Origin of the sequence: Bacillus sp. A260 (genome assembly GCF_009861435.1) — a bacterium.
In the GTDB taxonomy this organism is placed as follows: domain Bacteria; phylum Bacillota; class Bacilli; order Bacillales; family Bacillaceae_G; genus Bacillus_A; species Bacillus_A cereus.
This window is the reverse complement of record NZ_CP046399.1, coordinates 115,343-173,013: the sequence shown is the minus strand read 5'-3', so window position 1 is coordinate 173,013 and position 57,671 is coordinate 115,343. Positions and strand designations below refer to the sequence as shown.

The window sequence follows — 57,671 nt, the reverse complement described above, 5'->3', positions numbered from 1 at the left end:
TTCTAGCAAGTTATATGCCGAAGGTAGTTCCAGTTGGTGGGTTTGGAAGGATTATGTTTTATGTGCTGTTTGGGGCGTTTGGATTGTTCCTATGTATTAAACCTCATAACAGCCCTACAAACAGAAATATATTTGTAATTTTGGATATGTTGAAGATGGACAATAAAAATTATCATCCAATAGAAGTAAATACCATCAGCAGCGAAACCAAAAAGAAATAGGAATGAAAGGAGAGTGCAGATATAGCGCTCTCTTTTTTATATCTCATGAAAGGAAAGATGAAGATGAAAATTGCGACAGCCGAACCTAAAAAGGTAAACCGAAAGAGACAAATTGAGTCAGAGAAAAGTAATGGGAAACAAAGTTTTATTTCAACAATCTTTGCTTCTTTTAAAAATACGGATGCATCAATTGTTGATATTGCTCCGTATAAACGTCTGGAACAAAAAACAGGAATCTTAGTAGATCATAGGGATAATTTGCAGGTTTATTTAAAGGTGAAGACAACAGATTTACTTTCTATGAACCAAGAGGACTTAAAGCGATTTATGAATCAGTTAACGAGTTTATGTCGTGTATATCATGAGCCATTCAAGATTTTGTCTCTTACGTACTCTACAGAAACAACAGAACAACAGGTGTACTGGAAGCGCATGGCGCTACGATTTCAAGGCAGAATGAGTCAAGAAGTGTCTGAAAAGAAGGAAGAACACTTATGGTATCAACGCTATAGTTTAGCGATTGAAAATTTAAATCGGGTGCTTTGGGTGGAAAAGAATTTAAAGGAATTGGCGTTCTTTATTGTCGTGTATGGAAAAAACGAAACAGAGCTAATAAAAAATGTTAAGGATATGAAGCGCTATGGTGGACGTCAATTTAACTTGCAGAATATGAAAGCAAAAGAAGTTGAGAAGTTAATCTTTAAGTTGCAAAACATGAATTCAGAAATGTAAAAGGAGGAAACGAACAATGGTGAAGTTAGGAAAAAAAGAACAACAAAAATATCGTACTGAAGGATATGATTTAGATTTTATTTCGAGGGTGCAGCCGCAAGGTGGCATTAAATTTAATGAACGCTATATTGCTAAGGGAGACTGCTATGTCGCATGTTTACATGTGTACTCTTTAGCTGAAGATATTCCTCCGCTATGGCTAACAGCACTCATGAACAATAAAGATACGATTTCAAGTGTAGATGTAGCGACTGCAAATAAAGAAGAAGTAGTAAAAGATATTAACCGCTCCATTACGGAATTAAAAGACCGTATGACATCAGAGCGCCGCTCTACGGATCGTGACGATGCCCATTGGGAATTGCAAAATTTAACTGACTTCGCTCGTTCGATTACGCAGCAAGGCGAAATTGTAAAACTCGTGAAGATAAGAATATATATCTATGATCCAGTATTAGAGCAATTAGAGAAACGAATCGGAGATATTAAGAAAGAAATTGCAGGGCAGAATTATAAGGCGCAAGTATATGTCTTTAAACAAAAAGAAGAGTGGCAAACATTGTTTGCAAGCTATGACGATCAAATAGAATACTTGGGAGTGAAAAGTGGTTATCCATTACCTTCAAAAAATATTGGTTTTGGTATTCCGTTTCATCATCAAGATTTAAAAGATCCAAGAGGGATTTACTTAGGACAAACCTCAACAGGTGGAGCGTTTATTTTAGACCCGTTCTTCTCTACAGGTACTCGAACATCATTTAGTGGTTTTATTTTTGGTAAGATGGGCGCTGGTAAATCAACGCTACTTAAACAGCTCGAAGAGGGATTAGTCGCAAAGGATTGTTTCATACGTGGCTTTGATAAAGCAAGAGATTATTACACAGTTGTACAGCAGCAAGGCGGTAAAATTATAGATTTAAGTGGGGTTCAAGATTCGGAAGAAGTAGAAACAGGAATGATTAATCCTTTAGAAGTATTCGCAACGAAAATCACCAATACAGGTGCAGTAGATGAAAAGGGTTCGTTTATTCAACACATTTCAAAAGTCACAAATATGATTCGATTCTTGAATACAGAGTTTGATGATACGGTGATACAAGAGTTTCGTAAACACCTATATGCTTTCTATATTGAGTGGGGGCTTGTACCTCAAAAGGGAAGTGATCGCCCGTATAAAGTAACGGGATTCCCTCCTAATCACTATCCAATTCTAGAAGATTTCTATAAATATCTTAGTAATTTAAAACTAGAAGCAGGGGCAACGCCACAACGTCACCGTGATTTAGAAGCAATAAAATTGCAGGTAGAGGACATGATTACGGTGTACGGTGACATGTTTAACGGTCATACAACACTTAAAAACTTTGAAAATGAACAGATTGTTTTCTTTGATATTGATGGCATTTCCAAATATGATAAATCAGTTTTTAACTGTCAGTTGTTTACCGCCTTAACTTTGATTTGGAGTCATGCTTTAAAAAATGGTCGTCAAATGAAGTACTTACGGGAAGAGAAAAACTTATCAATAGAAGACGTTAAGTATTTCATGGTTTTCCTTGATGAGTGTCATAACGTTATCAATTCACAAAATGAATTTGCCAACCGTTATGTCCTAGAGTTCGAACGTGAGATGCGAAAGTTCTTTGCGGGTATATTTTTTGCGACACAATCACCACAAGAAATGTTACCGCCGCCGGGAAGTACAGTCGATGTATCTACGATGAAAGCGATCTTTGAATTAACTCAATATAAAATATTCTTAAACATGGATAACTCCGTTTTAGAGACTTTGAAAAGCGTTTTAGGTGATAGCTTAACAGAATCTGAGTTTCGTATTTTACCTGAGTTAAAACGTGGGGAAGCAATTGTACAAGTAAGTTCTACTGAAACATATAACGTCATGTTTGATCCTGACGAGAAACAATTGGAACGCTTTAAAGGTGGTCAGTAAAATGGCAGCTACACAAGAAACAGCAGTAGATAAGTATAAGAAAGTAAAAAGAATAAAATGGATTGTTCGCTTGTTAGGTGGTTCTACAGGAGTGATAATTGCGGCAACCATTACCCTTCTCTTAATTGTTAGCATGGCTATTTTGGGCGGACAAAGTTCTACGGGTACACCGAATGGCGGTATAAGTGGGACTGCAACAGTGAAGAATTTACCGCCTGAAGTCATGAGGTGGCAAGCGATGGTGGAACAGGAATGTGCAGCGCAAGGTGTACCAGAACTTGTTCCCTATGTGCTAGCAATCATTATGGTAGAGAGTAATGGTATTTCTGAAAAGCTACCTGATATTATGCAATCTTCCGAATCACAAGGTTGGGCGATGAATACAATTTCTAACCCGAAAGATTCTATTTATTATGGTGTGATGCATTTAAAGGGAGCGTTTGATGATGCAAAAATGCTAGGAATTAATGACCTGTTAGCTATTGTACAAACATATAACTTTGGTCGTAATTATGTACATTGGTTGGCAGCAAATAATAAAACTCATTCTATACAAACTGCGGATTATTACTCTTTAACGGTTGTTGCACCTGCTGGTGGTAATAAAAACGGAACAACAATTGGATACAGTCAAGCTGTAGCAATTGCTTACAATGGTGGTTATCGCTATATCAATGGCGGTAACTTTTTTTATGCAGAAATGGTGAAGCAGTATTTAAGTTTTGAGGGGACAGGTGGAACTTCAGGGCAAATTCCGGGCGGTTCAGAAACATTTAAGGTCATGATGGATGAAGTTTTGAAGTACAACGGTAATCCTTATGTGTGGGGTGGAAAGAGTTCTTCGCAAGGATTTGATTGCAGCGGTTTAACTTATTGGGCGTATAAAACGGCAGGTATTACGATTCCAATATCGGCAGCAACGCAATACGACTTTACTGTAGAAGTCGATCCGAAGGATGCACAACCAGGCGATTTAGTTTTCTTTAGAGGGACATATGGCGGACCGAATCATGTCAGTCACGTAGGTATCTATATAGATGCAAATACAATGTATGATTCAAACGGAAGCGGAGTTGGCTACCATCAATTTACCTCATCATACTGGCAGCAACACTATGCAGGGATTCGAAGAGTGCCAAGATAATAAAGAAATGGAGTGTAAAATAAATGAATAATGTATCAAAGATTTTAAGTGGAGCATTGATTTTATCGCTGGCGTTTAATGGGATATGGGCATATAACACAACGAAAGAGTTCGATAAGAAAGATAAAAAATATCGTGTGACTGTAGCAGAAAAAGAAAAACAAATTGGAGATTTACAAGTGAAGTTAGAGCAGAAAGAAAAAAAGATAGCTGAGGGTGCAGCGGGCGAAAATAAAAAAGAAGGTAATTCAATATTAGATTTACAGAATAAATATAGAGAAGTGGCGAACCAATTTGTACATGCTTATTTAGATTATTCGGTACAAAACAAAGGTGAAAGACGAAATAACTTGTTAAAAATAACGGACAAAAAGGTAGTAGATGTAGTAGCGCCTAATACAGACGATTTAGGTGATCCAAACTTTAAGTCACACGTAAATAAGGCAGCAATCTATATTGATGCAACTGGCGATGTTTCTAAAAAATGTACAGCTTTACTTGATATAGAGTACACAATTGAAGGATTAGAAAATAAACAAACAACAATCAACAGTATTGTAAAAATAACATTAGAAAAGCAAGGAGAAGAAATGAAAGTTGTAGAGTATAATCCGTATCCAGTGAAACGATGAATAGAAAATAAAGTAATAGTAAAGTCCCTTGCTAAAAAGTGAGGGGCTTTTTGTTTAACAATTAAATCTAAAAGAAAGGAGTTACGTCATGCTTTTGAGTGAACTAAAACCCAATCATGATTATGCAAAAGAAGGGAAGTATTTGATTTTAAGTCTTAGGAAAAAGAAGGGGGTTCGAAAAGATAAGTTCATCGAAATTCCGATTACTTGGTTTGATTATAATTTTGGAGAAAAAGTGGAATGGCTCATTGTACGAGAATATCAGCCTAGTGTTAATGGAAAAGAAAAGTATACAAACTGTAAACTAGAAAACATTCACGCACAAGTGAGTGTAGTGAATATGAAAGGAGCAACAACAAAATGAATTTTAAATTTGGGATGAATAAGCAAGGAAGAAAGCCAGCAAATACAAAAAGAAAAGCGTATTTATTTACCTTAGGAAGTTTCGTCACAATATTTTTTGTACTTTGTATTTCCCCTGTTTTTAGTGGAGCGACATACAAATTTGAAGAAATGAAAATAGGTGAGTATCAAAGTTTGTCCTCCACGGTGAAGATTGCAGTTGCGAAAAAAGAATACAATCCCGACAATCAAACGCTCCGAATTGATTATGAGTTAAAGGCAGATAATGACTCGCAAATTCTAAGTAACATGACATACAAAGTAGAAAATAAGTACATTAAACAAAAAGATAACGACGTAAAAACGAAAGTTTATCGAGCAAGTGATAATTACATTGTGGTGATTAGTGAAAATGTTCCTGAAGAATTTGGTGTTATATCTTCAGTTGTAAAGCCCGAATATATTCACCCTGAGTTACAAAACGATGTTGATGATCTAAAGGAACGAAGCATGAAAATGAACGTTTTAGAAAATGAAAAAATGATTAACAAAGAGCTGAAAAAGGAATCGAAAGATTTCTATGAAAGAGAGTATCTTGCATTTTCGCAACAGGCATTGAAAAAAGAAATAAAAGAAATAGAGAAGAAAATGGAGGATAAAGCTTCAGCTATGAAGCAATTGAAAATAAAAAATGAACAATTAACAAAGGAAATGGAGTACCAAACAGAGGGCGAAAAAGTGAAAACAAAAAATACAATCAATTCAAATGAGTCTACTAGTAACAATCATCAAAAGGAAATTGATGTGTTAAAAGAAGACATCAAAATGAAAGAAAAGAAGATTCAATTGTTGAGTGAAAAGAAAAAAACGATATAAAAAGGTGCATTTTAGACGCATACAAAGCGCATACAGGCACATACAAAACGCATACGAAGTGCTAAAAAACGCATACAAAACACATACAAATAGCTTTAAGAAGATATCAATGAAAAATGTATAGAAACCTGATAGGCACAGCCTATCTAAGCACTTTGTTTACAAAGTGATATCAGGTTTCCTTATGCTCTTTTAATCACTGTCTTTAGTTCTTAACTAGAAAGGAGGAAATACGACTATTCTAGTTAAGCATTTATCAGAAAGGAAGTAATAACATGGACATCTTGTTAAGAGGTATTGATCCTAAATATATAAAAGATATTGATAAGAGATGTGAATTATTAAGTGTGAAATTAAAGCGGAAGTATACTCGTGCAGAATACTTGAGAAGTCTCATTCAAAACGATGTAGAACATTCTTTGCTTCAGTTTAAACAAGATAAATTTGATGAAGCAGTTGGCAATGTTACCGTTTCTTTAGAAAGACAAGAGAACAAGTTACAAGAGTATATAGATGCTACACATGAACTTGTGTCTGCACTGATAAATTTAAAAGAAGAGTAGAGGTGTTATAAATGACTTATGTAAAGTTATTTCAATTTAGAGGGAATCAAATACATGTTAATATCGTACAAGATTTTCAAAGGAAGTATCCTGAGTATCCGAGAGAAGCGGACGTGTTGCGACATGCCATTGTACTATTAGATGAAAAAATGAGAGAAGGAAAAGGGCAGGATGATGTATCGCTTTTGAAAAAAGAAGTGAAAGATTTAAAGCAATCCGTTAATACAATGAAACAACAAATGGACGTATTAATTAAGTTAAACATGGAACTTATCGCACAATCAGGAAGCAATTTAAGTTTAGAAAAATTGGAGCAGGAAGTTAAAAATAAAATTGCTTCTTCTGTTACAAAGAAATCGGAAGGGAAGTTTTCTCGAACTGTTAAACGTGAACCAATAGTAGAAAACGTGCAAGAGCATCAGCGCATACAGAGTCAGGTTGAAACACCATCATTTGTGAGAAAAACATTACCGATGATTACGGATGATGTGAAAATTGTTATGAAGGAAGGGAAACCATGTAAGGTCATTTCTAAAATAGGACGTGAAATCTATCAAGAAATAGAGTGGGAACAAATTCCCGAACATAGACGGAAAGAATTAGAATAACTGGAAGGAGAATAAGGTATGGGGAAATCACCAAGTATCATATTAACATCTCAATATACCATTCCAAACAAAAAGAGTTTTACAACGTATGTAGATTATTGCATGAGACAAAAAGCACTTTTAAAAGAGGGACATACCTTAACAAATACAGAATTAACCGAACTGAGTCGATTGCAAAACGCAATTGACTCTTTTGATATGGAGAGGGGAAGTCCTCATTCGAATCAAAAGAAAGTGAGTGTATCTGAAAAAGAAGCGGAAGCAAAAGTACTTTTAACTTCTCCAAACAGTTTTAATACCACGGCTGATTTTGAAAAGTATGTTAGCTATATGGGAAGGAAATATGCGTTAGAAAGCAAAAAGAAAATGACAAAGATGGAAGAAGAAGAGGTGTCATTGCTCAATAAACATATAGAAGAGTTGTCTCCTGAAGAAATCGAAGAGAGAAAGAAGGGAGGGATAGAAGCAGAAGAAATTTTGTCGGGTGTTTTCTCGAAAGAAAAAAATGTCATTACCTCCACTGATTTAGATGAAATAAAAGAGCTGGTAGGAAAAGCGCAAAATAAAGGTTCGGTTTATTATCAAGATGTTATTTCATTCGATACAGATTTTCTAATCGAACAAAAATTATATGATCCTGTAACGGACGTGTTAGATGAAAATCGGATACGAAATGCAAGTCATAAGATGATGGAACAACTATTCAAAGATGAACAAATTGAAGAGAATAATGGCTTTTGGTTTGCATCTATTCATCGGAATACAGAACATATTCACATTCATTTTGGAACAGTAGAAAAAGAAAATAGAAGAAAATTGGTTGAAGTGAAAGTGGATGGAGAAGTTTTTTATGAGCCAAAAGGGAAACGAAAACAAAGTACATTAGATCATATGAAAACAACTTTTGCGAACTCTCTCGTAGATCGTACAAGCGAGTTGAGTCGAATATCAAATCTAAGAAATGACTTAGTGCAAGAAGTTAAAAAGGAGTATTTACAATCAAATGATAAGCAACCAAGTAGAGAGGTTGTGTTATTACAAGAGATATACAAAGGACTACCTAGTAACAAAAAATATTGGACATATGGCAGCAAAAGAATGCCGAATGAAACAAGAAATAAGATTGATGAACTGACAGGATTGTTAATGAAAGATAATCCGATTTTTAAGGAATATAAGGAAGCTGTAGAAAAAGAATCTAGTTTTCAGAAGGGTTTATATGGAGAATCAGAACGGGAAGAAAAGGATTACGCAAAGAATCAAATGAAAGATATGCAGAAGCGTATGGGGAATTCCTTACTAAAAGAATTGAAGAAAAAGAAACCTTATGAGGATAATCCATTGTATCAATTTCAGCAAAAAAATGAACAAATTAGAAAGAAATATGAAAGGGGGCGGTCGGAAAAAAGAAGAGAATACTCTACATATTCTCCATACAAACCGCCATTAATTCGAAAGAAGGATGTGCGAAATATTGAAGCAGCGTTGAACGATGACTTAACGAAATGGCGAGCAGAACAAGAGTATGAACGAGTACAAGAACGAATTGCAAGACAACAAGAAATGGATTATTAATCTAAAGAAAACCAATAGAACTTATTTTATAGGAGGATTTAAAGTGGAGAAAAAAGTGTATTATTCCATCGTATCAAGTACAAGATTTAGCCGTAACGAACAAAATAGAACCATTATAGAAGAGAATATAAAGAAAGGAGAAAATCATTTTTTAATTAGAAATGATGATTATGGTGAGTGCTTTGAGGTGGATTTTGAGAAGAATATGACTGAAGAAGAAAATGAAAACTGGATACTGGAAACGGTTATTGATTTTGCTAAAAAATATAGAATTACAGAATTTGAACTGTGGAAAAAACAAGAGGGTGATCCTACATATGATAAAGGATTTGGAATTGTGATAGAAGGTTCGATGGAGAATCCAATTCTAAAATTTAAAGAAGTTTATTCGGGTTCATTAGATGATTGGAATATAACTTGGGGCAAAGGGAAACAAACTTACGAAAAAATATACTTCAAATTAGCCCTGTAATAACAGAATAAGATTAATTTTTTATCTAATAAAACGGAAAAAACTGAAGATGAAGCCGCTATAAAGCAGCAATAAGCAAGAAAAATGGCACGTATGGCATACATGAAACGAGTGGAGAGATAAGAGGACACCTTAATAGGTGTTCTTTTTTATTTTGAATTTTAATTAATAAGGAGAGATAAATAATGATGGATAACCACGAAGTAGTAACAGCTATTCAACAAAAAACAGTTCTAGAAATTGAAGAGAAATTAGGTGTTGATTTAGATAAACACTGGGAGAATTACGAAATTCAACTGTCTGAAGACAATCGAGTAATCGAAGGAATTCATCCCGATATGCGTTTGAGTTTAGGGGAATTATTATCTGTTGTAAATAGATGCGGAATGGAAAAAGAAATGGAGAATTTCAATCGAATTGTAGATTACCTTGAACCGTATTATGAAGCTGAACTTATTCAAGAAGAACTTTATGAGATGCCGATTGCAAAAGTAACAACAGATAGACAACAAAATGTGAAAGTGGAGTGCCTATCTGAATATGTATCAAACAGTGGTCTTGCGTTTGATTTTAATGATTCTATATTCAATGCTGTTAATCATATTAGTCATTCAATTACTAAATCACATCATGAAATCATGAATGGTGATGTGGAGTATCAAGGTCTTTATCCAGTAAAGGAGGATATGGTTATTTATTGCGAATCAACAGGGAAACCATTGGAACAGGATGAAGCGGCTTATCACTTTGAAGGATATGGCTATGTGGTGGCAGAAGAGGTGAGTCCTGAAGAGTTAGAGGGCAAGGATGCTTATTATACAACAATTGGTTACGAAGATGTTGAAGAAAAGCGAATTGCTCCTATTCGATATATTGAGGAAAAGAAGATTGAAGATGGAGAGATTCGTTTCAATCCAGTAGAAGAGATTGTAAATGACCATAAAACTGAAGCTGAAGAAGTCTTTCAAATGGAATCCGCTAAAACAGTTAGTTCGGTGATGAAAGGGCATGGCGCTATAGTGGTACAAGAATCAAAAACTACCCCTGAAGTTGCACAGCGATATGTTGGGAAGGATACAGTCCATGAGGAAGAACAACAGCAAATCTTGCAAACAAAAGAACAGGTAAGAAGACATTATATGATGAAACACATGCTTGGTCGTGATTATTAATATAAGAAAGTGGGATAACAAATGAAGTATAAAACGCATCTTACAACAAGCCTAGCGGTCGCCCTGCCTGTCTTGGCATCAACGGGTAACCTTACGGTTGGGAATGTGATAGCGGTTAGTTTTGGGGCTTTGTTGCCTGATATAGATGAACAACATTCATGGATTGGTAGGAGAACCCGTGGAGTATCAGACTTAATGAATACGGTCTTTGGTCATAGGGGAATCACTCATTCACTATTTGGTTTAGTGCTTGTGTTGATTCCTATTTTATTTGCGGTTGGAATGACGCCACTGACCTTTACGAATGGCATGTGCATCCTTGCAGGATACTTTCTACATCTAGTGGAAGACAGTTTCTCTAAAAAAGGGATTAAGTGGCTGCTGCCATTATCCAATAGAAATTTTCAAAGTGGATTCCATATTTTTTACTACAGCTATAACGGTATAGCGGAAAAAATGATTCTAATGATTAGTACGATCGTAGTCATTTATGAACTGTATTCGTATGGAATGGCAAGTATTCAACTTGGATCTTCAGGTATTTTAGAATCCTTTAAAGCGTTATTTAGTTAAGACAGAACAAATACAAATATAAATAAATCGAAAAAGACCATGTGAAAAAATGCATGGTCTTTTTTTATGGAGGAATTTTCATGGAACAACAAAAGAAGAATACCAAAAGATATACGGAAGAAGAAATTGAAAAGGCAGCATCTCTTGATATTGTGGATTATTGTATGCAAAATGATATACCTGTAAAGCCTGACAGTGAACGTTATTATCGTTTAACAGAACACGACAGTCTCATTATTGATAGAAAGAAAAATCAATTCTACTGGAACAGTAGAGGGGTTAACGGGAATATTATTAAGTTCGTGCAGGAGGTAGAAGATGCTTCGTTCCCTGGGGCGTTGCAGCGATTACTGGACGGAGAACAGGACTATGAAAAAGCTTCAGAGGTTACATTTGTGAGTGAACCTTATGATTGTGACCATTTTGCAAAAAAAGAAGTACCTCAATTCGATAGAGCAAGGGAATATCTGACTGAGGAAAGAAAGATTGATCCGCAAGTTGTAGATGCATTGCATAAAAAAGGACTGATTAAACAAGATAAGTACAACAATGTATTGTTCCTTTGGAAAGACCGTGAAACGGGAGCGGTAATGGGTGGATCGGAGCAAGGAGTTGTAAAATCGGATAAATACAAACGTGGGGCGTGGAAAAGTATACAAAAAAACTCTACGGCTAACTATGGTTTTAATGTATTAAATGGTGAACCACGAAATCTTAAGTTCTTCGAATCATCAATTGATTTGTTGAGTTATGCATCGCTACATAAACATGACCTTAAAGATACGCATTTGGTTAGTATGGAAGGACTGAAACCGCAGGTTGTATTTAATTATTATATGAAGAGTCAAGAGAGAATTGGTGATGTTCCTGACAGTCTTTCTTTATGTGTAGACAATGACAAAGCAGGTAAAGCGTTTGCGGAACGATTGATACATTTTCGATATGAAAAGAATGATGGAAGCATAGTTGCATTTAAGCCCGAGTATCCGCAAGCACCATCTGAAGAACAAAAATGGGATTGGAATGATGAGTGTAAACGTGTAGCTAAACAACATGAGCAAGGAAAAGAGACAGAGAAAACTGGATTTCAACAAGAGAACGCTATAGATAATAATCCAAGTGATCGAGATAAATACAGAAGATTAGCTTATATGCAGCAGATGGGCAGAGAAAGATGAGTTTTGATTTAAAAAATCAAAACGGTTGATTTCTTTGAGGGATATGCATATAATAAATGTATACAATAAGGGTAGCCTTACTTTAGTAGGCGCTAAAAAATTGGTGTTATCTCTACCATAGTGAGTGTAAAAGTAAGTTTATATATTTTTAGCTAAGGCTGAAATTTGGAGAGCCCATACCGTAAGTTGGGACCGATAAATTTGGAGAGTCCATGCCGTAAGTTGGAACCGATAAATTTGGAGAACCCATGCCGTAAGTTGGGACGATAAGTAAAAAAGAACCTATTTGTAATAGGTTCTTTTTTACTTTGTAAGTTAAGGGGAATATTTATGAAGATATATATATTGAAAGATAAATACATTAACCATTTGCAAAAAAATGAACCGAATAATAAAGTTATGTTTAATAAACCAGAAAAACATCCTAGACCATATGTAGGCGTTGTATTAAATATGAATGAATATAATTACTTTGTTCCAATGAGTTCAGCAAAAGAGGATAGAGGGAGAAATTTAAACAGCCGTGTAAATACAGCAATTAAAGATGGGGATGTTATATTGGCAAATTTAAAGTTTAATAACATGATACCAGTCCCGAAAAGTCAATTGAGTGAACTAGATATTAAAGAAATATTGATTAAAGAACCACAGTATGGTCGGCTTTTAGAAAAGGAAAGACAATTTATAAAAAAGAATGTGGATAATGTACACAAAAAAGCACATTCAGTTTATACAAAGGTAGTTGATAAAAAGCTACCATTTTTCAAAAATCTCTGTATTGACTTTAAAGAAATGGAAAAAAGTCATGACAGTTTTGTTGAGCGAGAAATGCATCGGAAAAGACAAGCTATATTAAAGATGCGACAACAAGAAAGATAATTAAATAGTAGAAATAAAAAGAGCGACATAGCGATATGTTGCTCTTTTTGTTTTTTACAAAAAAATACAAATGAGAGGAAGTAATACATATGACTACATTAATTATTGCGGAGAAACCATCACAAGCAAAAGCATACACAGAAGCATTCCCGAAAGCAGAGAAGAAGGATGGATACTTTTCTATTGCGCCTTGTTCCTTAATGCCGAATGGAGCTAATATCACATGGGGATACGGACATTTAGTTGAGCTGAAAGCACCGCAAGATTATAAAGCAGAGTGGGAAAAATGGGATGTGTCACAATTGCCAATCTTACCGGAGCGCTACGGATATAAAGTGTCAGCGGATAAAAGAAGGCAGTTCAACGTTGTAAAAAAATTAATGAAGGAAGCAGATTGTATTACAATCGCAACAGATATTGATAGAGAGGGAGAAGCAATCGCACGTTTAATCATTCAGGAAGCGGGCTGTTCTTCTAAAAAAATGAAGCGCCTTTGGATTAACAGCTTAGAAGTGGATGAGATTAAAAAAGGATTCCAGAACCTGAAGGAAGGTACGGAGTTTGAAAGTATGTTTGCTGAAGCACAGGCTCGTCAAATTAGTGATTGGGCTATCGGTATGAACGCAAGTCGATTATATACGCTGTTATTACGTCAAAAAGGCGTACAAGGCGTTTATAGTGTAGGTCGTGTTCAGACACCTGTTTTATGTCTCATTAATCAACGGCAGCAGGACATCAAACACTTTAAACCGTCCCCTTTCTTTGAACTAGAAGGGCAATTTAAAGGGATGAATAGAACATATAAAGGAAGGTACAAAGAGCGATTCCAAACAAAAAATGAAGTGGAATTGCTACTAAAGAAACACCAGCTGTCTGAAGGCGGGAATCAGCAAGGCGCAGTAAAATCCGTGGAAGTAAAACCGAAGAAACAAGAAGCGCCAAAGTTGTTCTCTCTTTCTTCCTTACAGGCTTTAGCAAATAAAAAGTACAAGTATTCACCTGCTGATACGTTGAAAATCGTTCAAGAGCTATACGAAGCAAAACTTGTGACCTATCCACGAACAGACTGTAATTTCATTACAGAAAATGAATTCGCTTATTTGGTACGAAACTTAGAGGGATATCAATCTATTATAGGAGTATCCTTCCAACCAAAATCATTAGAGCCGAATAAACGCTATGTTGATAATCAAAAAGTACAGGAGCACTATGCCGTTATAGCGACTAAAAATGTTCCTTCGAAACAAAAGGTAGATCAATTATCGGACAAGCAGCGCAACTTGTATATGGAAGTGTTAAAAAGTGTGTTAGGTATGTTCCATGCACCTTACGAATATGAAGAAACGATTATTACAACAGATATGAATGGATTAGAGTTTACGACAAAAGGAAAAGCGGAAAAAGCGTTAGGGTGGAAAGAACTTTACAAAGCAGATCAACCAAATGAAGAAGAGAGCGAAGACAGGGAATCCCTTCTTCCAGTTGTACAAAAAGGCGAACTTGTACAAGGGAAGATACAGACAAAAGAAGGCATCACAACACCACCAAAGCCTTATACAGAGGGACAACTCATTACATTAATGAAAACATGCGGTGCTTCAGTAGAAGATGAAGAGAGTAAAAGTATCCTAAAAGAAGTAGAGGGACTTGGTACGGAAGCAACACGAGCTGGCATCATTGAAACGCTCAAAAAACAAGAATATATAGAAGTGAAAAAGAATAAAGTGACAGTTACACCGAAAGGTGAAATTCTTTGCGAAGCCGTGGGCGGCACGTTGTTAGCGAAACCCGAAATGACAGCGCAATGGGAAGGGTATTTGCGTAAAATCGGGAAGAAACAAGGCTCTAAAGAGGTGTTTGTAGCGAAGACAGGGGAATTCACTAAGCAGCTGATCGTAAATGCTACGAAGTCAATTGGTGAGCTTCAGATAGATAGCAAAGTACAAGAAATGAAAACAAAGGATTCCGTAGGGAAATGCCCGAAATGTGGCAAAGACATAGCGAATCGTAAAACGTTTTACGGCTGTACAGGTTATAAGGAAGGTTGCAAGTTCTCGCTTCCAAGCGAATTTTTAACAAAGAAAATAAGCGAAGCAAACGTTAAGAAATTACTAGCAGGTAAGAAAACAGGATTGATTAAAGGGATGAAAGGAAAATCAGGGAAAGAATTTGATGCGTATCTGAAGCTTGATTCTAGCGGAAAGATTACATTTGAATTTACAAGTAAAAATAAGTAGGTTAGGACTAATAAAAAACCTGCAACAGCAGTTGCAGGTTCTCTACGTTTAAAGTGAACGAAGGAAAGTTTCTACTAAAGTAGACGTTCCAATAATTAAAGAAATAATTTTCTCGAAGTCAAATGAGAAATTAATTTCTACATTATCTTCACTTCTTTTGTAAAAAAATTTAAACAATATGATTCACCGTCCAATCTTTAGAAATGGGCGCGCATACATATTGTTCTACTGAATACAAATAATCTTATCGAATTAATTCATGTCAGTCAATAAATAAAGTGAAAATATAGAGTGGAGAGTGTTGATGTTGAGTATAAAAAAGGTTTTAGAAAAGGGGAAATGGGTGTTAATAACGACTGGACTAGCTATTGTGTCCAGTCTCTTTTTTTCCTATATAAGAGGTTATTGTGGAATTGATACAGGCAATGCAGAACAAGTGAATGCAAAAGTAGAGTTGAATATCTTATATTTAATTGTCCCGCTATTAATAGCGCCTGTAATTGAGGAATGTATTTTTAGAAAGTTTCTGCCTTTAGGAATAGGAAGACTATTTGAGCGGATTAATCGTACAACAGCAATTATTATAGCTAATGGTATCTTTGCAACTGTGCATTTTGATTGGTTCTTCTTCCCTTACTTTGTGAATGGATGCTTGTATTCATGGAGTTATGAAAAGACCAGGGATATAAAAGTACCAATAGTAGCACATATATCATTTAATGCATTTGTATTTTTGGCTACAAATCTTTATTGAAAATGTACACATTTACACATGTGTAATTTTTTTTGAAGAACAACAATTGTGTAACACTATATTAGTCTTGATTTGAGATGTTTCGTTATGTATATGAGAACATGGGAAGTGCGACTTACTATCTTATAGGTCTATGCTAACGGAGCTGCAATTTCACTTGCAGGAGAAAAAATAATTTATATTGTTCTATCATCATGGTACCTTGAATGTAATTAAATATATTTTAGAGATTTAAGGTAGTATTATGTCTGGTCTATTTTGCATCTTACTTGGATAAAAGTAAGATGCAAAATAGACACGTGAATTAAAGGTAAGTTTTATATATGGATATTTCTAAATGTTACAAAATAATGGAGGGGAAAATTTGAATATATATATTCAATGCGCGCAGTGCATAAAATCTAATCAGCTGAATTCAAGTAACAATCAAGATTTTCAGTTTTATAAAGTTCCTGTAAACGAAGAAGGTGTTTATAATTTCATTTGTTATAGGGGACATGAGACAACAGCAATAAGTCCTTATGAGAAATATCAAATATTATTTCAAATGGGTGCGAATGCTCTTTTGGAAGGATATTATTTCGAGTCGGTGGGATGTTTTATCGCATCAGTGGAGAGATTTAGAGAATGGACAATTAAATTTATTTGGTACTTAAATGGAATAAATGAAAAGAAATCTGACGACCTATGGAACAAACATTTTAAAAACTCTTCAGAACGACAGTTAGGAGCTTTTTCTGCAATGTTTATTGATCATTTCAAGGAACCACCACTGATTTTTGATGGAAAACAAAGTAGTTTTAGAAACAAGGTTTTACACAAGGGAATAATTCCTACTAGAGATGAAACATATAAATTTGGGGAATATGTTTTTGGATATCTACGCTCAATTCAAAAGACTATATATTTAAAATACGAAAAGGAATCATTTGAATTTAGTTCTAAATTTATGAAGAGATTTAATGTTTTTGAAAAGCCAAAAATAATTAGTGGAGAAACAATGATACAAAATGCAAGTGAGATGATATTAGTAATGAGTTATTCAGTATGTAGAGACACGTGTTTTAAAGATGAACTAGAAATTATTGATAAATATAGAAATGTGTACAAGTTTCAAGAAATGGAATTATTTTAAACCGTAATAGATGTGAATTGCATGACGTAAAACAAAAGCAACATAGCGCTATGTTGCATTTGTTTTACGTCATGCTCGTTATAGCGCTAGGTTACTTTTTATTCGGATCAATTTCTATCATTTGGAAAATATCACCATCCGTTATACCTAATACTTGCATTTCTTCTCTTAATGAACGCCACGATTCAATTTTAATTGATTTTGTGATTTTGTCCCGCAAGGTGTACACGTGTATGGAATATGACTCCTTATTTTTCTTCATCTTAACAGCCCCATCTTACATTCATCTAAAAAACTGTAGGTGTATAATTTTTACATAGCAAGTACAGAGTTTTAACCCTTGTTCTCATTAGAGTTTGTATAATATTTACGATATCTTTTCAGTGATTCATGAGTTTTAAAGCCGACTTGCTTCATGATATGTTCAGCTGTACATTGCTGCTGGAACATCCGTAATATAAAGGTATTTCGAAAGTGTTGTGCTGAAATTCCCTTTCGAAGATTAGCACGTTTTACCTCTAAACGAATCATTTTTTGAACTGACATGTCCGTTAGAAATTTTGGTGCATCATCGTCATAGCTCCAAAGATAAGTCCCCAACCTAAAATGAAAAGCAACAAAGAGTGGATCGTCGCTATGATATCTAGGGCGTACTGGCTCGGGAATGATTTTATAGTAGTTGTAAAGGTGTAATTTATCCTCTTCTTTTAACTGGATTGTACGATTAATTTTTGTGTCTTCAGGAATAGATAATGTATTGTTCTCAAAATGAACATGTTTCATGCGTAAAGAGACAAGTTCATGCAAAGTAAGTCCGTAGTCTAGGAGCAAGATTATAATAGAAAGATTTCTCTCTAAAATCATAGGACGAGTAGAGCGTTGTTTTTCTGTTAATCCCTCCAATGAAGCAGATACTTCTTTTAGGCGTTGCTCTTCTTGTGGAGAAATAAAATCTTCAGTACGCAATGCACGATTAGGTGGAGCTATGTGTATTACACTTTCAATCGGGCTTGGTAAATCTAAATACTCATACAGTCTATTAAGAGCGATATAAATACGATGTACCGTTTTATCGGAGTATTGACGTTCTTCGATTAAGTAAGTAAAAAATGCTTCGAAATCCTTTTTAAATAGAGATTCCCAATTCATTTCATCAGAGTCAGAGAATCTTCCGGTTTGATGTAGCCATTGAATACAGCTTTCCACATCGTAAATATATCGCTTGATCGTAGAGGGTTTTCTTCCCTTACTTAATAAATAAGAGAAGAAACCTTGTATTGTGTCTTGGATTTCTTGCATGAGTACAGTCTCCTCTACTTTTAATGTTATTTAAAATCCTTATTTCGAGTGAATTTCAACTTAGTTTTTTTTTATTATAAACGTTATCTACCTTATTTTTTGCTCTCATACCCCTTAACGAGTCGATAAAATGTGGTCGATGTTCTGAAAGTTAAAACTTGACCTTTTGGAACACCTTTTTTATTTATGTTTCGTTTATCGCCATCTTTATTGAACTGATAACCTTGTTTTTCTAAATATTTTCTAATTGTACTTTCCGCTAAATTGGTGATACGGGAGACATCTATTGTTTTTAAATGCACTTCGCTTACAACATCATCATTCTTCTCCATATCATCACCTCCACTATAGTGTTGTTACACTTGTACCATAGTATCATTGTACTAACTTCTAATGAGAATTTATATATGCTTTGTATTTTATATAAAACTAAAACTTAAGTTTCATTATATTCTATTTTATGAACTTATAAATATAACTGCACAACTACAGTTATTACCATAATATATTTATGCTTTTTTGAGAACTAATACATAGTGGGGTGATAAAATTGGAAAAAGATTTTTTAGTAATTCTTAAAGATACAGCAAGTTTTGAACAATATCAAACAGTGGTCTCTACCATCCGTGAACAACATGGTAAGGTCAATATACAACAGCTACCTAGAATAATTTGGGGGACAGGTACAGAGTTAATGGTAGAATCTCTCAAACAAATCGAAGAAATTAGCAACATCTATACAAATAGCATTGATGCATTTGATAAAAACAAATTGAATAAAAATGAAAGATATACATTGGAGACTTGGAATAACAGTAAAAGTATTAAATATGTAAATGAAAAAAATAACAGATCAAAAGATGGAGAAATGTGGAATTTACCTGTAGGTGGATGCAATATACCTATCATAGAAAGTGAAATAGTTGATGAGGCATTCAGAAAACCAAACACTAGTCTACATATGACAGGGACAGTAGGCGTAGGGGTAATCATTGTGAATGGCCCAGGAACAGCTCAAATAACTCAAACTGAACAAGCTACTATTATGACTGAAGTTCAACAAGGAGCAAATATCTTAACCAATTTAGCTCCTGCTGGCGCTAATCTTAGCTTTTCATTTGATTTTCAGATAGCTAATATTAACATCGATCCTGCTACCATCCGCAATAATACTTATGAAGATGAAAGAATTTGGCGAGATGCTGCAATGGCCCAACTTGGTTACCCAGTTGGACTAAGAGGTATGTACAATTATATTGAGGATTTAAAAACACAAATTCTTCCATCCAGACCGCAATGGGCATATATTGCATACTTCATTAATTACCCAGCCGGTTGGTTTGCTTATGCTACAATAGGAGGTCCAAGGCTAGTTATGCAATATACTAACGATAACTGGGGACCTAATAACATTGACCGTGTATTTGCACATGAAACAGGACATATATTTTGGGCTCCTGATGAATACGCTAATAGCCAATGCACTACTGGAGGTGAATGGGGTTATTTAAATGTAGCAAATGATAACTGCCAAAATAGTAACCCCAGTTCCGTTAATTGTCTTATGAAGAATAATACCTCAGTAGTGTGTCCTTCCACAATTGGTCATTTTGGTTGGAGAGACTCAGACGGAGACGGTATACCAGATACACTTGATACCGATCAGACATTTGCCTGGAGACACCTAAGTCCAATTAGTGGCCATCCACTTGGTGCTGATTTTGATTGTTTCGGTCCAGGATATGAGGCTAAATTTACGGTAGTTGGGGATTTTGACGGTGATGGTCGTGATGAGATAGCCATTGCTATTAATGCTTCTGGATCTGGTGGGAATGATTTTTGGGTAATGGACTTTAACCTTAGGAATAGAAACTGGGAACATTTAAGTCCAATTAGTGGCCATCCACTTGGTGCTGATTTTGATTGTTTCGGTCCAGGGTATGAGGCTAAATTTGCAGTAACTGGGGATTTTGATGGTGATGGTCGTGATGAGATAGCCATTGCCATTAACACCTCTGGATCTGGCGGCAATGATTTTTGGGTAATGGACTTTAATCCTGATACGGGAACTTGGAATCATCTAAGTCAAGATAGTAGTCATCCACTTGGTGCTGATTTTGATTGTTTCGGTCCAGGGTATGAGGCTAAATTTGCAGTAACTGGGGATTTTGACGGTGATGGTCGTGATGAGGTAGCCATTGCTATTAACGCCTCTGGATCTGGTGGTAATGATTTCTGGGTAATGGACTTTAATCCTGATGCGGGAACTTGGAACCATCTAAGTCAAGATAGTGGTCATCCACTTGGCGCTGATTTTGATTGTTTCGGTCCAGGGTATGAGGCTAAATTTGCGGTAGCTAGGGATTTTGATGGTGATGGTCGTGATGAGATAGCCATTGCTATTAACACCTCTGGATCTGGTGGTAATGATTTCTGGGTAATGGACTTTAATCCTGATGCGGGAACTTGGAACCATCTAAGTCAAGATAGTAGTCATCCATTGGGCGCTGATTTTGATTGTTTCGGTCCAGGGTATGAGGCTAAATTTGCGGTAGCTGGGGATTTTGATGGTGATGGTCGTGATGAGATAGCCATTGCTATTAACGCCTCTGGATCTGGTGGTAATGATTTTTGGGTAATGGACTTTAATCCTGATGCGGGAACTTGGAACCATCTAAGTCAAGATAGTGGTCATCCACTTGGCGCTGATTTTGATTGTTTCGGTCCAGGGTATGAGGCTAAATTTGCGGTAGCTGGGGATTTTGACGGTGATGGTCGTGATGAGGTAGCCATTGCTATTAACGCCTCTGGATCTGGTGGCAATGATTTCTGGGTAATGGACTTTAATCCTGATGCGGGAACTTGGAACCATCTAAGTCAAGATAGTGGTCATCCATTGGGCGCTGATTTTGATTGTTTCGGCCCGGGTTATGAGGCTAAATTTGCGGTAGTTGGAAATTTTGATGCCGATGGTCATGATGAGATGGCCATTGCCATTAACACCTCTGGATCTGGTGGCAATGATTTCTGGGTAATGGATTATGCCCCGCAATAATGATTTAGTATTTGAAAGACCACTTTTAATATAGATTTGGATCAAAGCTTAATTGTTTATAAAAAAATGAGGTATTTTCCTTTTTTGATTAAAGAATTCAATATGAGTTTTATCCAAACTTTATTATAATACGGAATGATTATTCGAAAAGAAAAGAATCTATTTTGATTAATTTTTTCAAAATAGATTCTTTTTATATTCTGTATAATAACTATTTAGGGAATATTTTAAAGTGAAATTTATTCCAAATTTACAATTATAATGAAATGCATCATATTCTCACTTTTCTAAGTTACTTTGACGGTCAAACCGTTTGGAGAACCAGCGGTTCTCACTACAGACAAAGCACCAGCATTACTTTGTGCATTTAACAAATTAAGAGAACAAGACATTTATATGAATACAATTCATTGTAAAATCAAGCATTTGAACAATCTCATATACTTTTATCCTTATCGTCTTTTTCCCATATTTCTAAATTATCCTTTTCAATCTATAATCTCTGTATGTTATTTCTTGGTTTATCTATATATTATGTTTTATTCCAAAGTGAGACGCGAGATATATGTATGAATTCTTTCTTTTTTTAACTTTTACTTTTCGACAAGACTGTTGTTTTTTTCAATGTAATGACTATGAAACGACATTCTAAAACTCATGTCAATAAGATGCTTTTCAAAGAAGTTGTCAACGAATTTAACCTTATTTTTAAAAAAGTTACCAATATATTTTGGCATAAAACGGCAAATGCTGGAGGAATATATTTCTCCAGCATCACGCAAAAAAAGAACAGACATGAAACGATAATCTGTTCTAAAAAACAATTACATTTATCAATTTTACTTTATTAAATATTATACATATACTTTCGTTGCTCGTTACATATTAAAAGATAACTATGATAGAAAACGATTATTATTATGGAGTTTCAATTTATGTATGAAAAGTTTATTCTGAGTGCTCAATACGTAAAATATCTTTTACAAATATATAATGCAGATTCTCATCTTTATCAAGCATTGTACATACAGGAGCTTCTTCATCAAAGTATACGATCATGCCTTCTACGTACTCATATGTCTGTAGAACATTTTCGTTTCTCTGGATACATAACTATTCCCATACATCTATTTCCGGCTCTATCTTTCCACATATAATCCCAATGCGATAAAATGCCTTTTGTAAAATCATCCATAATTCTCCTCCCCTTTATCTTCTATTTATGAATGTGGCGTTTCTAAATATGTTTAAATTATCTGTCCTCCACGTTGTGTGTTCCCAAAAATTTGTTTAAAATCTTCTCAACTTACTACAACTTTCCTAAACGTATAAAATACATCTTTCGTTGCAACATACGCCTTTATTTTCCCATTTTTCAGCTGATTTAAAATTATATTTACTAATTAATATTATATTATAATAAAATGATATTTTGTCCTATTTCAGTTGTAATGGATAATCAGATTTATGTAATTGGTGCCGGTGCCTTCTAAACTAAAACAACACCTTTCAACAGTATAGAGGTCTATTCTAAAACTCATGTGAGGTTAACATAAAGTCCTTGTTTCTGTTTATCAGTCTATACAATTATTTGTACAGTTCTATTATAGTTTGGATTTCCAGGTTCTCGCTTGTTATTAGATTAGCCAAAAAGCTGTATAAAATTTTACATGCTCTTAGCGTAGTTCTTTCCGAAATGTAAGCGACATCCCAAAATACCACTTACTATTTGTCAATCCGAAGAACAAAAAGAACTTGTAGAAATCACTACAAGTTCTTTTTTTGGCTACAGCCAAAAAAGGATACAGAAACTATCTCATTGTGCATATCGGGAAAACCATCTTGTATATGGTTTGATTCAATTATACAACAAATTACAATTATTTAAGACTGTATTTTTGAAAATTAAATTAATTCGGTGAATTGGATATTGCGGTGTTTGTCAATCCCTAAAAATACCAATTATTTAATTTGTGAAAAAAACTTTAAATCAACATCTATATCATAATAATTTATAAAAAATGTAAGTGTAGGTAGATAGAGAAGAATGGTGTATACCTCCATATAAATTAATCTAACAGATAGTAGTTTGCATTTCTTCCTCCGTCTTTATTCATTCTAAATGTAAATAAATTAAAAAAGATTATATACAAAATAACAAATAGAAAGCTGCGGTCTTGGGCATGACTCACAGTTTTTTTATCATGGGGTTCTATCAAATGACATGAAAATGAATGTTATAACATTCATTTGTATGCCACTACCTGTATGGAGGTTTTAGATTTGACATTAAAAAAGGAGAGTGATTTTTACTCCATAATAAAGAAAACAAGTATCTATTTTGTGTCAAGGATTACATAATTTTGTATTTGGTTTACTTATTTCAAGAATTGGTGATTCACTATATACCTATTCTCTTCCTTTGATTGCATATGAATTAACTGGTTCAGCAGTAATTATGAGCTCACTTTTTACAATAAGTGTGTTCTATTTCAATGTTTTTTTAATTACTGTAAAAATATTATTCAAAATTGAATTAATAAATAACAATTAATTTCCAGATGTTTGTTGTAAATTCGTTCCTTTTTATCCAATACAGGTTCATATAAAATACAAGAATTATTTTATATGTTTTATAACTTTTGAACTTTATATTTAAAATTAAATAAATACATAATTTTCCACAGGTAAATTATGTATAAAATATATGCGTGTTATTTAAACTAATTGTTATTAAAGGAGGATTAATTTTATGAAAAAGCTAGGACTTATAGTAGGAATTAATTATACAAATACACCAAATGAACTTGGGGGATGTGTAAATGATGCAAATGATATGATACATAAATTAGTTAAGGAATTCAATTTTCAAACAACAGATATTCAATTGTTAATTGATGACGTAGCAACTAGAAAAAATATTTTAGAAGGATTAAATTATTTAGTTCAAGAATTAAGCGCTGGAGATATAGGTGTTTTTTGTTATTCTGGACATGGTACTCAGACTGTTGATTTACCGCCTATTGACGAATTAGACATGTTAGATGAAGCAATTGTCCCAATTGATGCAATTAATGATCAAAATTATTTTATTAGGGATGATGAAATAAATGAAATACTTCAAAAGCTTAATAAGGATGTTCATTTTCTTGTGATATTCGATAGCTGTAATTCACAGCATGGTACGCATGATTTAGACAATACAGAAGTTAAACGTTTTTTACCGTTAAATAATTCGGTGAAAAAAATAAAGGATATAGTTCGGGATATTAAATCAGTAGAAGATTCTAGTAATGTAAAACATCATTTTTTAGCAGGATTAAATCATATTTTATTTGCTGGATGTAAAGAAGATCAATATTCATATGATGATGGATCAAATGGCTATTTTACTAAAGCATTAATTCAAGAAATGAATAAAGGATTAACATATCAAGAGGTTTATAATAAAGTGAGTCGTATTGTAGTGGAGAAATCCAATGGTAAACAAGAACCACAAATAGATGGAATGAATCTAGATAGGAAAATACTGGAATGAATTTACAGATATATGATGTTATAAAGTTTTTTCTTATAGACGGTTTATAAATTAATTAAATATAGATTGAAAGAAATCAAATTTGATATTATTTTTTTCTAATAAACAGCAAAAATCCATCTTATAAGATGGATTTTTGCTGTTTATTAGAAAAGTTTTTTATGAACATTATATTTGTTGTTTAGATATCAGCAATTTCCCTGAATTTATTAAATACCGTAAGGTAATCACTAAATAGTGCAGTTATCATTCCTTGAATCAATGCTTGTTTTTGGTTTTCAATCTCTTGTCTAATTCTATCATCCACATTTCCAAATTGTGGTTCAACTGTTATATCTGGTGGAGATAAATTTGAAATACTTTGTTCTAAAGTCACTTCAATTTTTACTATGAAATCATTTTGAGGTGCGTTTCCTTGATAATTTGCTTCGACAAAATAAACTAAAACATTACAATGTAATGTTTTTCCATTTAATTGTAATTCAACATCTGGATAACTTATTACGGGGATAGCTTGTTCTATACTGCTTAATTTGCTTTTTAAATATTCTTCACAAAGTTTTTCTGCTTCATTGATAGCTTTTTCTATTAAGGTATTAACATTTAGAAAGTCAGTAAATTGATTTTTTATTTCTTCCAATTTATTTAACATGTTTTGTTTTTCTTGATTGATATCAGGAAATTGATTTTTAATATTATTAAAAGCATCATCTACCGATTTCCTAATTTTATCTTCAGCGGCTTTTTTTAATTTTTCTGCAATCTCCTCAGGTGTTGGTACATGTATAATATCGCTAGGATTAGTAGGGATTCGATTAGGAATTCGATTAGGAATTCTAATTCTTCCACCCCTTTTTACAGAGTCTGAATGACTGGAAGGTTTAAGGTTTTGGATTTCATTAATGGAATTTTCTAAAATGGTTATGATGGTTGCTGAGTTGTAATTTGGATCATCTACTAGTGTATTCAGTTTTGTTATTGTGATATCAATAATTTTTTGTAATTCAGGAAGAAGCATTAAACTATACCACCTTTTTATCTTATCTATTAATAACAGTTATTGTTTTCAATTTGATTTTTTTTATACATTGTAGATAAAATAGAAATAAGGAATTCTCGAATATGTCAATGCTAAACCTTTATAATAATAAAAGCCTGTTTTTAGCTTTGGAAGTCAAGAAAAGAGATTTTTTGTTGTTTTTCATTTCCACCTAATATGGTGCTAGAAACACCAGTCATATCCTTGGTTTCTTTAACTGTAACCTTTTTAGACTGATATAGTTCGCTAGTACTAGAAGGACAATAACTCCTTTTTTATTTAAATTCTACATAAAATTTGTTGTTGATGATTCCAAAAGCAACTTTACATGGAAATGGATTTTTTCCTGCTGAAGCAGAACGCATACAAGAAATCACCCAATGTTCTAGTTCTAAAGGTAAGCGGTATATTTGAATACTACCATCATTGTTTTTTACTGTTATAATCGGTGCATTTACCCTGGTTGTAGCAAAATCATCCGTTGTTATTATCGCTACTGCATCATTAGTGCAAAAACCAACGTTTAATACCTCATAAATCATTCCGTTTTCCTTATTAATGATCATAGGTATATTTAGAAAGAGGTATTTTTTAATGTCATTATGAATAACTACTCCTGCTGTGTTCTTTCTTAATTGATTCCCTTGCATTTTTACACTCCCTTAAATGAACCTAACTTGATAACGTTAATTTGTTCTATTTTACACCTATTATATTAGAAAATTGCAGTTTTATCTTGTTATAAAAAGCATCAGTACATATAACAGCACTATTTGATGAATCAATATCAACAACAGTCATATAACTAGAGAGTAAATAACCATCTTCGTAATATGTAATTAGCATTTCTTCTTCAGATAATAAGGAACATAACAACATGTTCTCAATCAGTTCTTTTTCTTCAGCGGTTGAGATTGGAAGGGGTACCCTATACGTTTCTTAATTATTTTAATTGTACTTGAAATTGTAAATAAAAAAAGAGAGCCGAAGCCCCCTTATTATATTCCTAATAGTTGTTTCTTTTTTGCTGTAAACTCTTCTTCTGTTAGAATCCCTTGATCTTTCAATGCAGCTAGTTTAGTGATTTCGTCAGCGACCGAATAGTTATTTACAGGCGTTGTTGTAGAAGGATGGTCATTAGAAGCGAAAGTATTTTTTTCTTGTTCGTTCATGTACCCTTCTATTAAATTTTTTGCTTTTAAGAAATTGTTATATTCGTGTTTATTAAACATGATAGTATTTTCATCTTTTGCCAAGTCAGAGGTGGATCTAGTTTTTACTTCAGAGCTTCCAGGGAAAACGAATTGGATATAACCATGTGAAAGGAAGCCTGGTGGTTTGAATTGTATACCCGTAAGACTTTTGATTTGGATTTCTTTAGATCCCCTACCGATCAAACGAGAGTATTTAATAGTAATTTTAGTTGGTGTGACTACTAGTGTACTTAGTTGCCCTTTAAATTCTAGCATGTATATCTCCTTTTTATAACAATTTATATTGATAATAAGATGATAATAGCAAATTACACCTTCTTAATTTGTCAAATTCTGTCGAAAGGTAAGAAAAAAGACACCATAAGGTGCCTTTCTCGGCTTAATAACCGCATTTTATTTTCCTCGTAGACTCTGTTCATATGCTTTAACTTCATCAGTTGATCCAAATGTTTTCAGGTCAAATATTTTGTTACCATCAACACATACTACTAATAATCCATCTTTAGCTTGAATAACACTTCCAACATTGCCCTTTTTTAGAGAAATACTAAAAGGATTATCTGCATTCATCGTTTTTTTCTTCTCTACATATTGATTAAATTCCATGCCAACTGGGAATGCCTCTTTTAATTGTTGAAGAGTATACTCAGTTGTAGTTGGCGAATCACTTTTAGGCTTTTCTTGTTCTGGTTGTTCTTGCGGTTTAGGTGTTTCTTGACTCGGCTGTGTAGTTTTTTGAAGTGACCTAGTTTGCTCTTTTTCATAGGAGTCTACTTTAGATTTCAACTCTTTGATTTGTTTTTTTAATTCTTGCTGTTCATTAAAGTGTTGATCGATAAGTTTATCCATATCTTTTTGTGAATACTTAGGTTTCATAGCCTCTGATTTGGAATCTTTAAAAATAGCTACGGAAGCAATGATAGCTACTAGTACAGCGATAATTCCAATGATTAGTTTTTTATTCATTTATGTTCCCCCTAAAATACAATAATATTATTATATAACAATTAAACGTTTATAGGTAGAAAAAAAGCACCCTAAGGTGCCTTCCTCCGACTTGAGCTATCCTGTATTAATGCTGTTCCGATTAATAAATTAAATTATAAAAATAATTTGTTATACTTCCGTGTACCCTAGCTGATATAATGTATAAGGCAATTATTGGTTAATTAAAGGTACATATATATTAGGAGGTACATAAACCATGATAGAGTTAGTTACGGCGTTTTTCTTACTAATTCTCCATTCCATTGTTTATCTCTTTTCAAGTGGAGAAACTAAGCAAATAGCAAAAAAACATATAAAAGAAATTCTTAATAGTCCTGATGGAATAATAATATTAGTCTTTGCTGCGGCACTTTTAATCGGGGGGATATATTTATTAACATTATGATTTCAGATATCTTAGTTTAAAACGTATAAGGAAATTAATAGCACGCATTAGGGAGGTACATAAGTAATGATAGATATAATATTCTCATTCTTCTTAGTGGTTACTTATTTCATTATTTATCTTTTTTCAAGTGGAGAAAAGAAACAACAAGCAAAAGAAAATCTAAAAGAAGTTATTACAGGTGCGGATGGTAAACTCCTATTAGTTACTGTTATGGGAATTCTAATCATGGTAATCTGGTTATATTTTTATGTTTTAGGTTTATGAATATAAACTAAAATCATATCCAAGTATACGAGATAATGGTTCACCTGGGAAGTATGCGTATTATGGTGGAGAATAGGACACTGGTGGTCTTTTTGGAGAAGCTAAATGTGTTATGAAACTGATGAACCGGATAATAGGTAGTATATAAAGGTCTTATCTTTTTTATAGGAAGATAAGGCTTTTTTATGCATAAAGAAAAGACACCAAAAGGTGCCTTTCTCCGACTTGAACCACTTTAATTTTAATAATATGTATTGGACGCCAATCCAAATATTATTTTACCATGTTAAGTTGTATTGTACATTGAGAAATTTGGTATACCTCTTTATTTGAACGTAAAAAGCCCTAGAGGGGCTAGGACTTTTTGACAGAATGAAAATGATTCAAAAAAGGACTTATATAACGTAACATATGAATGTTTCATAAATGTATCGTAAAAGTGAACAAAATCTATATTTTGTTATTTTACTCCATCTCTTTCTAATGCTTCTTTTAGCATTCCTTCAGCTTCTTTTATAATTTCTTCAGGTGTCATCTGGTCCACTGGTTTATAATTACCGTTTTTATCGTAGTCGGCTGTGTTAGTTTTTGGCTCATTTGTAGATGGCGGAACAGGTTTATTAGGGTTCTCGTGTGTTATAACTTGAGATGCAGGAGATCCCTCTGTTTTAGACCTGTTTTGCTTTGTTAACTCTTCTTCTAACTTTTTCACTTGATCATCAAGAGCTTTATTTTCTGTTTCTAATGTTTTTATGTTTTTGTGAAGTACCTCATTTTCTTCAACGATTTGTTCATTAAAGTTTAGTCGGTTCATAGGTTCTTTTTCTGGTGATATACCTACTATAATAATTGCCATTAACATTAGTAATCCTGAAAAAACGAAATGATCTTTTGCTGTTTTTTTTAATAAGAGTTTAATAAATCCTTTAATTAAATAATAAATCCCGATAATTATAGTGTAAGTGAACGTCATAAACATGGTATGGAAAATCGTTCTAGATGTGAGGCTTGGGAATTCTCCAATTGTTTCATAAAGCGCACCATATGTAACCATCAAAATTGCAGCATACATTATCGTCAATATTAAGACGACAATTAAAAATCTTTTAAATAGTGTCAAAGCTATTCCTCCTGTAAATCTTAGATGTATTAGATAATTTAATAAAAAAATAAAAGTACTCTTTTGAGTGCCTATTTTAAGCAAATACAGTAGCTTTACCTTTACGGAAGATACCCATTAATCCACCGATCATTAAAGCTATAAACGCGCAAATAAGACCAAAAATACCACCAATAAGACCTAATACAAATTCAGTTGTTCGTTTCATTATAATCTCTTTAATTATGTAAAATGTAAGATTTCCGAGCTTATCATAGCAAACAACCAATTCTAATATTGTCATATTATGTCGAGCGGAAACAAAAAAGCACTCATAAGAGTGCTTATCCATAAATCTAATGTTTTTTACTAGATTTTTTATGTCCTTTATTTCGTTCACAAGCCACGCCATCACCATCACGATCTAAATGTGAAGCATAAGCTGGGCTATCTGGAGTTATATCATAGTAACCAGCATTATTTGCATCTGTACAGTTTGCAAAGTGAACTTTCTCTTGTTTAGGTGCAGCTTGTTGCTGAGGTGCTGTATTAGCTGCAGCTTTTTGTTGCTCCTGCTCTTTTGTTTGAGCTGCTTCTTGTTGTTTCTTTTGTTCTTCCTGTTGTCTTTGAGCCTCTTCTTGTTTGCGTTGTTCATCTAATCGCTTTTGCTCTTCAGCCTTTTTTTGTTCCTCAGCTTGCTTTTGTTCTTCGGCTTTTTTCTGTTCTTCTATTTTCTTTTGTTCATCTTCTTTTTTAGTTTCTTGTTTTGGTTCTTTTGATGTACTTGCTTTATCATTTGAACCACAAGCAGCCAATCCTATAAGTAACACGCTGCATGCTAAAGCCATTAATAATTTTTTGCTCATAATTTAATTCCTCCAAGATATATATAATGTAATATTTTTGGAAAATCTTATCAAAATAAACATCTGTATATCTTTATATTGTGTCGAACGAAAATAAAAAAGAGAGAGTCATAACTCTCAATGGGAAAATGATAAGAATTTACCGATGGATATTAGAGAAATATCCTCTATTTTTTACTAATATTGAATAATGGTTTTTATCAAATCTATCGGGAGATGTGGTTTTAATGTGGGGTAGGGGTGTGTATCAAAAGGTGTACCTTTTGATGTACAGGTTTTAGTTTTTTGATATGAAAGTAAAAAATATTTACAAGTGTATATTTTTTAAATAGCCATTTTAGTTTTATATTTTAAAGTTAAGTTGTATTATTTGTGCAAGCTAAGAGGGAATATTATATAATTTAGGTAACATTTTAGTTTTATACATTAATCTGGAATTATATAAATTTAAAAGATAAGCTTTCAAATTTATACAATGCTATATTATTTAGAAGTAGGAGTGATGAAATGAGAGCCATTCATTTATCTGATTTTCATATATCAAAAGAAAATTTATCTGAATTAAAAAACTACATACTTAATCCTTTAATAAACGACTTAAAAGATTTACACAGTCAAAAAGAAATCGATTTTATATTTTTTACAGGAGATTTAATTGATAAAGGCGGAGCTAGTTTTGGATCAATTCCAGAGGCATTTAAAGCTTTTGAAGTAGAAGTCATAGATTATATCACAAGTGAACTTAGTATACCCAAAGAAAGATTCATTATTAATCCAGGTAATCATGATATTTTAAGAACAGCTGATGATTCAATCCAAGAATTGGGTTTAAAATCATATTTTAAAGACTTAAATGCTATTAATGATTTTATGAAAAATAAAGAGCAGTACAGCAATTCTACCAAAAGAATTCATGCGTATAATAAATTTGAAGAGGAATTATATAAAAATTCATTAAACACAAATATTAATTATTTTGAAACAGTTCATAAATATACTATAGGAGGATGTAAAATTGGAATAGCATCTTTAAATTCTTCCTGGCGTTGTTATGATAATGAAGATAGTGGGAATTTATTAATTAGTGAGAAGCAAATTATGGATTCAGTAGGTATGATAGAAGATTGTGATGTGAAAGTAGCCCTTATTCATCATCCAATTAAAGATCTTTCCACAGTTGAACAAAAACTTATTAAATCTCGGTTGAATTCTAGTTTCGATCTTCTCTTATTTGGACATGTACATAATACTGATACTTATCAGTTTTCGGATATGACAGGAACTTCGATAAACTCAGTTTCCCCTTCCGCATGGACAGAAAATCGGTACAATACAGACTATGAATATCTAAATGGATATGTCTTAATAGATTACGAGTATGCTAATTGCTGTACATTCACATATCGTTGTTATTCTAATATAAAAAATGCTTTTATTACGAATACTCAGCTAGGCATGGAGGAAGGGAAGAGTTTTTTTTCTTGTCCCAATAAGACTGCATTAGAAAGTTTTAAAAAAAAAGAAAAAATTATTCAACGACTTGATGCAGTGTACACTGAAACAGTAAACGAACATTTACTAACATATAATACTGACACAATTGCACCTAAAAAATTAAATGATTTATTTGTAATGCCAAAAATTGTACAGAAAAATGAAGACTTTGTAGAAGAAGATGTGTCAAAGGTCTCTGATAAGAATTTTTCAATGCAAGATATTTGTAAGAGCAAAGAAAATATAATGCTTGTTGGCGTCAAAGAAGCTGGTAAAACAATTTTATTAGATAAAATCATGATAGAATATTTAAATAATTTTAGTTTTTACGAAAAAATCCCGGTCTATTTAGACTTTGAAGAAATTAATGGCAGTAGCATAGACACTCTAATTGCTAGATTTACTACTACTTCTATTCGTGAAATAAGGGATGAGACTTTTAATATTAATGATATTGTTTTGCTGATTGATAATATTCAATTTGAAAATAAACATTCTTCTTCTTTAAATAAGCTAACACGTTTTATTTTAAATAATTCAAATGTAAGGATAATAACAACCTGTACGTCAAATGGAGAAGGAGAACTTCCTTTATCAGCAATCGGAAATTCCATTCTTGAGCATTTTTGTATTACGTATATAAAACAATTTAATACAAAAGATATTCAAACTTTAATGAGTAAATGGTTTATTGATAGATCTGAGGTTACTTCTAAAAAGGAGCACTTAGATAAAGTAATTAGTACGTTTAATGCCTTGAATATTCCTAGAACCCCTTTAGCAGTATCAATGTTTTTATGGATTATTGAAAAACAAGAAAATTATTCTCCAGTAAATAACGCACAAATGTTAGAAAATTTTTTAGAAAGATTGTTTTCTAAATCAGATACATATGAAGTTTATTCAGCTGATTTTACCTATAAAAATAAAGAGTCTTTATTAACTGATATAGCTTTTGAAATGTATTCCAATAAAAAAATTCGATACAGGTTAAGTTACGGAGAGTTAAGAGACTATATAGAACAAAATTTGAAAGAGAAAATGTTTGATTTTGATGCGGATATAATCTTAACGCACTTCCTAAATAAAGGTATTTTTACATGTGAAATGGAAGAATCAATAAAATATGTACGATTTAAATTCTCTTGTTTTTTCCAATTTTACTTAATGAAAAGTATCGACTGTAATCAAGAATTTAAAGATTATATTCTTACTGATCGGAACTATTTGAACTTTATTGATGAATTAGATTATTATACAGGTTTAAAAATGAATCAATTAGAATTAGTTGAAAAAATAGTAAATAATATGAATGAAGACTATAAAGATTTAAAGAAGAAAGTAACACATCTAGGTATTGATACTTTTTTTGAGACTAAACATACAATAGTGAGTAAATTAACAACAGAAAAAGTAGAAGGTATAACTCTAGAATTGAAGAAAAATGATGACTATTATGAAACAAAAGATCGAGAACTAGAAAATCACACTAGTAGGAATATTGAGGTAAAACCAGATTCATTAAATCCAGTACAACAGTTAGAACGAAACTGGGTTTTAGCAGCAAAAATGTTGAAAAACAGTGAAGAAATAAGAAAAAAGGATTTTAAAGTTAATGCTTTAAATGATATTGTTCTCTGTGCGACATTGTTTGCAACTTTATATAAGGTGTTTTTAACTAAACAACGAAACGAAAATAAAGAACAGTATATGTCAGATGAACAAAATGTTGTTGTTTATAAATTATTACCCTTAATCCATCAGGTAATATTAACCCAAACAATTGGAACAGGAAAATTACTGGTCGCTCTAGAAAATATTATTGAAAATGAGCAATTTCATAATAAATCAGAACTTGAACAATTTACCTATGTATTCCTATATGCTGATTTAAAAGGGAAAAACAAGTTTAGTTATATTGACCAATTATTATCAAGGCATAAAATGAGTTATTTAAAAGACATGGTTTTCTTTAAAGTGCTTGAGTATTATAATCGTTTTGATATATCTACTAATGAGGAAACCAAATTTAAAAATTATATTGGAGATTTGACAGTCTCTAAAAATCCTTCTTCTAATCCAAAAATTAATCAGAAAAAGAAAGCATCTATAATTACAAAAGTTGAAAAAGAGAAGATTAAGCAGAAATTATTAGTGACCACTTGATAATAAATTTAATATAAAAACATAATATTTTATAGCGTTATTTTTATTTCGATACTTGGACGCCCCCCTTTGTAGAATAGATATTTTATATGCTACTAAATATTAAAAACTACTTTTTATGGTCAATAATTATTTAGAGGTTTATTTCTCCATTAGCTTAGAAAAGCAAAAAGAACTTGTAGGATTCCTACAAGTTCTTTTTGAGGTTACAGCGAATACACAGGACCCAAAAAATATCTCGCTAGTCGTAAAGAGGAAACCACAATAATTACGGCTTGATTCCATTATATAATAATCTATACAAATCCGGGTTTTTATTTTTGAAAATTATGTTAATTAATAAAATTAGGTGTTGTATTAGATTAATAATTACTAAAAAAACAATTATTTATTTTGTATAAACTACTTTTAATCGACATCTATATCATAATTTTTTGTGAAAAATGTAAGTATAGGTAGATGGAGAAGAATGTAGCGCTTTCACATAATTGTTTTTATATTAGATATTAATTTGTACATATAAAATAAAGATACGTTTATTTCTAGAAAAATCTTGCATGTTTCCTTCCATGATGTCTATGTTTTCATAAGGAAATGTGTGTTCCATCTGTAAAAGAATTGCATGGAGATTTTCAAATTCTACATTTTCTTTTGATAGAACTTTTAATTTTGAGAAGAACTTTTTTGTAATTCAGTTAACATATTATATCCCCTTCCGTTCATAGAAAGTACATTTTTAAAATTTTATATTAAGAATATTAATTATAATAAAGTATACAGCTAGAATAACAAATTTTAGGGGACTGTGCACATCGTCAGGGTTCCAAGACAGTATATGTGAATGTGTTTTGAAATTTTTATAACTAAATTAAAGATGCACATAACAAATAAACCTATCAACTTGATAAATTCGAGAATATGGAACATTTTAAGCCAGAATTAGAGAATTATATTTATATAAGAAGCTTCTTCTCTATATTAGAGTAAGCTGAATAAGTCTATGTTGAATTCTATGAAGTTTGTGGATAACTTTGTAAATTGAAGATATTATATAATTAGAATACATCTAAAATATATTAAATTTTAAACGAGGTGAATTTCATTAATATTATACAATCTTGGGATTTTTTAGAGAAAGTATTACCAGGAGAATTACCATCATTAAAAAAAGAAATAAAAGGGTTTTATTTTAAGGATGAAAAATTAAGAAAGCGTGTTAAATCAACTTCTTTGGAATCAAAGTTATGGGAAGATATACAACCAAAAAATGTAAAGGAATTTGAATTTCGCTTTCGATATTATATGGGCTGTTATGAAAAGTATAAAGTAAATCAATTTATACGTGATTATTTTCAAAGTCAAGAAGAAATAATCAATAAAGATACCCATCTATGTTTTAGTTTTTCTTTTGATGTGAATGAAAAGGGTGAATATATTTTAGATTCTTTGTTTATTCCACATGTTCAATTAATTATGAAAGATATTCTAACGAAATCTTCAATTCAATATGCTACATTTACGGAACGGTTTAATAGTGCGAAACTACGGATGGAAGAAACTGCACAAAGAATATTTATTAATAAGGTAAATATTGAATCTATTAATGAGTTTTGTATGATTTTTAATGAGTATTTTCATTCACTTAATCAATGCATTTTAAATCAGGATTATTGTTATGTTGAGATTATAGTGAAAAAAAGAGATGCTGAAGAGTTAAAGGGGAGTTTTAATAGTTTTTATGTAGAGGATCTACAAAGAATATTAGAGAAAGGATTAAATAGGACATTACAGCAATTTATTGAGGGGAGAGCATTAGAGATTGACATAGATGAGAATGCCCAAATGATTCAACAAATGTTATTACCCAAGAACCTTCCACTAGGAAAGTGGCCATCACCTGTTAAACATCGTCTTTCATTAATGCAACAAATAGCTGTCAATCATATTGTAAATGGAAATGAGAAAATTATTTCAGTAAATGGTCCACCTGGAACTGGGAAGACAACTTTATTAAAAGATGTTTTCGCGGAGCTAATTGTAAAACGAGCATCGTTAATGGCGGATTATGATGATCCTCAAAATGCATTCGAATCGATAGGCAAGTTAGATATAAATGGTTATAAGTATAATATGTTTAAACTAGATGAAAATATTTCTCAATATTCTATGGTAGTAGCTTCTAGTAATAATACGGCAGTTGAAAATATTTCTAAGGATCTACCAAAATTAGATGAGATTGTTCGTACTGACGGAGATGAATATGACCGAATTTATGAAAAAGAGGTAGAGATGTTAGATTTATTTTCAGATATTTCCTCAATTGTTGTTGGGGGGAACAATACATGGGGATTATTTTCAGCGGCATTAGGTAAATCTAGTAATATTACATCGGTTAGTAAGGCTTTAAATGGTGTTAGACAGAATCAAAATATTCCCTCATTGGTGGTTAGAATACAGCAAGAATTGCCTGGAAATGCATGGAGTACTACTGTCTCAGAATTCAAAAAGTTACGTGATTCAGTTGAAATGAAAAAAGCAGAATTAAATGAATTTGCCACTTTAATGCTGAATGTAGAAACGTTAATTTTAGAGAGGGATCAAATAGATAATAAAGTAAAGAAAAAGAAATATAGACAAGAGAAAATAAAGATTGAAATTGATGCTGTAAACAAGCAAAAAATATTGGCGAAAGAGCAGTTGGAAAATCTACCACAACCAAGTATATGGGAGAAATTCACTCGTTTATTTGTAAAAAGATTGAACTCTGAAGAAGAATCTCTAAGAAAGGAAATAAACAAATTGATTGAAGCTCAAAGGAAATTAGAAAGTGAAAATAGCCATCAATCTCAGGAATTAAGTTGTTTAAATTTAGAACTACATAAATTATCTAATAGATTGAATCAAGTTCAAGAAAACAAAAGTAAATATCAAGATCAATCATTAGTCCTTCCTACTAAAGATTTTTGGGAAAAAGGAATGTACGAAGAAAGACAAAAGTCAGTACTTTGGCAAACTGATGAATTGAATTTTGAAAGGGGATTATTATTTTTAAAGGCCTTAAAAATACAAAAGATATTTGTAATGCTGAATAGTAAATTCATAAAATCAACTTTAAATATGTTTTCAAATCGAAGTAGTATTAATTTAAATATTGATGAAAATAAAAAATTCGTTGAAAATATGTGGGACGTTATGCACTTGATTTTACCTGTAATGAGTACGACTTTTGCCAGTTTTTCCTCTATGTATAAAGGGATTGGAAAGGATTTTATCGGTTATTTATTTATTGATGAGGCAGGGCAAGCAAGCCCGCAACAGGCCGCCGGTGCATTGTGGCGTGCTAAAAAGGCTATTGTTGTAGGGGATCCAAAACAAATAGAGCCTGTAGTTACCCTTGATGAGAGTATCTTGCATGATATTCGAACAGCATTTTGTGTTTCTAAAGAATATATTGGTGCTACCGCGTCTGTTCAAGTACTAGCAGATTTGGCGAATCCAGTGGGAACAGAAATAAATAGGTCTGAAGATGACAAAAATATAGGAGATAAAGTACGTATAGGTATTCCGCTTTGGGTGCATAGACGGTGCCTAGATCCTATGTTCTCGATTGCTGATGAAATAGCATATAACAAAAAAATGGTTTTGGCTAATAAAAAAGTTGGAAAAGGAAAATGGTACTCGTACAAAGGAAAAACTAATGAAGCGCAATATGTTCATGAACAGGGTGAATTTATCGTAAAATGTTTTCAAAAGCATTTAGAAGAGAACGCGGGTAAATTACCTAACTTGTTTATAATTACCCCTTTTACAGCGGTAAAAGATGGAATAAAAGATATTCTGAAGAAAAAATTTTCAAAGGAAATCTGTAATTTTGGTGATTGGGTTGATAAATCTGTCGGCACTGTACATACCTTTCAAGGAAAAGAAGCTAAGATTGTATATTTTGTTACAGGGACAGATAAGGAAACAGATGGAGCAGCAGAATGGTCATGTCAAAAGCCAAATTTATTAAATGTTGCTGTTACCCGTGCGAAAGAAGAATTTTATGTGGTGGGGGATTTGGATAGGTTTGAAACCAAAGCATATTATGAAGATATCATTCGGATATTTAGGGAACAAGAATCACTTGTTTAGTAAAAGTGATTCTTGTTTGGGGATTATTTATTATTTAGAAAAATATTGAATTTTGGTATGTTATATGAATTCTTTTTTCGTTTGTTATAGGATATTGACGAGTTTTTTAGGAATTGTAGATTTGAGACTTATCTTCGATGTTTTGGAAATGATTTAATCATTTATCATAAATTACAGTCAAATAGAAGTAAATCAAAAGGCCTTTTTCTTTAAGAATTCGGTTTTTTGATTTATTTTATTTCACATCTATTATATTAGAAAATTGCAGTTTTATTGTATTATAAAAAGCATCTGTACATATAACTGCGCTATTTGATGGGTCAATATCTACTACAGTCATATAGCCTGAGAGCAAATAACCGTCTTCATAATATGTAATTAGTATTTCTTCCTCAGATAACAAGGAACATAACAGCATGTTTTCAATTCGTTCCTTTTCTTCAGTTGTTAGAGTCGGACGTGTTACTTTGTTTTGTTCCTTAATCATTTCACGTATCCCGTCAAATTGGTATGTTAATGCGGCGAACGGAGTCCATTTTACCATTTTTCTTCCTTTTGGCATATTAGCATTGTTCACGATTTGTGTCCTCCTATTAGTGTGTTTCGGTATCTAGCTGTAGCGCTATGCGTGTAGGAAATCCCCCGCAATATACTGTTCTTCCCAAACTTTGTACGTATTTCATCCATTACTTTTGTTAGTTTTAATTCTTGTTCTCGTTGCGTGACATTATCGAAAAGAGAAATTTGTTCCTCCCCTTCTTGAATTAAATTCGTTAGAGAAATGTTTATGCTGCGGATGGGTTCGCCAGTATATTGTTGATGTAAAAAGTATGTACAAATTTTATAAATATCCATTGTTAAGTTAGTCGGACGGCTTAAAGTATGTGTTTTCCGAATACCACCGTTATAGCTCTTGCTATAACCAACAGAAAAATGGACGGTTTGAGCAAGTTTGTTTTGTCTTCTAAGCCGATAACAGACTTCTTCGATGTGTTCCAGTAGCACAATCGGAAATTCTTCTATTGTATAGTCACGCATTAGAATTTGGCTTTTTCCGATTGAAGTTGTAACAGGAACATATTTCTCTGAAATACGGCTGAAGTCAATACCGTTACTATGTAAGTGCAATTCCTCTCCGATTTTGCCAAAACTCTGTTTTAAGTATGTAAGAGGGTATTTGGCTAAATCTTCAATTGAATGTATTCCTTTTCGATTCAACTTTTCTTCTGTTTTGTATGAAATGCCCCAAAACTTATTGAGTGGTCGTATGTTCCATAATTTTGTTGGGATATCTTCATACTTCCAATGAGCAATCCCTTCTTTGTTCTTTTTTGCTTCAATATCTAAAGCAACCTTACTCATTAAAGGGTTCGGACCAATTCCGATCGTACATTCAATGCGTGTATGTTCATATATTTCACGTTTAAATTTCAAAGCGAATTCGTATGGGTCGTTAGCAAATAAATGAATACTATCGGTAACGTCCATAAAAAATTCATCGATGGAATATTGGTGAAAATCCTCAATAGGAACGTATTGTAAAGCTAGTTTTGTTATGTAGTTGGAGCATTTTATATATGTTCCCATAATCGGATTCACAACAAGAATATCCTTTTGACGAGGAATCTCATATAGCCTTGCCATCTTCTTTACGCCCATGGCTTTTAAGGGTGGTGTTGCAGCAAGAACGATTGAACCATTTCTATTCACGTCGCCGACTACAGCCAACTTTGTATGCATTGGATCAAGTCCCATTTTAATGCAACTTACTGAAGCATAAAAGCTTCGTAAATCAACACATAAGATGATTCTGTTCGGTAGGATTGAATAGTCATACATCGTGATTCCTCCTAAAGTAAAAGAACGTTTGTTCTAATTATACACGAACTAACGTTCTTTTATGAAGAGGTTTTACAAATAAAATTTGAATATAAATATTTTGTTAAGCAAAGTATTTAATGAAAAGCTCGAATCCCCAAAAACGAATCTCTACATCTAATTTTTTCTTTCTTCTCTTTGTTTTTTTCATAATCATAATGTCCTCCCTTAGAATTGCTGAATCCTTTACAGACCATATTATAATCATTCTCTTTCTAGATTCTAAGGGTGATTTTTAAAAATCTATAATTTTTTTGAGATAAATAATTTCACGGAAGGTTTCTTGTGATTTAAAATCCCTTTATTCCGACAAAACACAGCAAAGACAGTACGAGTCTCGTCGATTTATTATTAGAGGTTTTAGACTATTCATATTGAATTTTCCTTATAGGAGGTGGGGTAGCGCTATGTCAGGAATGGAGATAGTGTATACCGCAAATGAGGTTTATAACCGTCTAGGGGTGAGTGGCAGCACACTTAGGAAATACTCTGATGTTCTTGAACGAGAAGGGTATGAGGTACGGAAGAATAGTCGGGGGAGAAGAGAGTATACAGAGTTTGATGTGGTACTTCTTCAGCACTTAGTAGAGCTTAGTAAAGAGGATGGAATGACTTTAGAAAAGGCTGCTAAATTGATTGCAAAGCAATTTGGAATCGCTAATAAGAAAGAGGAATCCCAGGGTACATATCCAGTCCCTTATCAAATGCAATATCAATTTCAACAACAATATAGCGCTATGATAGAAGAAATTAATAAGGTGCAGCAAGCAAACCTTTTAGAAATGGAAAAGAGACTAGGTGATCGTATGGATCAAAGGAATAAATTAATCGAAGAGGATATTAAAGAAAGAAATAAATTAATAAGAGAAGATATGAAAGATCGGAAAGAACGTGAAGAAAGGATAGAAAAGAGGTTAGAACTAAGGGATGATAATCTTATGAAGATGGTCAGGGAGATTCAAGATGCTAAACGTACTATTGTATCAGCTCAGGAAGAAATAGCGGCAGCCAAGTTTAAGAAGAAGTCTTGGTGGATGTTTTGGAAATGAGTATCATTTTTTAATTAATACAAGTAAAAGAGACCTTATAGGGTCTCTTTTTTTATAGGGTATTTTACTGTTTTCGCTCAAATGGAGTGTCTTATACATCTAAGTTGTTTCTACATAAATATCTGTAATCTCACCTATTACTATATCTTGAAAAAATTTGCAACAGAACCAATAAACCGTTATAAAAAGTATTTAAAATAGTAACAAATAGGTATAATAATTCCCACTATAGAAAATACAATACTTCCTAAATTAAATGCAGAAAGTTTCGCACGATGAACTTGAATTTCACCTAAATCTACCCCTCCACTAAAATGCTTATCCATAACTTTAGCGACGTTTTGTTGTTGATTAACAAAATAAGGTATTAGCCATATACAGCAAAACAAAATAATACTACCAAAAAAGAGTGTGTCAATAATTGAAGCTCCCCAATTTAATGAAGTAATGACTATGAGAACAAATTCTCCCACCATAACAATTATCATAGTTACTATATACCTGGATTTTTCAGAAACGTTTTTAAATACAGTCTCGTCCAGAATTTTTTCTATTTTAGTCCATATTACACTGATTAACACGATTAGGCTAATTAAGAAAATAGTAAATAAAGCTTTAACTAAAAGATACTCAAACACTACCGACACCACCTAATACTTCCTAAATTAGAATATAAAGTTGATTTTTTTAACTCTATCAAAAGATTAAATTCAATAATCTATTAACTAGCTTATCGGAAAATTTATTGATTTAAAGCTACAACGCTATATGTATTAGTTATATAGGATAAGATCTCCCAAAATTACTTTTCTAATATATATATCTTCTAAGCATTGTTGGACTTCGATTAGAACTTTTCTATAACACTAATAACAACCTAACAAATTGAATAGTTACCAAAAAATACTAAAATGTGCCCCCTTAGCAATTTACAGTATAATACACTTTTAGAAAAAATGGAATATTAAAATATTTTTTATTAATAATAATATGAATTATTAGAATGCTTATAATTATTGTATGGATTAAAGATAACTCATTTGTGGTGATCTTTATTCATTTTTTCTAGAGTTTATATTGACTTGGAAAACTTTGTAACAGAACCATATCCTTATGAGAATGATTAGGAAGATACAAGAAGCAAAACGAATAACGGAAGAAGTGGCAGCGGCGAAAGAAAAGAAAATTCATTGGTGGAAGTTTTGGAAATAGTAATGTATATTTCTATAAAATTTGGATAAACTAATAATAGGAAATAAATAAAATGTTTAGTAGTTAATAGATAAAATAGGGGGCATACATTTATGGCGATCAATGCAGAAACAGTAGACCAATACTACCAATCTAATTTGCAGGAAGCGCTTAATAGGGTATCTGATATTCTTAAGGATGAAAAAAAAACAACCTAATTTTAACGGTATTATAGGAGGAAAGGGTAAAATTTATGGCGTTGATCCAAAAGAACATAATACACCTGAAAGTTATGTTGAAGCCTGGATGAAGGGACATGAAAGAGAATACACTAAAGATAAAAAAATAAAAAATCGAGAATTCACTAAGTACAATAGATCCTCGTACAAAATTCAAGCGCTGTTAGAGGAGGATTTTGTAAAAGAGTTTATTGAGTGTTATTTAAAGAGAATATATTTTAACAAGAAATAAGGAAGATTAAGAGCAAAAGTAGAAATTGCTACTTTTGCTCTTAATTTATATAATTTCACATACCGTAAAAGGTAGATAAATGGAATACAAGACTTAAAAAGAGGATCAAAAAAACAATTTAAAAGAATATTATAAGAAGTTTATTTAAGGGGTCTATTAAGTCGGTTTTGTGATTTTTGCTCTTTTTGGTGCATTTAATTGTATTAATAGAAGTGGTAAATAGCGTTAAAAGCAAAAATAAAGAGCCATTTTTTCAGAAGAGTGCTTAAAAAAATCATTACACAACAATGTATAGTGAATATCTTTATAATTTAGTATTTTTATATTAAAATTTATAGTTTCTGAAATTGACATGCCTATCTTTGGGTGCTACGTTTTAACTGGCGACAGATTTGTGAGGTTTATTACTTAGGGGCAAAGAATTCCTCTTCTTCTAGGCGATATACAACGAGATAATCTAAAGCTATGACCGTGCGTAGAGAGGAAGAAAAGAAACATGTTAAAAAAAGTAACGCCTATTGTAGCTGCTATTCTAGGAGCTAGCTTTTTACTAACAGCGTGTAGTAGTGAAAAGAAAGAAAATACAGCAAAGGCAAATAATAAAGATTCGAAAACACAATATATTCATTTACCGTATATAGCGGAAATTCCAACGATGGATGTCACAAAGGCAACTGACGGTGAATCCATGAACGTAATGAAAAACGTGTTTGAGGGTTTATATACATTGGGGGAAGGAAATAAGCCGATACCAGCTGTAGCGAAATCGTATGATGTAAGTGAAGATAAAAAAACATACACATTCCATCTGAGGGATTCAAAATGGTCAAATGGAACACCTGTAACAGCTGAAGACTTCGTGTTTTCTTGGAAAAGAGCCGTGAACCCTGATATAGCTGCGGAATATGCGTTTTTATTCTTTGATATAAAGAACGCAAAGAAAATTAATAGTAAAGAGTTGCCTGTAGATCAGTTAGGGATAAAAGCAATAGATGATAAGACATTAGAAATACAATTAGAACAGCCTGTTCCTTACTTTATAGATTTGACAACGTTTGCAACGTTCTTGCCGATTAACGAGAAGTATTTCGAATCAAAAGGGAAGCAATATGGTTTAGAAGCAGATCAATTGGTTTATAACGGAGCATTCACATTAGATAATTGGAAGCACGAACAAGGTTTTCAACTGAAAAAGAACCCGAACTATTGGGATGCTAAAACAGTAAAATTAGACGAAATCAACTTTGATATCGTGAAAGATAAATCAACAGAAATAAATCTATACGAATCAGGTCAGCTTGACCGTGTAGGACTAACAGGTGAGTTTGTAGATAAATATAGAAAGAATCCTGACTTCAAGGAACGTTCTGAAGTTACAGTGCAATTCCTACGTATGAATCAAAAGAATGAAGTGTTAAAAAATAAAAATGCTCGCTTGGCAATCAGTCAGGCAATGAATAAGAAAGCCTTTGTAGATACAGTTTTAAATAATGGTTCTCTTCCGGCAGACGGTTTAATACCAGCTGATTTCGCTAAAAGTTCGGACGGAAAAGACTTCCGAAAGGAAAATGGAACATTAGTAAAAGACGATGTGAAGGCAGCGAAAGAAAACTGGAAGAATGCAAAGCAAGAACTTGGGAAAGAACAGGTAACATTAGAATTACTTACAAGTGACAATGTGTTTGCTAAGAAAAATGCAGAGTATTTAAAAGGTGAGTTAGAAAAGAATTTAGAGGGATTAACGGTCAATGTGAAGCCGCAGCCACGTAAACAACAAATTCAATTGCTGTTGAATAGTGAGTATGATCTAGGCGTTGATGTATGGGGTCCCGATATTCCTGATCCAATTACATTTTTAGATTTATTCATGACAGATGGTACTTATAACTTTGATAAGTATTCAAACAAACAATATGATGAACTAATTCATCAAGTGAAAACTAATTTAGCTGGTGATGAAAATGCTCGTTGGGAAGCAATGAAACAAGCTGAGAGAATTTTATTAGAAGATGGAGCAGTTGCGCCTTTCTATCAGCAAGGCAGATCATATTTACAACGTTCTTCAGTCAAAGGCATAGTGACAAATGATTTCGGTGGAGAATTCAACTATAAGTGGGCTGAAGTGAAGAAATAACAAAAGGATACAAAGATACAAAGATACAAAGATACAAAGATACATGTATCTTTGTATCCTAAAATATAAAAGTATAAAAGTTGAAAAATGGAGTCCGATTCGGGACTCCATTTTAGGTTAAATTAGTTACAACGTATGTAATTAAGCAAATCACTAAAATAATACCAATGAAAGTTGCAAATAGTGCAAGAAATCCAAGAGCAATACGATATAAGAAATAAGCACCAAGTACAATTGCTATTATAACTCCGATTATGGCAGCTAATGTCTCGATTGTATTTAAACTTTTTTTATAAAATTATTATACTAATTAATAAACAAAGAAGCCGTTTAGATCAAAAATTTTTCAAAATGGTTTCTTTTTATTTATCATAAATTAAGGGTTTATGAGGTATTTTTAATCAAACTTCATTCGAAATATACAGCGGGTGAAGATTACAAAAAAGTTTAATCATTTTGAATAAAAAGTAGCTTTATTTCAAAGTTATAACTAATTAGCTTTTCAAAAGCTTCAATATCAATATATAATTAATATAAAGATAAAACGATTTATTATAAACTTACTATGCTTATAATAATGTAAATATTTTAGAAGGTTATGTTTTTTATCTGTTTTTGAAAGTATTTATGTAAAAGGAGCCATGTTACTTGAGGAATTTATTCTATTTTATTTTAACTTTTATTAGCTTAATTCTACTTACATCTTGTGGTGTAACGGGGGAGGAAAAAAAGGAGACAGAAGCATCATTAGAAAAACAAGTACAGAAATCTATCGAATCACTCAAATCTGATGAGGTACTTACAAAATATTTAACGAATGTTAAATATGAGAAGGATGTAGATTCTGATGATACCAATCTACACTATAATATCTTAGGTACTTTGAATGATTCTTTTGAAGAATTAAAGGAAGCGGAACAATTCGCCTTTATTTCACATTCAATAGATAAAATACATGAAGTTAATAAGGAGAATAATGGTGATCTAAGCTGTGGTAGACTTTTTCTTTGTGATATCTGGTATGTTGAATTCTCTACAAGCAAAGAAAAATATAGGATGTTTTATGAGGATCCGAACATCAATAATATGAATGGGGAGGAACGGACCCTAGTGGTTGGAGATAGATTTGAATTCAATTCTAAGGGGATTTTGGTTATCGATAGAAAAGATAATAGTATTAACTCTAGTACAACTAAAGCAAATTCTTCTACAAAAGACGGTAATGATTGGTTGGAAATGGGTGATTCTCAAAAATATAGTACTGTTACTACTATTCTTACTTCACTAAAAAGTAATGGATATACAGTTTTAGAGAACGCCGATTGGTTTGTTGATGCATTAAACGCTTTTTATGGAGTGGATGCAACAAATGGAACAAAGATAACTGAAGCAATTATACTAGCGGGATTGGCCGGCAAGGTTATCACCAAACCATAATTATAGGTGTATTTTCATTTGTGTAGGTTTAATACAAAGTTGTACTGAACAAAAAAACTCAATGCCCCTTCCGAATTTAAGGGAGTACATAAAGAGTATGTTAAGATTTTAGATTTAGAGATTAAAGCACTTGAAAAAGCAAAGGGAAATCTCAGTAGTAAAACCTCCATATTAGAAGTTTTTAGTGAGGAGGAAAGGATGAAATATTATAGTTACCACGATTCATTCAAAGACCTTCTAGATGAAGAGGCACGTGAAATATTTCTAAAAAAAGAATGGAACTTGTAGATAAATAATAAAATATCCTTCATAATTAATCTTTGATACAAAAGAGTAGGGTAGGTAAAAATGGAGTCCGATTAGGGACTCCATTTTTTATGTTCTTCTATAAGTCTTTTATCATAATCAGTTGCATAATGCCAATGAAAATATTGCAAGAAATCTAAAGGTGGCATGATATAAGAAAACTTAGCAAAATTATACTTTTGCTAAGTTTAGGATTGCTAAAAAAATAATAAACCATTGGTTGGTGATAATGAGTTAAAACACTGATGTAGTCGAGGTACCGCCCCATGCCTATTAAGCTAAGATTTTAAAGTACCCCCCTAAATGGAAATTTTGTGTTTGTATAGCACCAAAGTTTATATTTATCGTTTTGGAGAACAACTTGATAGCAATGGGGTATCGCCAGCATTTTTGAAAAAAACTACGCTAAGCAAAAAATAAAATAAGCTGTCCATATAGACAGCTTATTTACATAATTTTCGTTATTGGAAGTAAAGTAAACCCCATAGTAGCACGAACACTGTTCTTGTTATAATTAATTTTTTTCAGAACGTCTATAAATCCTCTTTTAAAAAATATATGTAAATATAATAAAAAACGAATGATTAATAGAAATATTCTACGCCACTTGTTTTTTATTGGACTTCTTTTTACTGTACTTTTATTTTCTTTATGAGTTATTAGAAAAATAATTGTCTATATAAGTCTTTATTTTTTCAAAATCCTTTTCCATAAATAAGATTGCTGGTACTTCAATTATTGGAAGATTATTTTCATTATCAAAAGGTGGACACGGTTTGGGAACTACCAAATAGTCAACTGAGTTTTTATCCCTAATATAATTAATTGAAACATCATAATAATTAGAAAAATATTCCTTCAAATCATCCTGATTCCTTAAAAATGGTAGAGAAAATATTGAACCATAATTTATACCAGCGTCTACAATTAATACAAAGCATATTTTTTTCATGATACACCCTCCTCGTATAATAAGTTTTAAGTTAATAACTGTTCTTTGAAAATTAAATAGTTTTTATCTTCAAGAGCTAGATCCAAAAAATGATGTATGGGTAAAATTTAGTCTTGGATACTGGGGGATTTCCCTACCTTATTCAAAGAAAGGCATTACATGCTATTCCGAATGCAATAAAACAAATAAAATACTAAGACAACAACAGTAATAATACTCGATGCTGTTTTGAAAGTTTTGTTTTCATACGTTTTATTTAACAAGAAGAAGAACAAAACGACCCAGACCCCGTTGGAAAAGAATGATGTTAGTGCATTGAAAACAACTCGAAACGCAAACATAGAGTCGTCCATTAGTTTTTCACCTCGCCTTTTCCTTATTATACCATTTATAAAAAGTGATGTATCGTGTTTTTCTTGTATATTCTATACATGCTCGGTTAACATAACGTCCTATTTTCGGTAGCAAGGAAAAAGGCGGACCCTTACTCTCACAAGGAATCCGTCTTTTTCTTTTTCTATCATTCTATATATCTTTTTATACATTTCTATTGTGGCGCGGGTTTTAGGGTTCTGGATTAGCCGAAAAACTGTATAAAATCTTGTATGCTCTTAGCGTGGTTTTTTTCCGAAATGCTGACGGTACCCCCTCAAGTGTATGAATGCTTGGGGGTTTCTTATAAAAAAAAAGACGCCATAAGGCGCCCCCACAATTGGGTAGATAAGACTTTAGTTTTCCAATCTAAAGAAGTTTTGTATCAGCTCTTTAGGAGTATATCATAATATTCGGTTCATTTATTATGTATTTTTACATACCTATTGAAATTCCTCTATTTTCTATTTGATACAATGCAATCTTTTATTGTGTTATTATATAAGAAAAGAAGAAATCGATTAAGATGTCTTCTTTTACTTGTACACTTGGTGTTAAGAAGGTATTGTATTGCTAAAAAAACATAAAAAAATATAATAATTATCGAGTAAGTCTATTATAGAATCAATAAATAGAATTTTTATATGCATTATTGCGTATATATGGATTTATTTATATTTAAAGTATATAGTTAAATTGTCTGTTTCTTGTTTTAATTCGTTTATTTATTTTATTTTGAGCGCTCCAGCAATGGAGCCTTTTTTATGCAATAAAATATTTTCTTAGCATTACTTAGTTAATCTATATTAACTTTACCCTCTTAAATTATATCTATATTTTATCAAGTGATTATATAGATAACTAGTTTTTTCTAATAATCTAGTAAATTGATAATTTTAATGTTAGTTGTTAATACTTACAGAAAAATTCATTATGAAATGAAAATTGAGAAATCAGGAATTATAAAAAACTTATAGTATCTTTTGGAAAAGCATATTTATAATTCGTATATCAATATGTTATAATTTAATTTCTAAAACTACCAAAAAAGGACTGCCAGTAATGGTGGTCTTTTTTAAATTGGTGAGATTGTACTAGTATGATAAAATGGTATTAACTGTATATTGCGAGGGGGATTGGTTATCCCTTCTTTCCATTTGGACGGAAAGGGGGTGATATACCTATGGAGTTTTTGTTTGAGCTTCTAAAAGAATTTGTGAAAGCCATTGTACGTGAAGTGTCTGTGTATGTTTTTAGGAAACAAATTTTTAGAAAAAGATAACAAAAAACCCACTCCGCGTCGCCGTCGGAAGCAAAAGGGTGGGTTTCGTAAAAAATAAATGATTACGTTATATCCCTAATTGATTGTAAATTGATTTGAATACGTGAATTCACCACGATATTTAATTGCAGCGACATAAGTACCGCTTGTATAGCTATCTGTGATAGGGGTTTGCCAAATTTCTGTTCCTGGAATAAATTCTGGTTCTATTGTTTGGAATCGTTCTAGGGTACCATTTGTGTGGATTTTAAAAATTTTCATTTGCGCACCAAAATGTTCTCTACCAAAGTGCTGTGTTAAGTAAAATGTATCACCAGTTATTAAATTCCCAATCTTCCAATCTGGTTGATATGTACTTTCCTCTAAATTTTGTAAATCTACAATGGTTTTAAATCCCCAATCATCATTAAGTGGATCTGAGTAAGCTGCAGCTGCTTGTGAGGTAGGTTTACTCATTTCTATTGCAGTAAAACCGCTAAAAGTTAACGCCCCAATTAATGCTAATTTTCCTAAATTCATTATTGTTTCCCCCTATTAATTCTTGTAATTTTTAAAACCAGAAATCCTACACACATAATAACACAATCAACTGTATAATATTTCAAATTATCCCTAAAAAAATCCATAAGCGAAAAGACACCCTAAGGTTCCTTCCTCCGACTTGAACCACCTCATATTTTGTAAAAGAAATTAATAATTACCTATACATTAAATAGTTATATTTATTTCTCAATTAATATCTGAATGTTTTAATAATGCATTTTTATGCTTGTGTTGCATAAATCATTAATCTAATCCCTAAATTTATTGAATTTAAACAAAGATAGTAAAATAAAACGTTAATAAAAATACAAAATATTAAAAAAATGTAGAATAATGTCTAATTCTGTGTATTTATTCCTCTTTATATTTGGATTAATCTATTAGGTGAGAAGGATAAAACCTTACAAAAGATTACAGGAGGAGAAATTTATGAAGAAAATTTTAATTGGGACATTAACGTTAGGTGTCATGCTAGGATCGGGGAGTAGTTTTGCTTCTGCAGATGAACTTGATAGTGTTTCTCAAAATGAAAACACAATACAATCTATATCAGTTTCCACCACAAAATCAATAACTGCGAGCCAATTTAGTAAAGTTTATGCAGAGATGAAAAAATATGAAGGTAAACCATATAAATATGGCGGAAATAGTCCTAAAACTGGATTTGATTGTTCGGGATTAATGCAATGGGGATATGGAACACAAGGGATTAAATTACCACGCACAGCACAAGATCAATATAATAAAACTACCCGTGTCGATAGAAAGGCTCTTCAAAAAGGAGATTTAGTTTTCTTTAAAGGAACGGTTCCAGGCAAATCAGGCATTACTCACGTTGGCATGTATATTGGTGATAACAAGTTTTATAATGCTAGTAATTCCGGGGTTGGTGAAGCTAGCTTAAATAGTTCTTATTGGAGTAAATATATTGCAGGATATGGTCGAGTTAAATAAAAAATTATTATAAAGTTCCCCTGTAAAGGAAATTTTTATTAATTTAAATATTGAGAATAATAGGAAATGTACTTATCAAACTCCTGATATATATTACAAGTTAGATTTGTATTATACAGGAATAAAAGAAATATATAGGAGGTAGTGAACAATGAAAAAATTTAGCACATTAGTACTTACAGGAGCTTTAGCATTAGGAGGGTTGACTACAGTAGAAATGATTAAACCTACGAATCAAGTAGCAGCAGCAACAGATTGGGGTTTTCCAGATTATAGATACATCCATCATAATGCAATATATATGCCAGAGTTAGCAGTAAGTGATTTAAGAAATGGACAAACGTTTAGTGTGACAATAAGAAATAGCCATATTGATTATGGTATTCTTAGAATTTATCGTATCGATGACAACAATAATTTACAAATTATTGATGAAATCAAGGATACAAATTCTACTAGAGGTATAGGGACATTTACTACAAAAATTAATCCTACGTATACTCCAGGAACGTATACTGCCCTATTAAAAGTAGGTAAAAATTATTATCATGGTGGAACATTCAAGATCAAAGTATTCTAGGCTTAATGCATCCTAAAAACTAGTTCTAATGACAAAGCATATGTAGTTCGATAACTATGGGGGCTATTCTTTTGTATATCAATACAGAATGAATAGTCTTTTTTTATGTATTGAATGAATATCTACCGCTCTTTTTTATGTATATTTTATTATATAGATACTAACATGTTAAATTTGTTAAAAGAAAATTCGAGGGTACAGTGGAGAGATATTGGTAAAGAAATACATATGACTGGGCAAGCTGTAGGGAATAGGGTTAGAAAACTGGAGGAAGAGGGAATTATAAGGGCCTTTACAATTTTATTAGATGAGATGAAATTAGGGAAATCTCATTTAGCCTTTATCACTATTTTTATGAAGACCAACGAACATTCTGGGTTTTTAGATTTTATTGTAACAAAAGACTCTGTTGTAGAGGCTCATAAGATAAGTGGAGAAAGTTGCTATATATTAAAAGTTTTTTTAGAGTCATACTATCAGTATATCCAAGATTAGGAGATTGCTTGCAAGAATCTTGGAAGTATTGCAAAAGTGCTGTGTTATAATTCTAAAGTACTAACATTTCATGTAGGACTTATAGATGGCGGTTTGACATATGAAATGTAAAATCAACCTGTTATTTTGAGGGGGCAGGCTACCATTATTTAAACTAATATTCACACTAAAAGAAGTACAAGGAGGAAGGTATATCTATTAAAATAGTGAGGTATACCAAATTAGAAATGAACATTAAATTTAATAAAAAAGTAGTAGCATTCACGGCAGGATTAACGGTATTATCTTCACCATTGGTATCGTTTGCAGAGGAACAACAATTAGTAAACAATAAGCAATCTACAAACGTTCAGGAACAAAGTAAAACAACATCAGATGAACAGGCTTTAAAAAGTATTGAAGCTAGTTTTAAAGAGGTAGACGGACGTGGTGGAGGTACTGTCGACAATAAGAAAGTAGATAGTCTTCAACGTTCAGAAGGTATTCATGAAGAAACAGGTACACTAACTGTTCCTAACAATTCAAACAGAACAAAACGTAGTCTGTCTCCCATATCACCTAGCATCTCTAGTACAATAAATGGTGTTCCATTCACTGAATGGATTGTTCCAGCAGGTAACGATAATATTCGTCCTCAAAATTATATGAGTCCAAAGTACATTACAATTCATGAGACTGATAATACAAGTGTAGGGGCAGGTGCTAGAAACCACGCTCAATACCTATATAACCAAGCAGTAGGCAGTACAGACCGAGCTGCATCTTGGCATTTTACAGTAGACGATAAGGAGATTTATCAACACCTACCATTAAACGAGAACGGATGGCACGCAGGAGACGGTGATGGTCCAGGTAATAGAGAATCTATTGCAATTGAAATCGCAGTTAACAGTGACGGAAACTACAGTAAAGCGGTAGATAACGCCAAAAAACTTGTAGCTTATTTAATGAAAGAAACTGGTGTACCGTTAAATAACATTGTAAAACACCAAAAATGGAGCGGTAAAATCTGTCCTGCTAACATGATTAATAATGGGCAATGGGATGTATTCGTAAATAGCGTTGAGGGGTATTATAATAATCTTTATCAACCAAAAGATGACATTACAGGAGGTTGGTATGAAGATGCTATTCGAGAGTTAAATAGAAGGGGTATTATGATAGGGGAAGGAAACGGAGTTTTCGCACCCAATAGAGCGATAACAAGAGCCGAATTTGCTCAATTAATCTCTAACTCTCTAAAACTGCCAGCTGGAGATGCTTCATTTAAAGACCTAAACGATGCAAATTCAACTTTACGAGATGGTATTAAACGTACTGCAAGTGCAGGTATCATTCAAGGTAGAGGAGATGGTTATTTTGACCCAAACACACCTATTACAAGAGAAGAATCAGCAATTATTGTAAACAAGGCTTTACAGTATAAAGGTATATGGGGACCAGTTGTAAACCTACCATTCTCAGACAAAGACCAAATTAGCTATAAAGAAGACGTACAAAGATTGTATGGTCTAGGTATTGTAAGAGGTAAGGGTGACAATCAATACGATCCTAAAGGAACAACAACTCGTGGTGAAACAGCAACATTTATTCTAAATATGCTACAAGTAATTGAAAATGGTAGTGTTGAAAAGGTAATTGGAACGGCTCAAATTAATGGTATTGGGGTAAATGTTCGAAGCGGATCAGGTACAAACTATTCTATTGTTAGAAAGACAAGTAAAGGTGAGAAAGTTACAGTATATGAAGAAAAGAATGGTTGGCTAAGAATTGGAACAGGTCAGTGGATTTATTATGACTCTAGTTATATAGACTATAGCAGATTATAAAAGATTAAATAGTTAAAAGAACAGGTCATATTTGAATATATAACTTAATCTCAGGTTGTGGAGAAAGTCTTCTTCACAACCTGTTTTTGTGTCTGGTCCCTCTTTACCTACCAATACTGATAAAAAGAGGAAAAGGAGAGATTCATTATGATGGGTGTATCGAAAAATTACTGTGATCAGCGTGTATACAATTTAAAAACTAATGTTTTTCTAATAATTAAGTAGGGATCACCGTACATGCCTATCCAACTCATATTTTGAAATACCTCAAAACGAAAAAATGCGCTTTTTTGTTACAAGTTAGCACAAAATTTCGTTCTGGGGTACTATCAAGTTAAGAAAAGTAAACACCCCAAAGAAGAAAAAGTGAAATGACTTCTCAAAATAACTACATGTAGAGAAAAGAAATTTTTATTTAGGTGATACATTAAAATGTTAAATTGATGAATATGTAAGGTGACCCCTATTAATATTTGATTGCAGTCTCCACATTTAATATGAACGTATGTTTTTGTCGATTGGACGATTACGCCGCATTTAGGGCAAGTCCATTTTCATGTGGTTTTCTTTGTTACAAATACACCCGATGGTTTTAAAATTAAAAAATCTAACAATTTATCTCTAAAAAAACAATTCTCTATAATGGAGAATTGTTTTTTAGAGATAAATCTATTTTAGTTAAAATATGCGCTTAAATTATAAGTAAAATCTGTAGCATTCGGATTAAAATCTGAAGCTCCTACCCTTACTGCAACTGTTGTCCCAGCTCTTACTTGTCCTTTCCCAGGTACGCCTTTAACTACAGGAAGTTCATGTGTAGTAGATCCTGCATTTTTAGATATAGCAACTATTCCAGTATCAGTACGTGAGTTATAATCATTATAAACTGATACCTTATACAAATGGTTTTTATTAAACTTAGGACCAGTTAATTGAACCTTCATAGTTTTAGCATTCGTAGGTACTTCATAGTAATAAACATGATAATCTTTTAATGAAGTTAACTCAGATGATTCTGCTGCAGAAGCACTCATACTAAAAGAAAACATTAAAATAAAGGATATCAAAATGCTTCCAAATAATTTCTTCATAAAATCAATCCCCTTTGTATAATATTTACAAATTGATTATACATTTAACCTGATGAATTTAAAATACAATATATGGGATTTTTTGATGGATAATATTGAGAAATAAATTTATATGGTCTCACATTAAATGTTGCAAAACAAAGACTGAGAAGAAACTTATTCTGAAAAGTTTACTGGAACAAAAGGAGGTACGTCGCCCTTTCCCATTAACATAAGAGAATAGTAACGTACTTTTAACTTCAAAAATAGTCTAAAACCTTAAGTTGATGGATGTGGGTCTGTCCCCTTTTTAGGGCATTCATAATTCATTTCTCCTTCTAAAGTAATTTAGTTACAGCATATGTAATTAAGCAAATTACTAAAATAACTCCAATAAAAGTTGTAAATAGTGCAAGAATTCTAAGAGCAAAATGATATAAGAAATAATCACCAAGTACAATTGTTATAATAATTCTGATTATGTCAGCTACGGTCTCGATTGTATGTATAGAAATCAAGTTGGAAAATACTAAACCGATGACAACTAAGGCAATTATAATAAGGATTCTCATAGTATATCTTATTCTGTGAATATTCATTTGAAACTACGAACAAGTAGAAAAGTATACTTCTCTACTTTTGCTAAGTTTAGATTCGCTAATAAAATAACAAACCGTTGTTTGGTGATAATGAGTTAAATTACTAATATTGTAAACATTCTTCAGTATATCTTCTAAAATAAAAGGGTGTTACAGGAAATATAACAATTATATTGAATATAATAACTTGTTTTTAATTTTAAGGAGGCGTTGTCGATGAGAAATTATTTATATTTGATTGGGCAAAAAAACAAGGGGATAACGTTTCAATAGCCCATTAACTACGTGGTTCCCCTTTCAATATTAAAGGGAGAGTATAAGATTGAAGAAAATTCATTTAAAGTCTATTAATAAAAGTAATTGGGAAGAAGCAATTAGATTATCTGTTAAAGCGGAACAACGGACATTTATAGCATCAAACCTGTATTCTATCGCAGAAGTTCAATTTCTAGATAATTTTTATGCAAAAGGAATTTATGTTGGTAATAAAATGATAGGATTTACTATGTTTGGAATAGATCCTGATGATAATAATTATTGGATTTATAGACTTATGATTGATGAAAAATTTCAAGGAAAAGGTATAGGGAAACAAGCTATATATCTGGTTATTGAAGAGGTAAGACAAAATAACAATACAAACATTCCTTTAATAATGATCGGATATCATCCTGAAAATCTTACGGCTAAACTTGTATATAAAAAGGCAGGGTTTATTGAGACTGAATTATCATCTTGGGGTGAGCAACTAGCAAAGTATTCTTTGTAAGCACTGGAATTCATCTTTTAAACTTATGAAGTAAAAGGTTAGATTGTGGAGTAACAAAGGTGAAAAGATTAATTTTTTTTGGCTTCTTTTTGTCTTTTATCAGATAATGAATTACAATAGCTGCTGTTTCTCTAACAAATGTAATATGGCTAAATAACTAAGAATTTATGTTAATTAAAAAGCTATAGATGTTTGTAATTTTTTAGTTCATTTCAATATAAAAAACAAAAAGAACTTGTAGGAATCCCTACAAGTTCTTTTTAAGATAATGTAAAAAAGTTGAAACAAACTATCTCATAATTTGAATCGGAGCAAACATGATAACTACGGGTTAATTTTATTATATATCAAATATCAACAATTGGATTAAAAGAGATTGAAAATTATGTGAATTAATGAAAGAGAAATAAAAATCTTATCTTTCACTTCTAAAAACTTTGATTAAGTATTTTGTACAGACATTTTAAATCTACGTCTCTATCACTATTTAAGAGGAGATAAATATAAGAAATATAAATAATGCCCAGCTTCTATACCTTCCACTGATTTGCACCATCTTAATTTTAATACTATGTATTAGAATTTCATCCAAGTAGTATTTTTCTCAAGGATACATTGGTATATTTTGGAGTTAATCCTACTGTTTTTATGTTAAGATATTCTGGTTGTTATTTTTCTTTATTTTGGGAGGTTGGGAGTTTTGGTAAGGGCTTTTCATATGGATTTTAATTTTTATACAGAAAGCGTAAAAACTTTAGAATTATTAGGAAATCCTAGTCGCTTATTAATTGTTCGTGAATTGATTGTGCGTGGTTCTTTGTCGGTTTCTGAGTTAAGTAAACTAACGCAGATTTCGGAAGCTGTGATTTTACAGCATTTACGAAAATTAGTTCAGGGGAATATTGTGAAAAGTGAACGTAAAGGTAAACGACTTTATTGTAGATTAGAAGATAATAAAATAGTTGAGATTGTTAGGGTTTTAGGATTGGTGAAGTAATTCCAATTATTTTAAATGTACAATTTTATTTAAACAGTTTGTTATAGTATGATTGTGCACAATTGCAAAATAAAAAAAGGTCCGTCTACGGAAATAGGTGGGCTATTTTATATTGGTGAGCATGTACAAGTATGATAGAATGAAAACAACTGTAT

52 protein-coding genes and 6 pseudogenes (1 of these 58 cut by a window edge) are annotated in these 57,671 nt (G+C 32.2%); 37 read left to right on the top strand and 21 right to left on the bottom strand.

All coding sequences use genetic code 11. From position 1 onward, the window contains the following. From GD442_RS27530 to GD442_RS27445, 18 genes are all read left to right on the top strand, one after another. Positions 1-221 carry the 3' portion of a hypothetical protein gene (locus GD442_RS27530; protein ID WP_089172344.1) on the top strand. The gene continues 94 nt to the left of window position 1, outside the view, so 221 of the gene's 315 nt are visible here — the last part of the coding sequence; the start codon falls outside the window, past its left edge; its stop codon occupies positions 219-221. A 63-nt stretch (positions 222-284) separates the two neighbouring features. Beyond that, the gene (locus tag GD442_RS27525; RefSeq protein WP_159365312.1) at positions 285-953 is read left to right on the top strand and encodes a hypothetical protein; all 669 of its coding nucleotides are present in this window, start codon (positions 285-287) and stop codon (positions 951-953) included. A gap of 16 nt (positions 954-969) precedes the next feature. Continuing rightward, the gene (locus tag GD442_RS27520; protein ID WP_159365311.1) at positions 970-2,904 is read left to right on the top strand and encodes a VirB4 family type IV secretion system protein; all 1,935 of its coding nucleotides are present in this window, start codon (positions 970-972) and stop codon (positions 2,902-2,904) included. Position 2,905: 1 nt separating this feature from the next. Next, positions 2,906-4,048: a bifunctional lytic transglycosylase/C40 family peptidase gene (locus tag GD442_RS27515; RefSeq protein ID WP_048565352.1), complete on the top strand. Its 1,143-nt coding sequence runs from the start codon at positions 2,906-2,908 to the stop codon at positions 4,046-4,048. A 23-nt stretch (positions 4,049-4,071) separates the two neighbouring features. Further along, positions 4,072-4,680 carry a hypothetical protein gene (locus tag GD442_RS27510; RefSeq protein ID WP_159365310.1) on the top strand — a complete coding sequence of 203 codons (609 nt, stop codon included), beginning with the start codon at positions 4,072-4,074 and terminating at the stop codon, positions 4,678-4,680. A gap of 88 nt (positions 4,681-4,768) precedes the next feature. Then, positions 4,769-5,044: a DUF5513 family protein gene (locus GD442_RS27505; RefSeq protein WP_159365309.1), complete on the top strand. Its 276-nt coding sequence runs from the start codon at positions 4,769-4,771 to the stop codon at positions 5,042-5,044. After that, positions 5,041-5,898, top strand: coding sequence for a hypothetical protein (locus GD442_RS27500; protein ID WP_159365308.1), 858 nt, complete (start codon positions 5,041-5,043; stop codon positions 5,896-5,898). Before GD442_RS27505 ends, GD442_RS27500 begins: the two co-directional genes overlap by 4 nt. A gap of 275 nt (positions 5,899-6,173) precedes the next feature. Beyond that, positions 6,174-6,461: a hypothetical protein gene (locus GD442_RS27495; protein ID WP_159365307.1), complete on the top strand. Its 288-nt coding sequence runs from the start codon at positions 6,174-6,176 to the stop codon at positions 6,459-6,461. An 11-nt stretch (positions 6,462-6,472) separates the two neighbouring features. Further along, positions 6,473-7,069: a hypothetical protein gene (locus GD442_RS27490; RefSeq protein ID WP_159365306.1), complete on the top strand. Its 597-nt coding sequence runs from the start codon at positions 6,473-6,475 to the stop codon at positions 7,067-7,069. Positions 7,070-7,087: 18 nt separating this feature from the next. Next, the gene (gene mobP2, locus GD442_RS27485) at positions 7,088-8,644 is read left to right on the top strand and encodes a MobP2 family relaxase (protein WP_159365305.1); all 1,557 of its coding nucleotides are present in this window, start codon (positions 7,088-7,090) and stop codon (positions 8,642-8,644) included. A 43-nt stretch (positions 8,645-8,687) separates the two neighbouring features. Then, positions 8,688-9,116 carry a DUF5514 family protein gene (locus GD442_RS27480; RefSeq protein ID WP_159365304.1) on the top strand — a complete coding sequence of 143 codons (429 nt, stop codon included), beginning with the start codon at positions 8,688-8,690 and terminating at the stop codon, positions 9,114-9,116. Positions 9,117-9,301: 185 nt separating this feature from the next. Then, on the top strand, positions 9,302-10,288 hold the full coding sequence (locus GD442_RS27475; protein WP_159365303.1) for a hypothetical protein: 987 nt from the start codon (positions 9,302-9,304) through the stop codon (positions 10,286-10,288). Positions 10,289-10,309: 21 nt separating this feature from the next. Next, the gene (locus GD442_RS27470) at positions 10,310-10,861 is read left to right on the top strand and encodes a metal-dependent hydrolase (RefSeq protein ID WP_159365302.1); all 552 of its coding nucleotides are present in this window, start codon (positions 10,310-10,312) and stop codon (positions 10,859-10,861) included. Between the two features lie 80 nt (positions 10,862-10,941). Next, positions 10,942-12,039, top strand: a complete 1,098-nt coding sequence (locus GD442_RS27465; RefSeq protein WP_159365301.1) for a DUF3991 and TOPRIM domain-containing protein — start codon at positions 10,942-10,944, stop codon at positions 12,037-12,039. A 330-nt stretch (positions 12,040-12,369) separates the two neighbouring features. After that, positions 12,370-12,918, top strand: a complete 549-nt coding sequence (locus tag GD442_RS27460) for a type III toxin-antitoxin system ToxN/AbiQ family toxin (protein WP_159365300.1) — start codon at positions 12,370-12,372, stop codon at positions 12,916-12,918. Between the two features lie 89 nt (positions 12,919-13,007). Beyond that, positions 13,008-15,155, top strand: a complete 2,148-nt coding sequence (locus GD442_RS27455) for a type IA DNA topoisomerase (RefSeq protein ID WP_159365299.1) — start codon at positions 13,008-13,010, stop codon at positions 15,153-15,155. Positions 15,156-15,462: 307 nt separating this feature from the next. Further along, positions 15,463-15,909, top strand: coding sequence for a CPBP family intramembrane glutamic endopeptidase (locus GD442_RS27450; protein WP_159365298.1), 447 nt, complete (start codon positions 15,463-15,465; stop codon positions 15,907-15,909). A gap of 337 nt (positions 15,910-16,246) precedes the next feature. Continuing rightward, positions 16,247-17,044 carry a hypothetical protein gene (locus GD442_RS27445; RefSeq protein ID WP_159365297.1) on the top strand — a complete coding sequence of 266 codons (798 nt, stop codon included), beginning with the start codon at positions 16,247-16,249 and terminating at the stop codon, positions 17,042-17,044. A 91-nt stretch (positions 17,045-17,135) separates the two neighbouring features. On the opposite strand, the gene GD442_RS27975 is transcribed toward GD442_RS27445, so the two are convergent. From GD442_RS27975 to GD442_RS27435, 3 genes are all read right to left on the bottom strand, one after another. Beyond that, entirely contained in the window at positions 17,136-17,306 is a 171-nt protein-coding gene (locus GD442_RS27975) for a hypothetical protein (RefSeq protein ID WP_201450786.1), read from the bottom strand. A gap of 71 nt (positions 17,307-17,377) precedes the next feature. Beyond that, on the bottom strand, positions 17,378-18,343 hold the full coding sequence (locus GD442_RS27440; RefSeq protein ID WP_159365296.1) for a tyrosine-type recombinase/integrase: 966 nt from the start codon (positions 18,341-18,343) through the stop codon (positions 17,378-17,380). Positions 18,344-18,435: 92 nt separating this feature from the next. Next, positions 18,436-18,675 (bottom strand): hypothetical protein, encoded by a 240-nt coding sequence (locus GD442_RS27435; RefSeq protein WP_159365295.1) that lies wholly within the window; start codon positions 18,673-18,675, stop codon positions 18,436-18,438. 1,253 nt (positions 18,676-19,928) lie between these two features. Between GD442_RS27435 and GD442_RS27430 the strand changes: the two genes are divergently transcribed. Together GD442_RS27430 and GD442_RS28235 are read left to right on the top strand one after the other, a co-directional pair. After that, complete coding sequence (locus tag GD442_RS27430; RefSeq protein ID WP_159365294.1) at positions 19,929-21,398, top strand: FG-GAP-like repeat-containing protein; 1,470 nt, start codon at positions 19,929-19,931, stop codon at positions 21,396-21,398. Positions 21,399-21,701: 303 nt separating this feature from the next. Continuing rightward, a pseudogene (locus tag GD442_RS28235) lies at positions 21,702-21,839 on the top strand (IS6 family transposase); the annotation flags it as partial. Positions 21,840-22,346: 507 nt separating this feature from the next. Here the strand turns inward: GD442_RS28235 and GD442_RS27425 are convergent. Further along, a pseudogene (locus tag GD442_RS27425) lies at positions 22,347-22,593 on the bottom strand (hypothetical protein). Between the two features lie 52 nt (positions 22,594-22,645). Beyond that, positions 22,646-22,792, bottom strand: a pseudogene (locus tag GD442_RS27420) (abortive phage infection protein). An 889-nt stretch (positions 22,793-23,681) separates the two neighbouring features. Here GD442_RS27420 and GD442_RS28435 point away from each other — a divergent pair. Then, a pseudogene (locus GD442_RS28435) lies at positions 23,682-23,901 on the top strand (MFS transporter); the annotation flags it as partial. Positions 23,902-24,150: 249 nt separating this feature from the next. Next, positions 24,151-24,936: a caspase family protein gene (locus GD442_RS27410; RefSeq protein WP_159365293.1), complete on the top strand. Its 786-nt coding sequence runs from the start codon at positions 24,151-24,153 to the stop codon at positions 24,934-24,936. Positions 24,937-25,117: 181 nt separating this feature from the next. On the opposite strand, the gene GD442_RS27405 is transcribed toward GD442_RS27410, so the two are convergent. The 5 genes and pseudogenes from GD442_RS27405 to GD442_RS27385 form a co-directional block, all read right to left on the bottom strand. Continuing rightward, positions 25,118-25,954 carry a hypothetical protein gene (locus GD442_RS27405; RefSeq protein WP_159365292.1) on the bottom strand — a complete coding sequence of 279 codons (837 nt, stop codon included), beginning with the start codon at positions 25,952-25,954 and terminating at the stop codon, positions 25,118-25,120. A gap of 296 nt (positions 25,955-26,250) precedes the next feature. Beyond that, positions 26,251-26,625: a hypothetical protein gene (locus GD442_RS27400; RefSeq protein WP_159365291.1), complete on the bottom strand. Its 375-nt coding sequence runs from the start codon at positions 26,623-26,625 to the stop codon at positions 26,251-26,253. A 46-nt stretch (positions 26,626-26,671) separates the two neighbouring features. After that, a pseudogene (locus tag GD442_RS27395) lies at positions 26,672-26,902 on the bottom strand (YolD-like family protein); the annotation flags it as partial. 71 nt (positions 26,903-26,973) lie between these two features. Further along, positions 26,974-27,444, bottom strand: coding sequence for an SHOCT domain-containing protein (locus tag GD442_RS27390; protein WP_159365290.1), 471 nt, complete (start codon positions 27,442-27,444; stop codon positions 26,974-26,976). A gap of 138 nt (positions 27,445-27,582) precedes the next feature. Then, a complete protein-coding gene (locus tag GD442_RS27385; protein WP_159365289.1) occupies positions 27,583-28,155 on the bottom strand; it encodes a hypothetical protein in 573 nt (190 codons plus the stop codon). Positions 28,156-28,393: 238 nt separating this feature from the next. Here GD442_RS27385 and GD442_RS27380 point away from each other — a divergent pair, with 238 nt between their 5' ends. Both GD442_RS27380 and GD442_RS27375 read left to right on the top strand, forming a co-directional pair. Next, a complete protein-coding gene (locus GD442_RS27380) occupies positions 28,394-28,582 on the top strand; it encodes a hypothetical protein (protein ID WP_000571721.1) in 189 nt (62 codons plus the stop codon). 66 nt (positions 28,583-28,648) lie between these two features. After that, positions 28,649-28,849 carry a hypothetical protein gene (locus tag GD442_RS27375; protein ID WP_000565400.1) on the top strand — a complete coding sequence of 67 codons (201 nt, stop codon included), beginning with the start codon at positions 28,649-28,651 and terminating at the stop codon, positions 28,847-28,849. A gap of 460 nt (positions 28,850-29,309) precedes the next feature. Here GD442_RS27375 and GD442_RS27370 read toward each other — a convergent pair whose 3' ends face one another. The 3 genes from GD442_RS27370 to GD442_RS27365 form a co-directional block, all read right to left on the bottom strand. Next, complete coding sequence (locus GD442_RS27370; RefSeq protein WP_159365288.1) at positions 29,310-29,969, bottom strand: hypothetical protein; 660 nt, start codon at positions 29,967-29,969, stop codon at positions 29,310-29,312. A 76-nt stretch (positions 29,970-30,045) separates the two neighbouring features. Beyond that, positions 30,046-30,177: a hypothetical protein gene (locus GD442_RS28325; RefSeq protein ID WP_268895522.1), complete on the bottom strand. Its 132-nt coding sequence runs from the start codon at positions 30,175-30,177 to the stop codon at positions 30,046-30,048. 127 nt (positions 30,178-30,304) lie between these two features. Next, positions 30,305-30,814: an excalibur calcium-binding domain-containing protein gene (locus tag GD442_RS27365; protein ID WP_159365287.1), complete on the bottom strand. Its 510-nt coding sequence runs from the start codon at positions 30,812-30,814 to the stop codon at positions 30,305-30,307. 507 nt (positions 30,815-31,321) lie between these two features. On the opposite strand from GD442_RS27365, the gene GD442_RS27360 reads away from it, so the two are divergent. Both GD442_RS27360 and GD442_RS27355 read left to right on the top strand, forming a co-directional pair. Continuing rightward, entirely contained in the window at positions 31,322-34,474 is a 3,153-nt protein-coding gene (locus GD442_RS27360) for a metallophosphoesterase (RefSeq protein ID WP_159365286.1), read from the top strand. A 1,092-nt stretch (positions 34,475-35,566) separates the two neighbouring features. After that, entirely contained in the window at positions 35,567-38,608 is a 3,042-nt protein-coding gene (locus GD442_RS27355) for a DEAD/DEAH box helicase (RefSeq protein WP_159365285.1), read from the top strand. A 235-nt stretch (positions 38,609-38,843) separates the two neighbouring features. On the opposite strand, the gene GD442_RS27350 is transcribed toward GD442_RS27355, so the two are convergent. Together GD442_RS27350 and GD442_RS27345 are read right to left on the bottom strand one after the other, a co-directional pair. After that, the gene (locus GD442_RS27350) at positions 38,844-39,185 is read right to left on the bottom strand and encodes a YolD-like family protein (protein WP_159365284.1); all 342 of its coding nucleotides are present in this window, start codon (positions 39,183-39,185) and stop codon (positions 38,844-38,846) included. After that, entirely contained in the window at positions 39,182-40,447 is a 1,266-nt protein-coding gene (locus tag GD442_RS27345; RefSeq protein ID WP_159365283.1) for a Y-family DNA polymerase, read from the bottom strand. Before GD442_RS27345 ends, GD442_RS27350 begins: the two co-directional genes overlap by 4 nt. A gap of 446 nt (positions 40,448-40,893) precedes the next feature. Between GD442_RS27345 and GD442_RS27340 the strand changes: the two genes are divergently transcribed. Then, entirely contained in the window at positions 40,894-41,535 is a 642-nt protein-coding gene (locus GD442_RS27340; protein WP_159365282.1) for a DUF3967 domain-containing protein, read from the top strand. Positions 41,536-41,714: 179 nt separating this feature from the next. On the opposite strand, the gene GD442_RS27335 is transcribed toward GD442_RS27340, so the two are convergent. Next, positions 41,715-42,173 (bottom strand): hypothetical protein, encoded by a 459-nt coding sequence (locus GD442_RS27335; RefSeq protein WP_000464471.1) that lies wholly within the window; start codon positions 42,171-42,173, stop codon positions 41,715-41,717. 472 nt (positions 42,174-42,645) lie between these two features. Here GD442_RS27335 and GD442_RS27330 point away from each other — a divergent pair. The 4 genes and pseudogenes from GD442_RS27330 to GD442_RS27315 all read left to right on the top strand — a co-directional run. After that, positions 42,646-42,747, top strand: a pseudogene (locus tag GD442_RS27330) (DUF3967 domain-containing protein); the annotation flags it as partial. Positions 42,748-42,924: 177 nt separating this feature from the next. Further along, positions 42,925-43,197: a topoisomerase gene (locus GD442_RS27325; protein ID WP_236582433.1), complete on the top strand. Its 273-nt coding sequence runs from the start codon at positions 42,925-42,927 to the stop codon at positions 43,195-43,197. 496 nt (positions 43,198-43,693) lie between these two features. Continuing rightward, positions 43,694-45,331: a peptide ABC transporter substrate-binding protein gene (locus GD442_RS27320; protein WP_159365281.1), complete on the top strand. Its 1,638-nt coding sequence runs from the start codon at positions 43,694-43,696 to the stop codon at positions 45,329-45,331. Between the two features lie 648 nt (positions 45,332-45,979). Beyond that, complete coding sequence (locus GD442_RS27315) at positions 45,980-46,768, top strand: hypothetical protein (RefSeq protein ID WP_159365280.1); 789 nt, start codon at positions 45,980-45,982, stop codon at positions 46,766-46,768. A 955-nt stretch (positions 46,769-47,723) separates the two neighbouring features. On the opposite strand, the gene GD442_RS27310 is transcribed toward GD442_RS27315, so the two are convergent. From GD442_RS27310 to GD442_RS27305, 3 genes are all read right to left on the bottom strand, one after another. Beyond that, the gene (locus tag GD442_RS27310) at positions 47,724-48,026 is read right to left on the bottom strand and encodes a hypothetical protein (RefSeq protein WP_159365279.1); all 303 of its coding nucleotides are present in this window, start codon (positions 48,024-48,026) and stop codon (positions 47,724-47,726) included. Positions 48,027-48,181: 155 nt separating this feature from the next. Continuing rightward, positions 48,182-48,379 carry a hypothetical protein gene (locus GD442_RS28565; RefSeq protein WP_002096482.1) on the bottom strand — a complete coding sequence of 66 codons (198 nt, stop codon included), beginning with the start codon at positions 48,377-48,379 and terminating at the stop codon, positions 48,182-48,184. A gap of 1,376 nt (positions 48,380-49,755) precedes the next feature. Then, complete coding sequence (locus tag GD442_RS27305) at positions 49,756-50,199, bottom strand: DUF5065 family protein (RefSeq protein WP_146718322.1); 444 nt, start codon at positions 50,197-50,199, stop codon at positions 49,756-49,758. Positions 50,200-50,652: 453 nt separating this feature from the next. Here GD442_RS27305 and GD442_RS27300 point away from each other — a divergent pair, with 453 nt between their 5' ends. The 4 genes from GD442_RS27300 to GD442_RS27285 all read left to right on the top strand — a co-directional run bounded on the left by GD442_RS27300 (position 50,653) and on the right by GD442_RS27285 (position 54,081). After that, the gene (locus tag GD442_RS27300; RefSeq protein ID WP_089172390.1) at positions 50,653-51,177 is read left to right on the top strand and encodes a C40 family peptidase; all 525 of its coding nucleotides are present in this window, start codon (positions 50,653-50,655) and stop codon (positions 51,175-51,177) included. A 151-nt stretch (positions 51,178-51,328) separates the two neighbouring features. Further along, positions 51,329-51,757 (top strand): DUF5065 family protein, encoded by a 429-nt coding sequence (locus GD442_RS27295; protein WP_048563930.1) that lies wholly within the window; start codon positions 51,329-51,331, stop codon positions 51,755-51,757. A 165-nt stretch (positions 51,758-51,922) separates the two neighbouring features. Continuing rightward, positions 51,923-52,252 carry an Lrp/AsnC family transcriptional regulator gene (locus GD442_RS27290; RefSeq protein ID WP_000933400.1) on the top strand — a complete coding sequence of 110 codons (330 nt, stop codon included), beginning with the start codon at positions 51,923-51,925 and terminating at the stop codon, positions 52,250-52,252. Between the two features lie 227 nt (positions 52,253-52,479). Then, positions 52,480-54,081 carry an S-layer homology domain-containing protein gene (locus GD442_RS27285; protein WP_149150180.1) on the top strand — a complete coding sequence of 534 codons (1,602 nt, stop codon included), beginning with the start codon at positions 52,480-52,482 and terminating at the stop codon, positions 54,079-54,081. Between the two features lie 674 nt (positions 54,082-54,755). On the opposite strand, the gene GD442_RS27280 is transcribed toward GD442_RS27285, so the two are convergent. Next, a complete protein-coding gene (locus tag GD442_RS27280; RefSeq protein WP_159365278.1) occupies positions 54,756-55,172 on the bottom strand; it encodes a hypothetical protein in 417 nt (138 codons plus the stop codon). 317 nt (positions 55,173-55,489) lie between these two features. Next, positions 55,490-55,723 carry a hypothetical protein gene (locus GD442_RS28225; protein WP_149150181.1) on the bottom strand — a complete coding sequence of 78 codons (234 nt, stop codon included), beginning with the start codon at positions 55,721-55,723 and terminating at the stop codon, positions 55,490-55,492. Positions 55,724-56,072: 349 nt separating this feature from the next. Between GD442_RS28225 and GD442_RS27275 the strand changes: the two genes are divergently transcribed. Together GD442_RS27275 and GD442_RS27270 are read left to right on the top strand one after the other, a co-directional pair. Beyond that, positions 56,073-56,519 (top strand): GNAT family N-acetyltransferase, encoded by a 447-nt coding sequence (locus tag GD442_RS27275; protein ID WP_000719842.1) that lies wholly within the window; start codon positions 56,073-56,075, stop codon positions 56,517-56,519. Positions 56,520-57,237: 718 nt separating this feature from the next. Further along, a complete protein-coding gene (locus GD442_RS27270) occupies positions 57,238-57,516 on the top strand; it encodes an ArsR/SmtB family transcription factor (protein WP_002042350.1) in 279 nt (92 codons plus the stop codon). The last annotated feature ends 155 nt before the right edge of the window (positions 57,517-57,671 follow it).

Coding starts and splice junctions, on each gene's coding strand:
- GD442_RS27445 (WP_159365297.1), top strand. CDS start 16,247: ATGTTACAAAATAATGGAGGGGAAAATTTGAATATATATATTCAATGC.
- GD442_RS27525 (WP_159365312.1), top strand. CDS start 285: ATGAAAATTGCGACAGCCGAACCTAAAAAGGTAAACCGAAAGAGACAA.
- GD442_RS27325 (WP_236582433.1), top strand. CDS start 42,925: ATGAAAAAAAAACAACCTAATTTTAACGGTATTATAGGAGGAAAGGGT.
- GD442_RS27365 (WP_159365287.1), bottom strand. CDS start 30,814: ATGAGCAAAAAATTATTAATGGCTTTAGCATGCAGCGTGTTACTTATA.
- GD442_RS27470 (WP_159365302.1), top strand. CDS start 10,310: ATGAAGTATAAAACGCATCTTACAACAAGCCTAGCGGTCGCCCTGCCT.
- GD442_RS27455 (WP_159365299.1), top strand. CDS start 13,008: ATGACTACATTAATTATTGCGGAGAAACCATCACAAGCAAAAGCATAC.
- GD442_RS28325 (WP_268895522.1), bottom strand. CDS start 30,177: ATGAAACGAACAACTGAATTTGTATTAGGTCTTATTGGTGGTATTTTT.
- GD442_RS27500 (WP_159365308.1), top strand. CDS start 5,041: ATGAATTTTAAATTTGGGATGAATAAGCAAGGAAGAAAGCCAGCAAAT.
- GD442_RS27310 (WP_159365279.1), bottom strand. CDS start 48,026: ATGAAAAAAATATGCTTTGTATTAATTGTAGACGCTGGTATAAATTAT.
- GD442_RS27505 (WP_159365309.1), top strand. CDS start 4,769: ATGCTTTTGAGTGAACTAAAACCCAATCATGATTATGCAAAAGAAGGG.
- GD442_RS27270 (WP_002042350.1), top strand. CDS start 57,238: ATGGATTTTAATTTTTATACAGAAAGCGTAAAAACTTTAGAATTATTA.
- GD442_RS27375 (WP_000565400.1), top strand. CDS start 28,649: ATGATAGATATAATATTCTCATTCTTCTTAGTGGTTACTTATTTCATT.
- GD442_RS27440 (WP_159365296.1), bottom strand. CDS start 18,343: ATGCAAGAAATCCAAGACACAATACAAGGTTTCTTCTCTTATTTATTA.
- GD442_RS27510 (WP_159365310.1), top strand. CDS start 4,072: ATGAATAATGTATCAAAGATTTTAAGTGGAGCATTGATTTTATCGCTG.
- GD442_RS27410 (WP_159365293.1), top strand. CDS start 24,151: ATGAAAAAGCTAGGACTTATAGTAGGAATTAATTATACAAATACACCA.
- GD442_RS27345 (WP_159365283.1), bottom strand. CDS start 40,447: ATGTATGACTATTCAATCCTACCGAACAGAATCATCTTATGTGTTGAT.
- GD442_RS27495 (WP_159365307.1), top strand. CDS start 6,174: ATGGACATCTTGTTAAGAGGTATTGATCCTAAATATATAAAAGATATT.
- GD442_RS27360 (WP_159365286.1), top strand. CDS start 31,322: ATGAGAGCCATTCATTTATCTGATTTTCATATATCAAAAGAAAATTTA.
- GD442_RS27285 (WP_149150180.1), top strand. CDS start 52,480: ATGAACATTAAATTTAATAAAAAAGTAGTAGCATTCACGGCAGGATTA.
- GD442_RS27405 (WP_159365292.1), bottom strand. CDS start 25,954: ATGCTTCTTCCTGAATTACAAAAAATTATTGATATCACAATAACAAAA.
- GD442_RS27340 (WP_159365282.1), top strand. CDS start 40,894: ATGTCAGGAATGGAGATAGTGTATACCGCAAATGAGGTTTATAACCGT.
- GD442_RS28565 (WP_002096482.1), bottom strand. CDS start 48,379: ATGGACGACTCTATGTTTGCGTTTCGAGTTGTTTTCAATGCACTAACA.
- GD442_RS27515 (WP_048565352.1), top strand. CDS start 2,906: ATGGCAGCTACACAAGAAACAGCAGTAGATAAGTATAAGAAAGTAAAA.
- GD442_RS27490 (WP_159365306.1), top strand. CDS start 6,473: ATGACTTATGTAAAGTTATTTCAATTTAGAGGGAATCAAATACATGTT.
- GD442_RS27280 (WP_159365278.1), bottom strand. CDS start 55,172: ATGAAGAAATTATTTGGAAGCATTTTGATATCCTTTATTTTAATGTTT.
- GD442_RS27460 (WP_159365300.1), top strand. CDS start 12,370: ATGAAGATATATATATTGAAAGATAAATACATTAACCATTTGCAAAAA.
- GD442_RS27975 (WP_201450786.1), bottom strand. CDS start 17,306: ATGAAGAAAAATAAGGAGTCATATTCCATACACGTGTACACCTTGCGG.
- GD442_RS27305 (WP_146718322.1), bottom strand. CDS start 50,199: ATGAATTTAGGAAAATTAGCATTAATTGGGGCGTTAACTTTTAGCGGT.
- GD442_RS27520 (WP_159365311.1), top strand. CDS start 970: ATGGTGAAGTTAGGAAAAAAAGAACAACAAAAATATCGTACTGAAGGA.
- GD442_RS27295 (WP_048563930.1), top strand. CDS start 51,329: ATGAAAAAATTTAGCACATTAGTACTTACAGGAGCTTTAGCATTAGGA.
- GD442_RS28225 (WP_149150181.1), bottom strand. CDS start 55,723: ATGAGAATCCTTATTATAATTGCCTTAGTTGTCATCGGTTTAGTATTT.
- GD442_RS27385 (WP_159365289.1), bottom strand. CDS start 28,155: ATGAATAAAAAACTAATCATTGGAATTATCGCTGTACTAGTAGCTATC.
- GD442_RS27320 (WP_159365281.1), top strand. CDS start 43,694: ATGTTAAAAAAAGTAACGCCTATTGTAGCTGCTATTCTAGGAGCTAGC.
- GD442_RS27435 (WP_159365295.1), bottom strand. CDS start 18,675: ATGGAGAAGAATGATGATGTTGTAAGCGAAGTGCATTTAAAAACAATA.
- GD442_RS27290 (WP_000933400.1), top strand. CDS start 51,923: ATGTTAAATTTGTTAAAAGAAAATTCGAGGGTACAGTGGAGAGATATT.
- GD442_RS27300 (WP_089172390.1), top strand. CDS start 50,653: ATGAAGAAAATTTTAATTGGGACATTAACGTTAGGTGTCATGCTAGGA.
- mobP2 (WP_159365305.1), top strand. CDS start 7,088: ATGGGGAAATCACCAAGTATCATATTAACATCTCAATATACCATTCCA.
- GD442_RS27465 (WP_159365301.1), top strand. CDS start 10,942: ATGGAACAACAAAAGAAGAATACCAAAAGATATACGGAAGAAGAAATT.
- GD442_RS27390 (WP_159365290.1), bottom strand. CDS start 27,444: ATGCTAGAATTTAAAGGGCAACTAAGTACACTAGTAGTCACACCAACT.
- GD442_RS27400 (WP_159365291.1), bottom strand. CDS start 26,625: ATGCAAGGGAATCAATTAAGAAAGAACACAGCAGGAGTAGTTATTCAT.
- GD442_RS27380 (WP_000571721.1), top strand. CDS start 28,394: ATGATAGAGTTAGTTACGGCGTTTTTCTTACTAATTCTCCATTCCATT.
- GD442_RS27475 (WP_159365303.1), top strand. CDS start 9,302: ATGATGGATAACCACGAAGTAGTAACAGCTATTCAACAAAAAACAGTT.